48 protein-coding genes (2 of these 48 only partly in view) are annotated in these 57,671 nt (G+C 50.6%); 35 read left to right on the top strand and 13 right to left on the bottom strand.

Features of this window, described 5'->3' with window-relative positions; genetic code table 11:
• The 3 genes from ACJJIJ_RS13735 to ACJJIJ_RS13725 all read left to right on the top strand — a co-directional run.
• Nucleotides 1–2,813, top strand: partial view of an ExeM/NucH family extracellular endonuclease gene (locus tag ACJJIJ_RS13735; protein WP_444937633.1) — the 3' portion only. Its footprint begins 34 nt before the window's first position; 2,813 of the gene's 2,847 nt are visible here — the last part of the coding sequence; its start codon lies beyond the left edge, outside the window; the stop codon is at nucleotides 2,811–2,813.
• A gap of 265 nt (nucleotides 2,814–3,078) precedes the next feature.
• Nucleotides 3,079–3,453 (top strand): hypothetical protein, encoded by a 375-nt coding sequence (locus ACJJIJ_RS13730; RefSeq protein WP_444889542.1) that lies wholly within the window; start codon nucleotides 3,079–3,081, stop codon nucleotides 3,451–3,453.
• 35 nt (nucleotides 3,454–3,488) lie between these two features.
• A complete protein-coding gene (locus ACJJIJ_RS13725) occupies nucleotides 3,489–3,854 on the top strand; it encodes a VOC family protein (RefSeq protein ID WP_444903033.1) in 366 nt (121 codons plus the stop codon).
• Between the two features lie 115 nt (nucleotides 3,855–3,969).
• Here ACJJIJ_RS13725 and ACJJIJ_RS13720 read toward each other — a convergent pair whose 3' ends face one another.
• Both ACJJIJ_RS13720 and ACJJIJ_RS13715 read right to left on the bottom strand, forming a co-directional pair.
• Nucleotides 3,970–5,781, bottom strand: coding sequence for a hypothetical protein (locus ACJJIJ_RS13720; protein ID WP_444937632.1), 1,812 nt, complete (start codon nucleotides 5,779–5,781; stop codon nucleotides 3,970–3,972).
• Between the two features lie 704 nt (nucleotides 5,782–6,485).
• The gene (locus ACJJIJ_RS13715) at nucleotides 6,486–7,748 is read right to left on the bottom strand and encodes a 6-phosphofructokinase (protein WP_444887056.1); all 1,263 of its coding nucleotides are present in this window, start codon (nucleotides 7,746–7,748) and stop codon (nucleotides 6,486–6,488) included.
• 280 nt (nucleotides 7,749–8,028) lie between these two features.
• On the opposite strand from ACJJIJ_RS13715, the gene mpl reads away from it, so the two are divergent.
• From mpl to ACJJIJ_RS13695, 4 genes are all read left to right on the top strand, one after another.
• A complete protein-coding gene (gene mpl / locus ACJJIJ_RS13710) occupies nucleotides 8,029–9,417 on the top strand; it encodes a UDP-N-acetylmuramate:L-alanyl-gamma-D-glutamyl-meso-diaminopimelate ligase (RefSeq protein WP_444937631.1) in 1,389 nt (462 codons plus the stop codon).
• A gap of 29 nt (nucleotides 9,418–9,446) precedes the next feature.
• Nucleotides 9,447–10,073, top strand: a complete 627-nt coding sequence (locus tag ACJJIJ_RS13705) for a flavin prenyltransferase UbiX (RefSeq protein WP_435583650.1) — start codon at nucleotides 9,447–9,449, stop codon at nucleotides 10,071–10,073.
• 21 nt (nucleotides 10,074–10,094) lie between these two features.
• Nucleotides 10,095–10,370, top strand: coding sequence for an Rdx family protein (locus ACJJIJ_RS13700; protein ID WP_286036977.1), 276 nt, complete (start codon nucleotides 10,095–10,097; stop codon nucleotides 10,368–10,370).
• Nucleotides 10,371–10,487: 117 nt separating this feature from the next.
• A complete protein-coding gene (locus ACJJIJ_RS13695) occupies nucleotides 10,488–13,064 on the top strand; it encodes an efflux RND transporter permease subunit (RefSeq protein WP_444937630.1) in 2,577 nt (858 codons plus the stop codon).
• Nucleotides 13,065–13,141: 77 nt separating this feature from the next.
• Here ACJJIJ_RS13695 and ACJJIJ_RS13690 read toward each other — a convergent pair whose 3' ends face one another.
• On the bottom strand, nucleotides 13,142–13,444 hold the full coding sequence (locus ACJJIJ_RS13690) for a peptidylprolyl isomerase (protein WP_286037026.1): 303 nt from the start codon (nucleotides 13,442–13,444) through the stop codon (nucleotides 13,142–13,144).
• A 174-nt stretch (nucleotides 13,445–13,618) separates the two neighbouring features.
• Here ACJJIJ_RS13690 and ACJJIJ_RS13685 point away from each other — a divergent pair, with 174 nt between their 5' ends.
• From ACJJIJ_RS13685 to ACJJIJ_RS13620, 14 genes are all read left to right on the top strand, one after another.
• The gene (locus ACJJIJ_RS13685; protein WP_444887053.1) at nucleotides 13,619–14,194 is read left to right on the top strand and encodes an LON peptidase substrate-binding domain-containing protein; all 576 of its coding nucleotides are present in this window, start codon (nucleotides 13,619–13,621) and stop codon (nucleotides 14,192–14,194) included.
• A gap of 88 nt (nucleotides 14,195–14,282) precedes the next feature.
• On the top strand, nucleotides 14,283–15,566 hold the full coding sequence (locus ACJJIJ_RS13680; RefSeq protein WP_444937629.1) for a glutamate-5-semialdehyde dehydrogenase: 1,284 nt from the start codon (nucleotides 14,283–14,285) through the stop codon (nucleotides 15,564–15,566).
• Complete coding sequence (gene nadD / locus ACJJIJ_RS13675) at nucleotides 15,544–16,287, top strand: nicotinate-nucleotide adenylyltransferase (protein ID WP_444937628.1); 744 nt, start codon at nucleotides 15,544–15,546, stop codon at nucleotides 16,285–16,287. The genes ACJJIJ_RS13680 and nadD overlap by 23 nt, the downstream gene beginning before the upstream one ends.
• Nucleotides 16,287–16,664 carry a ribosome silencing factor gene (gene rsfS / locus ACJJIJ_RS13670; protein WP_252083125.1) on the top strand — a complete coding sequence of 126 codons (378 nt, stop codon included), beginning with the start codon at nucleotides 16,287–16,289 and terminating at the stop codon, nucleotides 16,662–16,664. Before nadD ends, rsfS begins: the two co-directional genes overlap by 1 nt.
• Before the next feature lie 4 nt (nucleotides 16,665–16,668).
• Nucleotides 16,669–17,145 (top strand): 23S rRNA (pseudouridine(1915)-N(3))-methyltransferase RlmH, encoded by a 477-nt coding sequence (gene rlmH, locus ACJJIJ_RS13665; protein ID WP_444883939.1) that lies wholly within the window; start codon nucleotides 16,669–16,671, stop codon nucleotides 17,143–17,145.
• Nucleotides 17,146–17,267: 122 nt separating this feature from the next.
• The gene (mrdA, locus tag ACJJIJ_RS13660; protein ID WP_252083123.1) at nucleotides 17,268–19,160 is read left to right on the top strand and encodes a penicillin-binding protein 2; all 1,893 of its coding nucleotides are present in this window, start codon (nucleotides 17,268–17,270) and stop codon (nucleotides 19,158–19,160) included.
• Nucleotides 19,153–20,298, top strand: coding sequence for a rod shape-determining protein RodA (gene rodA, locus ACJJIJ_RS13655; RefSeq protein WP_252083122.1), 1,146 nt, complete (start codon nucleotides 19,153–19,155; stop codon nucleotides 20,296–20,298). The genes mrdA and rodA overlap by 8 nt, the downstream gene beginning before the upstream one ends.
• 43 nt (nucleotides 20,299–20,341) lie before the next feature.
• On the top strand, nucleotides 20,342–21,352 hold the full coding sequence (gene mltB, locus ACJJIJ_RS13650; protein ID WP_252083121.1) for a lytic murein transglycosylase B: 1,011 nt from the start codon (nucleotides 20,342–20,344) through the stop codon (nucleotides 21,350–21,352).
• Between the two features lie 148 nt (nucleotides 21,353–21,500).
• Entirely contained in the window at nucleotides 21,501–22,367 is an 867-nt protein-coding gene (locus ACJJIJ_RS13645; protein WP_444889549.1) for a septal ring lytic transglycosylase RlpA family protein, read from the top strand.
• Nucleotides 22,368–22,729: 362 nt separating this feature from the next.
• Nucleotides 22,730–23,875: a D-alanyl-D-alanine carboxypeptidase family protein gene (locus ACJJIJ_RS13640; RefSeq protein WP_252083120.1), complete on the top strand. Its 1,146-nt coding sequence runs from the start codon at nucleotides 22,730–22,732 to the stop codon at nucleotides 23,873–23,875.
• A 176-nt stretch (nucleotides 23,876–24,051) separates the two neighbouring features.
• Nucleotides 24,052–24,333, top strand: coding sequence for an HP0495 family protein (locus ACJJIJ_RS13635; RefSeq protein WP_444937627.1), 282 nt, complete (start codon nucleotides 24,052–24,054; stop codon nucleotides 24,331–24,333).
• Nucleotides 24,333–25,034, top strand: a complete 702-nt coding sequence (lipB, locus tag ACJJIJ_RS13630; RefSeq protein ID WP_252083118.1) for a lipoyl(octanoyl) transferase LipB — start codon at nucleotides 24,333–24,335, stop codon at nucleotides 25,032–25,034. Before ACJJIJ_RS13635 ends, lipB begins: the two co-directional genes overlap by 1 nt.
• Nucleotides 25,027–26,010 carry a lipoyl synthase gene (gene lipA / locus ACJJIJ_RS13625; protein ID WP_444937626.1) on the top strand — a complete coding sequence of 328 codons (984 nt, stop codon included), beginning with the start codon at nucleotides 25,027–25,029 and terminating at the stop codon, nucleotides 26,008–26,010. The genes lipB and lipA overlap by 8 nt, the downstream gene beginning before the upstream one ends.
• Before the next feature lie 815 nt (nucleotides 26,011–26,825).
• Nucleotides 26,826–28,535 carry an AMP-binding protein gene (locus ACJJIJ_RS13620; protein WP_252083116.1) on the top strand — a complete coding sequence of 570 codons (1,710 nt, stop codon included), beginning with the start codon at nucleotides 26,826–26,828 and terminating at the stop codon, nucleotides 28,533–28,535.
• 88 nt (nucleotides 28,536–28,623) lie between these two features.
• Here ACJJIJ_RS13620 and ACJJIJ_RS13615 read toward each other — a convergent pair whose 3' ends face one another.
• Nucleotides 28,624–28,914, bottom strand: coding sequence for a DUF1540 domain-containing protein (locus ACJJIJ_RS13615; protein WP_252083115.1), 291 nt, complete (start codon nucleotides 28,912–28,914; stop codon nucleotides 28,624–28,626).
• Between the two features lie 611 nt (nucleotides 28,915–29,525).
• On the opposite strand from ACJJIJ_RS13615, the gene ACJJIJ_RS13610 reads away from it, so the two are divergent.
• A complete protein-coding gene (locus tag ACJJIJ_RS13610) occupies nucleotides 29,526–30,044 on the top strand; it encodes a hypothetical protein (RefSeq protein ID WP_252083114.1) in 519 nt (172 codons plus the stop codon).
• Nucleotides 30,045–30,170: 126 nt separating this feature from the next.
• Here the strand turns inward: ACJJIJ_RS13610 and ACJJIJ_RS13605 are convergent, their stop codons facing one another.
• Both ACJJIJ_RS13605 and ACJJIJ_RS13600 read right to left on the bottom strand, forming a co-directional pair.
• Complete coding sequence (locus ACJJIJ_RS13605) at nucleotides 30,171–30,692, bottom strand: GNAT family N-acetyltransferase (RefSeq protein WP_252083113.1); 522 nt, start codon at nucleotides 30,690–30,692, stop codon at nucleotides 30,171–30,173.
• Nucleotides 30,693–30,825: 133 nt separating this feature from the next.
• The gene (locus ACJJIJ_RS13600) at nucleotides 30,826–33,198 is read right to left on the bottom strand and encodes an autotransporter outer membrane beta-barrel domain-containing protein (RefSeq protein WP_444937625.1); all 2,373 of its coding nucleotides are present in this window, start codon (nucleotides 33,196–33,198) and stop codon (nucleotides 30,826–30,828) included.
• 433 nt (nucleotides 33,199–33,631) lie between these two features.
• Between ACJJIJ_RS13600 and arfB the strand changes: the two genes are divergently transcribed.
• Entirely contained in the window at nucleotides 33,632–34,039 is a 408-nt protein-coding gene (arfB, locus tag ACJJIJ_RS13595; RefSeq protein WP_252083111.1) for an alternative ribosome rescue aminoacyl-tRNA hydrolase ArfB, read from the top strand.
• 317 nt (nucleotides 34,040–34,356) lie between these two features.
• Here the strand turns inward: arfB and ACJJIJ_RS13590 are convergent, their stop codons facing one another.
• A complete protein-coding gene (locus ACJJIJ_RS13590) occupies nucleotides 34,357–34,986 on the bottom strand; it encodes a DUF2799 domain-containing protein (protein ID WP_252083110.1) in 630 nt (209 codons plus the stop codon).
• A gap of 686 nt (nucleotides 34,987–35,672) precedes the next feature.
• Here ACJJIJ_RS13590 and ACJJIJ_RS13585 point away from each other — a divergent pair.
• Complete coding sequence (locus ACJJIJ_RS13585; protein ID WP_252083109.1) at nucleotides 35,673–37,229, top strand: M20/M25/M40 family metallo-hydrolase; 1,557 nt, start codon at nucleotides 35,673–35,675, stop codon at nucleotides 37,227–37,229.
• Nucleotides 37,230–37,612: 383 nt separating this feature from the next.
• Nucleotides 37,613–40,234 (top strand): TonB-dependent receptor plug domain-containing protein, encoded by a 2,622-nt coding sequence (locus ACJJIJ_RS13580; RefSeq protein WP_252083108.1) that lies wholly within the window; start codon nucleotides 37,613–37,615, stop codon nucleotides 40,232–40,234.
• A gap of 151 nt (nucleotides 40,235–40,385) precedes the next feature.
• Here ACJJIJ_RS13580 and ACJJIJ_RS13575 read toward each other — a convergent pair whose 3' ends face one another.
• The 4 genes from ACJJIJ_RS13575 to can form a co-directional block, all read right to left on the bottom strand.
• Complete coding sequence (locus ACJJIJ_RS13575) at nucleotides 40,386–41,117, bottom strand: glycerophosphodiester phosphodiesterase (RefSeq protein WP_252083107.1); 732 nt, start codon at nucleotides 41,115–41,117, stop codon at nucleotides 40,386–40,388.
• A 179-nt stretch (nucleotides 41,118–41,296) separates the two neighbouring features.
• The gene (locus tag ACJJIJ_RS13570) at nucleotides 41,297–41,809 is read right to left on the bottom strand and encodes a flavin reductase family protein (protein ID WP_252083106.1); all 513 of its coding nucleotides are present in this window, start codon (nucleotides 41,807–41,809) and stop codon (nucleotides 41,297–41,299) included.
• A 105-nt stretch (nucleotides 41,810–41,914) separates the two neighbouring features.
• Nucleotides 41,915–43,573 (bottom strand): FAD-dependent oxidoreductase, encoded by a 1,659-nt coding sequence (locus ACJJIJ_RS13565; RefSeq protein ID WP_444937624.1) that lies wholly within the window; start codon nucleotides 43,571–43,573, stop codon nucleotides 41,915–41,917.
• 85 nt (nucleotides 43,574–43,658) lie between these two features.
• Nucleotides 43,659–44,315, bottom strand: a complete 657-nt coding sequence (gene can / locus ACJJIJ_RS13560; RefSeq protein ID WP_252083105.1) for a carbonate dehydratase — start codon at nucleotides 44,313–44,315, stop codon at nucleotides 43,659–43,661.
• 136 nt (nucleotides 44,316–44,451) lie between these two features.
• On the opposite strand from can, the gene ACJJIJ_RS13555 reads away from it, so the two are divergent.
• Both ACJJIJ_RS13555 and ACJJIJ_RS13550 read left to right on the top strand, forming a co-directional pair.
• A complete protein-coding gene (locus tag ACJJIJ_RS13555; RefSeq protein ID WP_444883952.1) occupies nucleotides 44,452–44,673 on the top strand; it encodes a hypothetical protein in 222 nt (73 codons plus the stop codon).
• Between the two features lie 163 nt (nucleotides 44,674–44,836).
• Nucleotides 44,837–45,346 carry a GNAT family N-acetyltransferase gene (locus tag ACJJIJ_RS13550; RefSeq protein ID WP_252083103.1) on the top strand — a complete coding sequence of 170 codons (510 nt, stop codon included), beginning with the start codon at nucleotides 44,837–44,839 and terminating at the stop codon, nucleotides 45,344–45,346.
• 51 nt (nucleotides 45,347–45,397) lie between these two features.
• Here ACJJIJ_RS13550 and ACJJIJ_RS13545 read toward each other — a convergent pair whose 3' ends face one another.
• Nucleotides 45,398–46,618 carry an MFS transporter gene (locus ACJJIJ_RS13545; protein ID WP_444937623.1) on the bottom strand — a complete coding sequence of 407 codons (1,221 nt, stop codon included), beginning with the start codon at nucleotides 46,616–46,618 and terminating at the stop codon, nucleotides 45,398–45,400.
• Between the two features lie 177 nt (nucleotides 46,619–46,795).
• Between ACJJIJ_RS13545 and ACJJIJ_RS13540 the strand changes: the two genes are divergently transcribed.
• Genes ACJJIJ_RS13540 through ACJJIJ_RS13525 form a run of 4 tightly spaced genes read left to right on the top strand, consistent with a single transcriptional unit; the run spans nucleotide 46,796 to nucleotide 52,803 of the window.
• On the top strand, nucleotides 46,796–48,661 hold the full coding sequence (locus ACJJIJ_RS13540; RefSeq protein WP_444937622.1) for an IucA/IucC family protein: 1,866 nt from the start codon (nucleotides 46,796–46,798) through the stop codon (nucleotides 48,659–48,661).
• 34 nt (nucleotides 48,662–48,695) lie between these two features.
• On the top strand, nucleotides 48,696–49,676 hold the full coding sequence (locus tag ACJJIJ_RS13535; RefSeq protein WP_444937621.1) for a GNAT family N-acetyltransferase: 981 nt from the start codon (nucleotides 48,696–48,698) through the stop codon (nucleotides 49,674–49,676).
• Nucleotides 49,673–51,487 carry an IucA/IucC family protein gene (locus ACJJIJ_RS13530; RefSeq protein ID WP_444937620.1) on the top strand — a complete coding sequence of 605 codons (1,815 nt, stop codon included), beginning with the start codon at nucleotides 49,673–49,675 and terminating at the stop codon, nucleotides 51,485–51,487. Before ACJJIJ_RS13535 ends, ACJJIJ_RS13530 begins: the two co-directional genes overlap by 4 nt.
• A 2-nt stretch (nucleotides 51,488–51,489) precedes the next feature.
• A complete protein-coding gene (locus ACJJIJ_RS13525; RefSeq protein WP_444937619.1) occupies nucleotides 51,490–52,803 on the top strand; it encodes a lysine N(6)-hydroxylase/L-ornithine N(5)-oxygenase family protein in 1,314 nt (437 codons plus the stop codon).
• A gap of 104 nt (nucleotides 52,804–52,907) precedes the next feature.
• Here ACJJIJ_RS13525 and ACJJIJ_RS13520 read toward each other — a convergent pair whose 3' ends face one another.
• Complete coding sequence (locus tag ACJJIJ_RS13520; RefSeq protein WP_252083097.1) at nucleotides 52,908–53,846, bottom strand: hypothetical protein; 939 nt, start codon at nucleotides 53,844–53,846, stop codon at nucleotides 52,908–52,910.
• Nucleotides 53,847–54,468: 622 nt separating this feature from the next.
• Between ACJJIJ_RS13520 and ACJJIJ_RS13515 the strand changes: the two genes are divergently transcribed.
• The 4 genes from ACJJIJ_RS13515 to ACJJIJ_RS13500 form a co-directional block, all read left to right on the top strand.
• Complete coding sequence (locus ACJJIJ_RS13515; RefSeq protein WP_252083096.1) at nucleotides 54,469–55,194, top strand: hypothetical protein; 726 nt, start codon at nucleotides 54,469–54,471, stop codon at nucleotides 55,192–55,194.
• Between the two features lie 309 nt (nucleotides 55,195–55,503).
• Nucleotides 55,504–56,619, top strand: coding sequence for a phospholipase A (locus tag ACJJIJ_RS13510; protein ID WP_252083095.1), 1,116 nt, complete (start codon nucleotides 55,504–55,506; stop codon nucleotides 56,617–56,619).
• 33 nt (nucleotides 56,620–56,652) lie between these two features.
• A complete protein-coding gene (locus ACJJIJ_RS13505; RefSeq protein ID WP_252083094.1) occupies nucleotides 56,653–57,057 on the top strand; it encodes an NUDIX hydrolase in 405 nt (134 codons plus the stop codon).
• A gap of 227 nt (nucleotides 57,058–57,284) precedes the next feature.
• Nucleotides 57,285–57,671, top strand: partial view of an aminotransferase class I/II-fold pyridoxal phosphate-dependent enzyme gene (locus ACJJIJ_RS13500; RefSeq protein ID WP_252083093.1) — the start only. It continues 1,677 nt past the right edge of the window; only the first 387 of its 2,064 coding nucleotides appear in the window; its start codon is at nucleotides 57,285–57,287; its stop codon lies beyond the right edge, outside the window.

Raw genomic sequence — 57,671 nt, 5'->3', positions numbered from 1 at the left:
TGGGTCTTCCACTGATGGCTGCAGAGGTCCAAGCCAGCGACCTCATTATCTCGGAGTACATTGAGGGCAGTGGTAACAATAAAGCGCTGGAAATTTTTAATGGCGGTGAAACTACGATTGATCTGAGTGATTACGCCATCCAGCTTTTTTTCAATGGTTCCGATAGCGCCTCTGCGAACATTGCTTTGAGTGGCACTTTGCAGGGCGGTGCGGTATTTGTTCTGGCCCACGGCAGTGCCGATACAGTGTTGCTGGATCAGGCCGACCAGATTTATACCAGTGGCCTGTTTAATGGTGACGATGTAGTAGCACTTGTAGGTCCCAATGGTTTTGTTGATGTGATCGGCCAAATTGGTACTGACCCCGGCAGCCAGTGGGGCAATAGCAGCCTCGGCACACAAAACCAAACACTGGTACGCAATCTGGATGTGCAGACAGGCCGCTCCGATGGCAACAGCACCTTCGATCCCGCTCTGGAGTGGTCCAGTGAGGGGTTGAATAATTTTGATCACCTGGGCTGGCACGGCGCCGATGGTGGCAATGGAGATGGTGACGGTAATGGCGGTATCGAGCTGGGGGCCTGTGGCGATGCAGCAACCTTAATCAGCCAGATTCAGGGCAGCGGCACCGCGAGTGCGCTTGAAGGCGAGCGCCACGAAATTGAGGCGGTGGTTGTCGGCAATTTCCAAGATCCCAATACCGGCCTGGCTGGTTTCTTCCTACAGGAAGAGGACAGCGATCAGGATGGCGTGGATGCGACTTCAGAAGGACTGTTTGTACACGACAATGCCTTCGGTGTGAGTGTGCAAGTTGGCGACCTGGTGCGCGTGGGGGGTATCGTCGATGAGTTTTTTGATTTCACAGAGTTGAATCAGATCGATGGTGTCAGCATTTGTGGAAGCGGCTATCAGGTAACGGCGGCTAATGTACAGATGCCGTTTGGCTCTGTGGCAGAGCAGGAGCAGCTCGAAGGGATGTTGGTTGAATTCCCACAGAGCCTCACCGTTAACGGTCATTACAACCTGGGCCGCTATGGCGAAGTGATCCTGTCCAACGGCCGCCTGTATATCCCCACCCACAATAATATGCCGGGCGCCGCAGCGGCGGCTCAAGTGGAAGCCAACGCACTCAACCAGATTATTCTGGACGATGGTTCCACAGTGCAAAACCCCGAGACAATGCCTTATCCGGCCTCGGGTCTCAGCGCTTCTAACACCTTGCGCAGTGGCGATACTCTGGAGGGGCTTACCGGAGTGATGGGGTACGGCTTTGGTGCCTACCGTGTTCACCCTGTGGAAGTCCCCCAATTTACCCCGGTCAATCTACGCGATGAAGCGCCCATCTTACCGGGTGATGGCAGCCTGCGTGTTGCCAGCTTTAACGTGCTGAATTACTTCAATGGTGACGGCAACGGAGGTGGCTTTCCCACTTCGCGCGGTGCCGATACTTTGGAAGAATTTGAGCGCCAAAGAGAGAAAATTATTTCTGCAATCCTGCGTATGGAAGCCGATATTGTCGGCTTGATGGAACTGGAAAATGACGGCTACGGTGTCGATAGTGCCATCCAGGATCTGGTCAATGGGCTCAATGCTACAGCATCAGGACACAGCTACCGGTTTGTGCAGCCGGACCTCACGCAGCTGGGTAGTGATGAAATCGCCGTGGGCATGATTTACCGCAGCGACCGTGTTATGCCGATTGGCAGCGCCGTTACTCTGCAGGATTATCCTTTTGATGACGGTAACCGCCAGCCGCTGTTACAGGCATTTGCCGAACTCTCCTCCGGTGAGCGTCTCGCCGTGGTGGTGAACCACTTTAAATCCAAGGGAAGTTGTCCAAATGATGGCAGCCTGAACAGCGATCAGGGGGATGGCCAGGGCTGCTGGAATGCTCTGCGTACTCAGGCTGCCGATGCCCTGGTGAGTTGGGTTGAGAATGACCCCACCGGAACTGGAGTTGACCGTGTTTTAGTGCTGGGCGACCTCAACAGCTACGCCATGGAAAACCCAATTACGGCTCTTGAAGGGGTGGGTTATACCGACCTTCTGGAATGGTACGGAGCGGGACAGGCTTATTCCTATGTCTATGACGGCCAGTCTGGCTACCTGGATCATGCGCTGGCCAGCCCTTCACTGGCTCCGTTGGTTACTGCCGCTGTGGACTGGCATATCAATGCCGATGAACCGCGAGTGCTGGATTACAACCTTGAACACAAGAGCCTAGAGCAGCAGGAAAACCTCTACTCTACAGGCCCCTTCCGTGCATCCGATCACGATCCCTTAATTGTTGAGCTGGATCTGAGTGCAGATAACCTAGCGCCCACGGCAGAATTCAGCTGGGAGTCTGAAGGGTTGTTGATTAATTTTATCGATAACAGCACTGATGCAGATGGTGAGCTGTTGAGCTGGTCCTGGGATTTCGGCGACGGTGTAACCAGTAGCGAGCAAAACCCCAGCCACACTTTCGATGTGCCGGGTAATTACTTGGTACGTTTGCAGGTAAAAGACGATCGCGGTGCGGTATCCACACAAGAACAGATTGTTGAAGTGATGGATGATACGATTTCATTGCAGGCCAACTTTAAACTCCATCGCTTTTTCCGTTGGGTATGGGTAGAAGATCGCAGCCAATACAGTGGTGATAATAAACTGCAATACCACTGGGATTTTGGGGATGGAGTGCAGCGCAACGGTCGTTGGGCGTTACATCGCTACGCACAAACGGGTAATTACGAAATTACCCTCACAGTGACTGATGGTGAGGACGCTGAAGACAGCGCCTCTCAAGTAGTAAAAATTTCCTGGCCAAGATGATATATGTCAATTTTTGATTAATAATAAATATTCTGGTTGCCCTGGCGCTGGGGTTTTGAATTCCCTGTCGTCGCTTCACCAGGATTCTTTGAGTTGATAGCTTTTCCCTAGAAGCGAATGGCCGCACCCTGGTGGTGCGGTCTTTTTTATTTCGCACTCCTTAAAAAATTAATTGCCCCCATTTGTTTTTAAGCTGATGACCCCCTTTGGGAGAAAGAAGGACCATACTAGGTTCTGTCTTGTTGGGTTACAGGGGCGCCCCTTTATGTCGTGTGCATTCAAAAGTCTCGTAGGTTTAAGCCTGGAGTGGACTGGCACCCATTATTCCGAGGTGGGGGATTTCCCTGATCTCTCCACCTATATTGTCAGTTATGAGTCAGAATCCAACTGCTATATCACTGCCGGTGGTAAGCTGGTATGTGAAGCCAGTTACTCGTACGCGCCTATGGGAGTACGCATGGCAGCACTGGTTTATCGGCCGAATATCTACCAGGGCCGACGTGGAGTTGTTCTTTACGCCATGTTGGATTTTGACTTGATGATGGATCGCGCAGTTATTATGCATAACGATCAACCCCTCGCGCTGGCCAATGGCAGTTTTCGGGTGGTGGAGACGCCGGAAAAACCCGTCGTTGGTTAGGGGAGAATTAAATTAAAATATCGGGAGAGCTTGGTATGGATAATCATGAAAAAATTAATTATGTAGAGTTCCCATCTAAGAGTCTGGCAAAGACCAAGACTTTTTTCACTGAGGCCTTTGGTTGGGAATTTACAGATTATGGACCCGAGTACTCCGCTTTCTCCGGCGCAGGCTTGGACGGTGGCTTTTTCCAGGCGGATATGCACAGCTCAGCAGTGAATGGTGCCGCGTTGGTAGTACTTTATAGTTCTGACCTGGAAGATACGTTACAAAAAGTCGAGCGGTGCGGTGCTAAGGTGGTCAAACCTATTTTTTCTTTCCCCGGAGGAAGGCGCTTTCATTTTGCCGAGCCCAGCGGCAATGAATTTGCGGTTTGGTCAGATATCGGAGAGAAACAGTAATTTTAGGTTGCACCAATAAAAAAGCCCCCGTGGGGGCTTATTAATTTTTGCTAAGAAATTTTCGCTGAGCCCTCAAGCTGATAATTCAGTTTGTTTCTCATCGGCTAATTAAGCGCTAATAGATATATACTGCTCCGCTAGAGTATGCTGAATTATCTTGCTGATTGCCGCCGATGCCCGTGGCGCCACTATCTTCTTGAAAGGCCCCTACCGCTAAGGTCTGGCCATCTGCGCTGAGGCTGATATTACCAAAACTAAAATAGTCTCCCTTTTCGGTATTACTGGCTTTTAGGTAGGCCTTCTGTTGCCAGTTGTCCTCACTTCGGGCGAAGATATACACGGCACCAGACCAATCTGCACTATTATCGCCTTCATCGCCATTAATGCCAATGGCACTGCTACCCTCCCGAATGGCTCCTACCGCTAGGGACTGGCCATCGGCGCTAAGACTGAGAGATCCACCAAATCGGTCATAAGAATTTGTATTACTTGCCTTAATATAAGCCTGTTGCTGCCAAGTATCGTTGTTGCGAATAAAAATATAAGCTGCGCCAGCACCCGTTGCCTGGTTGTTATTTGCATCGCCATTAATACCGGAAGCATTGCTACTCTCAGCTGTAGCTCCTATGGCCAGGACCTTGCCGTCTGCGCTTAAACTGAGTGAAGAACCAAAATAATCACCTTCATCAGTGTTACTAGCTTTTATGTAAGCCTGTTGTTGCCAGTCGGTGTCACTGCGGGCAAAGATATACACCGCACCAGAATTATATGTGCGATTGTTACTTTGATCGTTGTTAATACCGGTAGCACTGCTATTTTCATTTGGTGCGCCCACTCCGAGTATCTGGCCATCGGCACTGAGGCCGACAGTATAACCAAAAAGGTCATTTTCATCGCTATTGCTAGCCTTTATGTAGGCCTGCTGTTGCCAGGTGCCTTTATCTCGGGTGAAGATATAGACTGCTCCGCTATCCTCTCTTGAAGCCCCAACAGCTAAAGTTTGGCCATCGCTACTAAAGCTGAGTGAATCACCGAAGTTTTCAGAGGCATCTGTATCACTGGCTTTAAGGTAGGCTTGTTGCTGCCAGTCATCTTCATTGCGGGCGAAGATATAAACACCACTATCAGTACCTACTGCGAGAGTCTGGCCATCGGCATTCAGACTGAGTTCTGAACCAAAATACTCCCACTTTCTATTGTTGTTGGCTTTAAGGTAGGCCTGCTGTTGCCAGCCGCTTTCACTGAGAGTAAATATATACACCGCACCGGATTCATCTGCATCATTATTGCTTCCATCTCCATTAACACCTGTGGTGTTGCTATCCTCTCGAGGTGCCCCTATTGCTAGGGTCTGGCCATCAGCACTAAGGCTGATTGCTTTGCCGAAATCATCGTGGGCATCTGTATTACTCGCTTTGAAATAGCCAATGCTTCCTGTCAGTAAAAAATCGTCAACAGAAAGTATCGTTGAATCACTACATCTTTCTTGAGATCCCTCACCGTTGCAGGCCTGTAGAATATATTGCGCATTAGTTCGGGAATAGAGTGCTGTTTCTAGTTTGAGTGTTAGGGATTCATTACCTTGGGGAATATATTCAGCAACCCGTCTAAAACCGGAAACCCCATCGGGGTTTTCCAGTAAATGATAGTGGCTAGCATTTTCAGCATCAATCCACGCGAAGCGGAACTTCTTTATTGCCTCAAAACTTAAAGCAATTAGCTTTACTTGCTCTGGTGCAATAGAGGTGTCACCTCCATTTGAGGGATCTTCTGTTGCCGGTGGAGTACCGTCTCCTGTTGAAGGGGTACTTGCTACCGGTGAATTTTTTTCAGCAGTATCGCCGGTGCTACTGCTACCAGATCCGCCACCGCTACAACCGGATAGGAGTAAGGCAATTAGGGAGATCTTTATAATTTTTCTGTTCATAACTTTTGACTGGTTATCTTTGGCGCCTGATTATGCAGTTTGTATCTGTGGGAATTCAAATATTACTTTCTATAATTTTATTTTTTCATAAAATTTTTTTAATTGTCGGGCTTCTATAGATTATGTTTTCGAATGTTGTGAATTTTGCACTCTGGTGCTACTTGCTGTTTGGAAGTTTTTTTAAGAATTCTGTACCAAATGGGAGGGTATGTTTTTGTTGTTTTCAGGATTTTTGATTTTATTTTTGTTTGGTGGGTGAGCTGGAGAGGCGATTTCTGCGGTTGTGGCTGATTTTTTTGGGCGGGTTGTGTTTACATACTAGGGGCTGGTAGAGATATGAATAAATATAAAGTTACCACAAAGAAAAGAGCATCTTGTTAGATATTTTCAGCGGTAATTTTAGAGGGTTTAGGATGATGGTTTTTTCTGGCTTTAGTGGCAGGTTGGTGGTGTCAATAAGATATTTTGGATTTTAAAATGAGAATAAAGGGGGGTTGGTGGCATTTAAGCTCCAGGCAGTCAGAGTTGAAGATAGTAAGAGCTAAATCAGGAACAGACGTTTCATTTAGCTAAATTGTATAGTAATGATTTTTTATTTTGATTGGGTGTTGAGTAGCAATAACAAGCGCTTAAACAATATTCAATAAAAAAGCCCCCGGTTTTATTCGGGGGCTTTTTAAAATCTGGATGAAAGAGTTTTAAGATTACACCTTAAATTCAGTATCCAGCTTCTTTTCCACCAACTGCTTTTTTAATTTCGCATACTGGGGTACGCCGTTTTTGTAGGGGGGGTAGTCCTCGCCCTGAATTAACGGTAACAGGTACTCGCGTCCCGCTTCGGTAATACCGAAGCCGTCTTCACTAATATATTCTTTCGGCATAAATTTTTCGACGTTGGCCACTTCAGACAGTGGCGCTTCCGCGATAGACCAGCTGTACTCTTCACCTTCTGCACGAATAATTGCCGGCATAATCGCATTCTTGCCGGTTGCCGCCATTTCCACGGCGGCGCGACCGACGGCGTAGGCCTGCTCCACATCGGTGGCGGAGGCGATATGGCGGGCGGCGCGTTGCAGGTAGTCGGCCAGTGCCCAGTGGTATTTCAGGCCCAGCTCGCTTTTGATCATATTGGCGAGGGTTGGTGCCACACCGCCAAGCTGCTTGTGACCGAAGGCGTCGGTAGTGCCGGCATCGGCGAGGAAGGTGCCGTCTTCGTACTGGGCGCCCTCGGAGGCGACGATTACGCAGTAGCCTTTCTCGTCCACGGTCTTTTGCACCTTGGCCAAGAACTTCTCTTTATCGAAGGCCACTTCCGGGAACAGGATGATGTGCGGTGCATCGCCTTCCTCTTCCTTGGCCAGGGCGCCGGCGGCGGCAATCCAGCCCGCGTGACGACCCATTACTTCGAGGATAAAGACCTTGGTGGAGGTGGCGCACATAGAGGCGACGTCCATGGCCGCTTCCTTGGTGGAAACTGCAACGTATTTTGCTACGGAGCCGAAGCCGGGGCAGTTGTCGGTTAGCGGCAGATCGTTGTCGACCGTTTTGGGAATATGGATGGCCTGGATTGGATAACCCATGGTCTCAGACAGTTGCGAGACTTTCAGGCAGGTGTCAGCGGAGTCGCCGCCGCCGTTATAGAAGAAGTAGCCGATGTCGTGGGCCTTGAATACTTCGATCAGGCGCTCGTACTCTGCGCGGTTCTCTTCCAGGCTCTTCAGCTTGTAGCGACAGGAGCCAAAGGCGCCGGAGGGAGTGTGACGCAGTGCGGCGATGTCTTCCACACTTTCCTGGCTCACGTCGATCAGTTCCTCTCGCAATGCGCCGAGGATGCCGTTCAGCCCCGCATAGACTTTACCAATTTTGTCCTGGTTTTCACGGGCAGCTTCTATTACGCCGCAGGCGGAGGCATTGATTACGGCAGTCACACCACCGGACTGCGCGTAAAAGGCGTTCTTCTTCGACATGGTTATCCTGTTTTCATAGAGATCTTGGGAAGTGACCCGATCCGGTTGTCCGCCGGACGCTCTTCGGCGGCGCCAGTGGGGAACTCCGGGAGCTCGTATCGGGTGTCGGCCGTAGCTGGAAAATTCCTACCACCCTAACGGGGGTGAGGCCGATCTGTGCGGGGGCGGAGTCTAATGGAATAGCGAGTAAATTGCATGGCAAACGGGGCATTTGGCAATTACTGGCCTGTTTTGCCGTGGTAAGCTTGCGCCGCAACCCCCAGGAGTACAGATTTTCGCCATGCATATCCATATTCTCGGTATTTGCGGCACCTTTATGGGCAGCCTAGCCCAATTAGCGGTGGCCGAAGGACACCGGGTCACCGGTAGCGATGCCAATGTTTACCCCCCCATGAGCACTCAACTACAGCAGGCGGGTATTCAGATCACCGAGGGCTATGACCCGGCTCAGTTGGAGCCGGCCCCAGACCTGGTCATTATCGGCAATGCCATGTCCCGCGGTAATCCCGCCGTAGAAGCGGTACTTGAACAGGGGCTGGCCTATACATCCGGTGCCCAGTGGCTCTGTGACCATTTCCTCGGCGGGCGCTGGGTACTGGCAGTAGCGGGCACTCACGGCAAGACCACGACTGCCAGCATGTTGGCTTGGATTCTGGAAGCGGCGGATATGCAGCCCGGCTTCCTGATTGGCGGTGTACCCGGTAACTTCGGTGTTTCGGCGCGCCTGGGGGAGTCCCCTTTCTTTGTGGTGGAGGCAGATGAATACGATACCGCCTTCTTCGATAAGCGCTCTAAGTTTGTGCATTACCGCCCACGCACAGTGATTATCAACAATCTGGAGTTCGATCACGCCGATATCTTCGACGATTTGGCGGCGATCCAGCGGCAGTTTCATCATCTAGTTCGCACGGTGCCCGGCAACGGCCTGATTGTCAGCGCCGCAGAAGATAATGTGGAGCAGGTATTGCAGCAGGGCTGCTGGAGTGAAGTACTGCGCTTCGCCAGTGAGGACCAGCCGGGGATTATTACGGGCGACTGGTGTGCGGTGGATATTGCCGCAGACGGCAGCAGCTTTACCGTGTTATTCAAGGGGGAACAAGTAGCACATGTGGAGTGGGATCTCACCGGTATGCACAATGTGCGTAACGGACTCGCCGCTATGGCTGCAGCTCGTCATGTGGGCGTGGTACCAGAGCTAAGCGCCTCTGCCCTTGGGCGTTTTCAAGGCGTAAAGCGCCGAATGGAGTGTCTGGGCGAAGTGGCTGGTATCCGCGTTTACGATGATTTTGCCCACCACCCGACTGCGATCGAATCCACGCTTACGGGCCTCAGGGCCAAAGTGGGCAAGGACAAGATCATCGCCTTGATTGAACCCCGTTCCAACACCATGCGCATGGGCGTGCATCAGGGCCAGTTGGCCAGTGCCTGTAGCGGTGCGGATATGGTGTTGTGGTATCAGCCCCAAGGGATGAATTGGTCTCTGAATGAAGTTACTCACCACTCTCCGGTACCGGCCAAGATTTTTGACACTATCGAGAATGGTGTGGAATCGGCACTGCAGCTCGCCGGCGAGGGTAGTCATATCGTGGTGATGAGTAACGGCGGCTTCGGTGGTATCCATCAGCGTTTGATTGGAGCCCTGGAGCAAAAATATAACTATTCGACCTGAAAAGAGTCAGCACTTTAGTGATCGGGGAAGTGATCTTGCAGCAAGCCACATTTAATAAAACCGTTACCCTGGCCATGACTGGGGCTTCCGGGGCCCAATACGGCCTGCGTTTGTTGCAGTGCCTGCTCGCTTCTGGCGTGCGCGTCTGGCTGTTGATGTCTGAGGCGGCCCAGGTAGTGATCAATACAGAGACCGACCTGCAACTGCCGGAGGGCGACGATGACACACTGCAGGCTTTTCTCGCCGATCGCTTCGGCGCCCAAGAGGGCCAGTTGAAACTGTTTGGCAAACGCGACTGGTTTTCGCCGGTGGCATCCGGCACTGGCGCGTCGGCTAGCATGGTGATCTGCCCGGCTAGCGGCGGCACTTTGTCGGCCGTTGCCTGTGGAGCTTCCAACAATCTGATTGAGCGCGCTGCGGATGTGGCGTTGAAGGAGCGCCGCCAGTTGATTTTGGTTCCGCGCGAGGCGCCATACTCGGAGATTCACCTGGAAAATATGCTCAAACTCACCCGCATGGGCGCGATGATTCTGCCGGCCAGCCCCGGTTTTTATCAGAAGCCGCGCACGGTCGAAGACATAGTCGATTTTGTGGTGGCGAGACTGCTCGATCAGTTGGGCGTGGAACAAAAGTTGTTGCCGGCTTGGGGTGAGTAGGTCACAGGGAGATAAAAAATAGTGAAAGCGAGCATAACCATCCACTACTGTGTGCAGTGCAATTGGATGTTGCGGGCTACCTGGATGGCCCAGGAGTTGCTTCACACTTTTGCGGATGACCTACAACAGGTTGCATTACAACCCGGAACTGGAGGAGTATTCGAAATCCGCATTGGTGAAAATTTGATCTGGGAGCGCAAGCGCGATGGCGGTTTTCCCGGAGCAAAGGAACTCAAGCGGCGCGTGCGGGACCTATTGTTTCCCGAGCGCGATCTGGGACATATCGATACTCCCTGAAAATATTTCCAATAGCGCCGTGTAAACGCAAATTTTGTATTTGCACCAGCACTGCCGGGGCGATCAAAATATGCGCCGTACTGCGGCCCACTGATTTATTGGATAGAAGCAAAACCTATGCTGTCAGCTTTCAAGAACTCGTATGAATACCTGGTAACCAAGCGGCCACTGGCTGTGTTGGTAGTTATCGGCCTGCTCACCCTGCTGGCAGCGATGGGCTTGCCCCGCTTCAAGATCGATGCCTCGGCGGACTCCCTCACCCTGGAGGCCGATGAGTCCCTGGATTATTTTCGTGAGATCGCTGAGCGCTACGCTAGCGGGGACTTCCTGGTGGTCACCTATCGCTATGAGGATGGCGACCTGTTTAGCGATAAATCTCTACAAGCTCTGGCCAAGTTACGCGATGAGCTGGCCGGAGTAGATGGCGTTTCCAGTGTACAGACCATCCTCGATGTCCCTTTGCTGTACAGCCCCAAGCTGTCTTTAACCGATATCACCGATGAGATTCGCACCCTGTCCCAGGCAGATACTGATCGAGACCTGGCCCGACAGGAGTTTCTCTCCAGCCCTATTTACCGCGAATTGATTCTGAGCCCGGATGGCCAGACCACCGCACTGCTCGCCAATCTGACGCTGGATAGCCACGGTATAGAATTGGTGCGCGAGCGCGATGCCCTGCGCCGCAAGCGCAATAGTGAGGGCCTGAGCCCGGAAGAGGCTGCGCGCTTGGAAGAGGTGAGTGCCGTCTATTTGGAGCACCGGACTGCTCAGGAGTTGGAAGCGCGGGCGCGAGTTGATGAGGTGCGGGGGATTCTCGCCGGTTACAAAGGCGAGGCAGAGTTGTTCCTCGGCGGTGTGACCATGATCACTTCGGACATGATCACTTTTATCAAAAGTGATCTGGTAGTGTTTGGTGTGGGCATCCTCGTCTTCATTATTCTGACTCTGTTGCTGATCTTCCGTCAGCCCCGTTGGGTGCTGTTACCGCTGCTCACCTGTGTCACCACCGCAGTGATGATCCTGGGTCTGCTCAGCTGGCTCGACTGGCGCATGACTGTGATTTCCGCAAACTTTGTCGCGCTGCTGCTAATTATTACCCTGGCGATCACCATCCACCTGGCGGTGCGTTACCGCGAATATATTGCGCAAAACCCCGACTGGAGCCGTGAAACACTGGTGCTGCAGACAGTGCGGTTTATGGCCAAGCCCTGTCTGTACACGGCCCTGACCACTATCGTTGCGTTTGTATCGCTGGTGGTGAGTGGTATTCGCCCGGTTATCGACTTTGGTTGGATGATGACGATGGGGGTAACTCTAGCCCTGATGTTGTCCTTCCTGATTATCCCCAGTTTTCTGATGATCCTGCCCAAGCGCCAGGGCAAAGTGAGTGCGGATAATTCCCATGCATTTACCCTGCGTTTCTCTAGCTTTGCCGAGCGCCATAAGTTTGTGGTGTTAGGGGTGTCCCTGGCCGCTGCGGTGATCAGTGTGGCGGGAATGCTGCAGCTTAAAGTGGAAAACCGCTTTATCGATTACTTCGATGATTCCACCGAAATTTACCAGGGTATGCTGGTAATTGACCGCCGCCTGGGCGGCACTGTGACCCTGGATATTATCCTCGACAAGCCTGTGGAAGAGGAGCCTGCCTTCGAAGGTGAAGAGGATCCTTTTGCCATGGAAGCGGAGGAAGATCCGTTTGCGGTAGAGGAAGATCCTTTTTCCTCAGATGACCCTTTTGGCGGAGAAGAGGAGTCTCAGGAACAGAGTTATTGGTTTACCGTAGCTGGTCTCAATACCTTGGAACAGTTGCACGATTACCTGGAGGAACAGCCAGAGATCGGTAAGGTGCAGTCCCTCGCCACTCTGTACAAAGTGGCTCGTGACTTGAAAGGTGGCCAGCTCAATGACTTTGAGTTGGCGGTGGCCAATACCAGCCTGCCGCCGGAAATTCGCGGCGTATTGGTAGATCCCTATCTCTCAGTTGAGAACAATCAGGCCCGCATCACCCTGCGGGTGATGGAGACTGATCCGAATCTGCGCCGTGGCGAATTGATCGAGCGCATTTACGATTACGCGCATAATGAAATGGGTATAGCACCGGAAAACATCCACCAGACAGGACTGCTGGTGCTCTACAACAATATGCTGCAGAGCTTGTTTAAGTCCCAAATCCTGACCCTGGGGGCGGTATTTGTGGGCATCCTGTTAATGTTCCTGGTGTTGTTCCGTTCTCTGTCGATTGCCATTATCGCGCTAGTACCGAATATGCTGGCGGCCTGTGTGGTTCTCGGTGGTATGGGGCTCGCCGGCATTCCATTGGATATGATGACCATCACCATTGCGGCGATTACCGTGGGTATTGGGGTGGATCACGCGATTCACTATCTGTACCGCTTCCGCGCCGAGTTTGCCAAAGACGGCAATTACCTGGCTACCATGCATCGCAGCCATGCAACTATCGGTCGCGCCATGTTCTACACGGCGATCACCATTATTGCCGGCTTCTCGATCCTGGCGCTGTCCAAGTTTGTGCCTTCTATTTACTTTGGCCTCTTGACCGCCTCGGCGATGTCCGCGGCACTGCTGGGCTCACTGACTTTGTTGCCACTGTTACTGGTGATATTCAAGCCTCTGGGTGCCGGTTCTGTAGATAGAAGTGAGGTGGAAATTCCAGAGGGCGCAGCCAAGGCCTGAGGGAATATTTTTTAGAGTTAGCAATAAAAAGCCGGGCAATTGCCCGGCTTTTTATTAGCAGATTAATTCGCGGAGAATTAATCCTGGCGGCTGGTGATTTCCAGAAGGTGGTAACCAAACTGAGTTTTTACCGGGCCGTGTACCTTGTTCAGTTCCTCAGAGAAAACGACCTTGTCGAACTCCGGCACCATCATACCCTTGCTGAACTCACCCAGGTCACCGCCGGAACGGCCGGAAGGGCATTGGGAGAACTGCTCCGCGATTTTGCCGAAATCGGCGCCATTTTCGATCTGATCTTTCAGTTCCAGGCACTTGTCTTCGGTCTGTACCAGGATATGGCGGGCTGTTGCTTTAGGCATGAATAGTCTCCATTCGTTAATAAACCGCAGCAGCTTAATGGCTGTGGGTCGTGCTTGCCACCGACAATTACCGGGATTCCGTGGAATATTGCACTCAAACAATTGGATTGGCGCTTAAAGGCCTCGCCAGTAATCTCGGTGATCCTATTGGCAGTGGTATCTTTAGTACTTCAACCCATCCAACGAGAGAGCATTTTGCAACAGATCCCCCTTTTTCCCCTGAGCGTGCCCCTCTACCCAGGTGTTGCGCTACCTCTACGTATCTTTGAACAGCGTTATCTGCATTTGGTTAGCGAATCTCTGAAAAATGAGAGCGGCTTTGGTGTTGTTTTGATTCGCTCTGGCGGCGAGGTGGGCAACGCCTCAGTTTGGCCCCTTGGGGTCTATGTGCATATTGTCGATTGGAGTCAGGGGGAGGAGGGCTTGCTGCATGTGCAGGTAGTAGGGCGGCGGCGCTTCCGCATCAGTCACACCGAGCGGGCTGAAGACGGCCTGTTGCTGGGGGATGTTGAGTGGTTGCCGGATAATGCCCCCCGGCCGATACCTGCAGATTGCGATGGCCTAATGGCAGTGCTGGAAGAGTTAAAGGAGCGTGCCAAGGATCTTTCACTCAAGTTCGATAATGTCGACTCCGCCGATGCCCTGTCCTGGCAACTGGCCCAGTTGTTACCCCTGGAGGATAAAGCGAGAGTAGATTTGCTGGCCCTGGAAGACCCCTTGGCCCGTCTCGCCAATATTGCTGAGAACCTGGATCGTTGGAGTCGGGAGTAACCCAACAGCAGGAATCCATTTATGCCGTTTAAACCCCCGGCTGCTGGGGTATACTGCGCGGCCGACCGGATTTCGCACGGAGAGCCAAGTGACCACGACAGCCAGCACTGATCAGCAATCTACCCGCGACAAACTTGAACAGATGGGGCGAGCCGCTCGAGAAGCTTCTCGCACAATGGCGCGCGCAGATACTGAGGTCAAGAACCGTGCCCTTGCAGCAATTGCTGCCGAGTTGGAAGCCAATCGGATCGAACTGGCCAAGGCCAATGCGGCTGATATGCAGGCCGGACGCGAGCGCGGTCTGGATGCGGCACTGCTCGACCGATTGGAACTCAATGATGAGCGCATCGACGGTATGATCGAAGGGCTGATGCAGGTGGCCGATCTACCGGACCCGGTGGGGGAAATTGAGGATTTGTGCTATCGCCCCAGCGGAATTCAGGTGGGTAAGATGCGTGTGCCCCTGGGAGTAGTGGGCATTATTTACGAGTCCCGCCCTAATGTGACTATCGATGCGGCCAGTCTCTGCCTGAAATCCGGTAATGCGACTATTTTACGTGGCGGTAGTGAGGCGTTGCAGTCCAACCGGGCTATCGCCGCTTGCATCAGTGCAGGGCTGCGCGAGGCCGGCTTGCCGCAAACGGCAGTACAGGTAGTGGATACTAGCGACCGCGCTGCAGTGGGCGCCCTGATCACCATGCCCGATTATGTGGATGTCATAGTGCCACGTGGTGGCACCGGCTTGATCGAAAGGGTCAGCCGCGAAGCCAGTGTGCCGGTGATCAAACACCTGCACGGCGTTTGTCACGTCTATATCGATGACCTGGCTGACGAGCAGAAGGCTTTTGAGATCGCCTTGAATGCCAAGACCCACCGCTATGGCGTTTGTAACGCTATGGAAACGCTGTTGGTGGCCGAGGCAATTGCCGGGAAAATTCTGCCGCGCTTGGCTGAGGCCTATACGCTGAAAGGCGTAGAATTGCGCGGGTGTGAACGCAGCAGAGAGATATTGCCACAGATTAATGTGGCCAGTGACAGCGACTGGAGTGAGGAGTACCTTGCGCCCATTCTCGCTATCCGCGTCGTGGCGGATATGGATGGCGCAATGGATCATATTGCCCGCTATGGCTCAGGCCACACCGAGGCCATTGTGACTCAGGATTACAGTCGCAGTCGTCGCTTTCTTGCCGAGGTGGATGCCAGCTCGGTGATTATTAATGCCTCCACGCGCTTTGCCGACGGGTTTGAATACGGCCTGGGGGCGGAAATCGGTATCAGTACTGATAAAATCCACGCCCGTGGACCGGTGGGGCTCGAAGGGCTCACCTCGCAAAAGTGGATTGTGCTCGGTGACGGGCATATCCGCCGATAGTTTTTCGGGCCCGGCAGCCAGCAAAGAGGTAATTTTGGCAACTAAGCGGCAGACCATCGCCTTATTCGGCGGCACTTTCGACCCGGTGCACTTCGGCCATCTGCGCATGGCGCTAGAGCTGCACGAGGCCCTGGGTTTCGATGAAATGCGTCTGCTACCCAGCCATCAGCCTCGCCACCGTCAGAGTCCGGGAGTTTCCTCACGCCAGCGCAGTGAAATGTTGGCACTGGCATTGGCTGGTTGTGATGAATTGCAGCTGGATGAGCGGGAACTGCAGCGCGGTGGCGACACTTATACGGTAGATACCCTCGAAGCGCTGCGTGAGGAATTGGGGCCACAAGTGTCCATCAGTTTCTGTATGGGTACTGACTCCTTGTTGACCTTGCATCGCTGGCATCGTTGGCAACGCCTGTTGGAGCTGGCTCATCTGGTCGTTGTGACCAGGCCCGGCTGGCACTTGCCGGAAGCGAGCGCAGCCACTGGCAATGCCGAGCTAGCGAAATTGCTGCAGCAGCATCGCGGCACCCTGGCCGATTTACATGAATATGCCTCAGGTCGCCTGGTCTTGCGCGAGCAAACCCTGCTGCCAATTTCTGCTACACAGATTCGCCAGTTGCTGGCCAGCGGCCAGTCTCCTCGTTTCTTACTGCCAGCAACGGTGTTGCAATATATTGAAGACCATCAACTCTACACAGAATCGGTTGCCACTGGTGACCCGTAATGAATCAAGGTGTTATGACAAATATTAAAGATATCGCGCTAAATGCTCTGGAAGATCTGAAAGGCAAAGACATTGTCGCTCTGGATGTTTCCGAATTCTCTGATGTGATGGACAACCTGGTGATCTGCACCGGTACCTCCAGCCGCCAGGTAAAATCGCTGGCGGAAAATGTGGTGGACGAACTCAAGAAAGAGGGTGTGCGCCCGATTGGTGTTGAGGGCAAAGAGCAGGGCGAGTGGGTACTGGTGGATTATGGGGATCTGGTAGTGCATGTAATGCTCGCGGATGTGCGCAATTTCTACGACTTGGAAAAACTCTGGTCTATGACTCCAAATACCCGTGACGAGGCGGATGGTAGCGATCCCCATCAGGGTTGATTAAGTGAAGATTCGCATCCTCGCCGCCGGAGGCAAAATGCCGGCATGGGTCCAGGAGGGTTATGCCGAATACGCCAAGCGTCTGCCCCGTGAAATTGCTCTGGAAATGGTGGAGATTCCCCTGGGGCAGCGGGGCCAGAAAAGCTCTGCGGCACTGATTGATAAAGCGCGCAAGAAAGAGGGCGAGGCCATGCTCGCTGCTCTCGGCCCGCGCGATCATGTGGTGGCGCTGGATGTTAAGGGCAAGCCTTGGAGTACAGAGCAATTGTCCGACCAGCTGCGCGACTGGCAGCTGCTGGGGGAAAATGTCAGCCTGTTGATTGGCGGCCCAGACGGGCTTTCGCAGGACTGCCTGAGCCGGGCGCGTCAGCGCTGGTCTCTGTCACCTTTGACCCTGCCGCACCCTCTGGTACGTGTGGTTTTGGCCGAGCAAATTTATCGCGCCTGGACCCTGCTTGCCGGCCACCCTTATCACAAATAAGACATTTGCGACCAAGTGCGGAGAGATTTGCCAACTGGAATTCTCTCTCCGTGCGTTCGCTGTGGTAATGTAGTCCGAATTAGTTTTTTCCCGCGCCAGTCATAATCGTTTAAAAAACGCCAATGCCCCACGATCATCACCTCAAGGACCCCCACACGGAGCAGCGACTGTTTCGCAACCGCATGTTGGTGGCCATTGTTGGTGTCATCGCGTTGCTAGGGGTTTTGATTGCGCGTTTTTATAATTTACAGGTGGTTGATTACGATGACTACCGCACCCAATCCGATGATAACCGTATTCAGGTACGCCCCGTCGCTCCAACTCGCGGGCTGATTTACGATCGCAACGGTATATTACTCGCGGATAACCGCGCCAGTTATAACCTTTCTATTGTGCGTGAACGGGTGAAAGACCTGGACGCAACCCTCGAACTGGTCGGCCATCTGGTCCGTCTGGGTGACGGCGATGTGGCCAAATTTCGCAAACGCTTGCGTCGCCGCCGCCCATTTGAACCGGTGCCTCTGAGGTTTCGTCTGAGTGAGGAGGAAATCGCACGGATCAGCGTGAACCAGTTTCGCATGCCTGGAGTTTCTGTGGAGGCCGAGTTGGTGCGCTACTACGCCCTGGGAGACCTGTTTGCCCACAGTGTTGGTTACGTGGGGCGTATCAGTGATCGCGACCTGAGTAATTTCACTAAAGAGGACGTGCGCCTCTATCGCGGCACCCGCAGTATCGGCAAGGTGGGACTGGAGCGCTCCTATGAGAAAACCCTGCTCGGCGAAGTAGGTTATGAAAATGTGGAGATCAATGCACGCGGGCGAGTATTGAGGGTGTTGGAGCGCCAGGACCCCAAGCCCGGTGCTGACCTTACCCTGCATCTGGATGCGCACCTGCAACAGGTGGCCTCGGATGCCCTGGGCGATCGCCGCGGTGCAGTTGTCGCCATCGATGTGAACACCGGGGGGGTGCTGGCCTTCGTCAGCAAGCCCTCCTTCGACCCCAACCTGTTTGTAACCGGAATCAGCTTTGCCGATTATCGCGCCCTGAGTGATTCCCTCGATGTGCCGCTGTTTAACCGTGCGGTACAGGGCCAATACCCGCCGGGTTCAACCCTGAAGCCGCTGATGGGGTTAGGCGGGCTCGAGGCCGGACTGATCACCCGTGAAACCAAAATTAAGGATCCGGGATTCTATAAGCTGCCAAATGATCCACGTCTATACCGCGACCATGTGCGCTGGGGCCATGGAGAAAAGGTGGATCTGATTCAGGCTATGGCGCAGAGCTGCGACGTCTATTTCTGGGATATGGCCCACCGCTGGGATATTGATGGCATGCACGATATGGCCGCTCACTTCGGCCTGGGTTCCAAGACCGGTATCGATCTGCCGATGGAACGCTCCGGCCTCTTCCCCTCGCGGGATTGGAAGCGCGGTGCGCGGGGTATGCCCTGGTTCCCTGGCGATAGTCTGAACGCCGTGCTGGGGCAGGGATTTGTCCTGGCGACGCCCCTACAGCTGGCGGTGATGACCGCTACCATTGCCAATCGCGGTACCCACTACCGCCCGCAAATGGTGAAAACCATCAACGGGGTCGAACAGCCGGCGGAAATTCTGCATAACCTGGAGGCGCACCCTGATAATTGGGATCTGGTGTTCGAGGGCATGGAGGCGGTGGTCAATCGCAGCTATGGCACGGGCAAACGCGCGGGTAAAGACCTGAACTTCCGTGTCGCTGGAAAATCCGGCACCGCCCAGGTGGTGGGTATAGCCCAGGGCGCCCGGTACGACTCAGAGGCTCTGCAGGAGCGCCACCGCGATCACGCCCTGTTTGTCGCCTTTGCTCCTGTGGATAAACCGCGTATTGCTGTAGCGGTCTTGGTCGAGAATGGTGAAGCCGGTGGCGGCGTGGCGGCGCCGGTGGCGCGGGAATTATTTGCCGAATGGGTGCCACGACCAGACACCCAAGAGAATACGGCGCAGAAAACCAGATTGAGCAAAGGGGTGGATAATGGCTAGCCGCGATTTTTCTCACCGGCTGTCCGATGCTCACGGCAGTCTCCGAAAGCCGGTGAGTCTGGCGAGGCGCCTACATATTGATGTGCCACTGCTGGTGCTTTTATTGGTGCTTGCCTCTGTGGGGCTAGGGGTGCTCTACAGTGCTTCTGGCGGCGATATGAACTACGTGCGGCGCCAGTCTATATTTATGTGCCTGGCGTTCACCGGCATGTTTATTGTCGCGCAGATTCCGTTGGATTTTTATCGGCGCTGGTCTCCCTGGGCCTATCTGGGCGGCTGCGCTCTGCTGGTGGGGGTGTTGCTCTTTGGCACCGGTGCCAAGGGCGCCCAACGTTGGCTGGAGATTGCCGGCTTCCGCTTTCAGCCTTCGGAGGTGATGAAGTTGGGAGTGCCGATGATGGTGGCGGCTTTCCTGCACCAGCGCGCCCAACCCCCGTCCCTTGTGACTGTCATTGGGGCTCTGGCCATCGTAGCGGTTCCAGCCGCTTTAATTGTGCGCCAGCCAGATTTAGGGACCTCTATCCTGATCGCCGCTTCCGGCCTGTTCGCGCTGTATTTGGCCGGGTTGAGCTGGAAGATGATCGGAGCGGCGGCCATGGGCTTGGTGGTTTCCGCTTGGCCAATCTGGCAGTGGGGGCTTAGGGACTACCAGCGCCAGCGTATCCTGACACTTCTGAATCCTCACGATGATCGCTTTGGTGCTGGCTGGAACATTTTCAATTCCAAAGCCGCCATAGGTTCCGGGGGTGTGTATGGCAAAGGCTATTTACAGGGCACCCAATCGCAGCTGGACTTTCTGCCGGAGAGCCATACCGACTTTATTATCGCGGTGTTGGCTGAGGAATGGGGGATGCGCGGTGTCCTATTACTGCTTTTACTCTATGTGCTGGTGATCGCCCGCGGCATCTATATTAGCTTTATGGCGCAACATCTATTTGGGCGCCTGCTGGCGGGGAGTATTACCCTCACTTTTTTTGTCTATGTGTTTGTGAACATTGGTATGGTTACGGGATTGTTGCCAGTGGTGGGGGTACCCTTGCCAATAATCAGTTACGGTGGAACCTCACTGATTACCTTAATGGCGGGATTCGGTATTCTCATGGCCGTAGGGACCGAGCGGCGCAGGGTACATTTTTGATGAACCAGCGGCGCAAATCAAAAACTGGATGTAGAGACGCGAGATGAAGACAGGAGCGGTGGTTTTGAAGTGGACCTCGGGACTATTGGTTGGTATGGGGCTAGCGCTGGCAGCTTGTGCGCAGGAGCCCGGCCACGGCGATAATGCCGACGCGCAAAAGTTCGTGGAATATATGGTGCAAGAGCATCAATTTGACCGCAACGAAATGCAGGAGCTGATGCGCAATGCCAAGCGCAAGGACTCTATCCTCAAGGCGATCAAGCGCCCCGCAGAAAAAGCCAAGCCCTGGTATCAATATAAAAAGCTATTTTTAACTCCGCAAAGCATTGCCGGCGGTGTGGATTTTTGGGATAAGAATGCTGAGGCCCTGGCAGAAGCTGAGAAAAAGTATGGTGTCCCAGCTGAGGTTATTGTCGCGATCATCGGGGTTGAAACCCGCTACGGTGGCAATATGGGAGGCTACCGGGTACTGGATGCACTCTCCACCTTAGCCTTCAATTACCCGCGCCGCTCTGAGTTCTTTACCAAGGAGTTGGAAAACTACCTGCTTTTAACCCGTGATCAAGGTATGGATCCTCTCGCGCTGAAGGGCTCCTATGCCGGTGCCATGGGTTACGGCCAGTTTATGCCTTCAAGCTACCGCGCCTATGCGGTGGATTTCAGTGAAGATGGCAAGGTGGACATCTGGACCAATACAACCGATGCGATCGGCAGTGTGGCTAACTATCTGGCCAGACACGGCTGGAAGCCAGGAGAGCCAACGACTGTATTAGCCAACCCGCGCCCCAATGCAGATATGACCATCGTCAACGATACCCTACAGCCCGAGTGGACAGTGGGTGAGCTGGCGGAAAAAGGTTTTAATGCTACCAGCCAAGTGGCACCCGAAATGCCCGCGATTGTTTTCTCTCTGCAGACTGAGCAGGGCAAGCAGTACTGGTTAGGCCTGAATAACTTCTCCACTATTACGACTTACAACCGCAGCCGCCTCTACGCCATGGCAGTGAATGAACTTGCCCAGGAGATTGTTAAAGCGCGCGGCGGAAAGAGCTGAGTTGGAGATAAATAATTCCTGAGAATAATTGCCAAAGCCGGGAACTAATGGTGATGGTGGTAATCAATAATTTTCTGTTTTACTGAGCAGTTATAGATAACAGCGGCTTGGAGACGGCAGCCTGGGGTTGCCGCGCGCCGGGGGGATTATGTTTCAGCGCAATATACGGCGAGTGTTCCTACTCGCCGCTTTGTTTTTGGTCGCTTGTGGCGGCCCGCAAATTAAGCCGAATAAGCAGGGCGAGCAGGACTTCGATAGCCTTAAGGATAGCGGCCCAGCCAAACCGGTAAATATGCTCGCTACGCCGGAGCCCACACCCGTGCGGGAACCAATCGGACCGGCGGGCAATAAAAGCCCTTATAAAGTCAAAGGTGTAACCTATCACGTACGCCCTGCGGTTAAGGGCTACAAAGAGCAGGGTAAGGCCTCCTGGTATGGCACCAAATTTCATGGGCGACGCACTGCCAATGGCGAAATTTATAATATGTATGCCATGTCCGCCGCGCACAAAACCCTACCGCTACCCAGTTATGCCAAGGTAACCAACCTGGATAATGGGCGCAGTATTATTGTGCGCATTAACGACCGCGGCCCCTTTGTTCACGGCAGAATTATCGACCTGAGTTATACAGCAGCGCAAAAGTTGGACTATGTGAATCAGGGTGTTGCCCGTGTTGAGGTAGAAGCGCTGGACCCAAATACCCTGCCACCGGTGACGGAAACCCTATTGGCTGGCGATGTAACTGGCGGCCTGCCCCAGGATGCCAGTATCCGCCTGCCGGAAAATACTTTCCTGCAAGTGGGAGCTTATAGCAGCCCAGCCCAGGCCGAGAAAATTCGGGCTCGCTTGGCTGCAGCAATTGACTATCCTGTTTCTGTCAGTCCGGTTGAGCGCAGTGGCAAGCAATTTTATCGGGTGCGTATAGGCCCAATCTCCCAACAGCGGGCCCTGGCCAATGCACGGGAAACTGTGCAGAAGAACCAGCTGGGAGAGCCCCAGGTTGTGTATGAATAAAACCCATCGGTAAAAGTGCGGTCCGAACGGTGAATATTCCAGTTTGTGGAGAAAGGTCACGGTTACCGGAGAACCGTAAATTCCTGACGATATTCTTTTCTCGAACTCGCTGAAAAACCCGTCATCAGCTGTGCCGACAGCACAGGAGGGATAGCAAGTCGTCAGTGATCACCAATGGAATTGACGGTCATAGGAACGACCGTTCACAAAATACTGCGCAATGGCGCGAATTTTCTTGTATTTTGTCTTTATTACTGGCTCACGGCATAAGGTGATAAGCCTTCGCTGTGAATTAATCGCTTAAAATAAGTAATAGGTTAACAGCCAGCCAACGAACACGAGGATTAACGAGACTCTCACCTATGATCACACGGATTATCGCCTGCTCTTTTCTGTTGCTTTGTGCGGGCCTAGCCCAGGCGCAATCACTTATTCCAGCGCCGCCCCAGCTGGCGGCTACCTCCTACTTGCTTGTGGATGCCAATACCGGTCAGGTATTGGTGGAACACGAGGCTGATAAGGAGGTTCCTCCTGCCAGCCTTACAAAAATGATGACGGCCTACATTGTCTCGGAAGAGATGATCAAAGGCAGCATTAAAGAAGATGACAAGGTACGTATCTCTGAGAAAGCCTGGCGCAAGGGCGGCTCTAAGATGTTCGTTAAGGTTGGCGACCAGGTACCGATTATGGACCTGATGCGCGGCGTTATTATCCAGTCTGGTAATGATGCCAGTATCGCCCTGGCTGAGCATGTTTCAGGTAGTGAGGAGGTATTTGCTGAAGTGATGAACCAGCAAGCCGAACTGCTGGGGATGGAGAACACCAATTTTGTCAATGCTACTGGCTGGCCGGCTGAGGGGCATGTGACCACTGCCCGGGATTTGGGGGTTCTCGCACGTGCTCTGATTGCCAACCACCCGGAGCACTACGACATCTACTCCGAGAAGTATTTCAGTTATTCCGGTATCAACCAGCCCAACCGCAATCGCCTATTGTGGCGTGATTCCGCAGTAGACGGCATTAAAACAGGCCATACCGAAGAGGCTGGCTACTGTTTGGTGGCTTCTGCCATGAAGCGCGGTATGCGCCTGATAGCCATCGTGGTAGGCACCGATAGCGATGAAAAACGCGCTTCAGAGACCCAGAAGCTACTGGCTTATGGTTTCCGCTACTACCAGACCCACAAAGTATATGGGCAGGGCGAAGTACTGCAGACCGAGCGTGTCTGGGGTGGTAAAGAACCCAGTGTTGGCATAGCGGTTGAGAAGGATATTTTTGTAACTATCCCACGCGGTGGCGAAGAGGGTATCAAGGCCGACCTGATTGTGGATGGAGAGTTGGAAGCTCCCGTCGAGAAGGGGCAGTCTGTTGGTAAAGTTGTTGTGACTCTCGATGGCGAAACTGTCGCGGATGTTAAAGCGGTCGCCGCAGAAGAGGTAGACCGAGCCGGTTTCTTCAAGCGCATGTGGGATTCTATCAAGCGCTTTGTTATGGGCTTCTTCAATTAAATTTGCTCAGTTTTGACCAGCCAGGGGTGGCAATTTTGCTTCCCTGGCCGGCTCGCCCGGTTCCCTGACCAGTTCCTCTGTCATTCCCTGTCCACTGCCCTGCGCTCACGGTATAATCGCCGCCCGGCTGCACCTAAGCTTTTCTTAATGTCCAAAGGCCGGTCCCGGAGAGTGGTATGAGTCAAGATCCCAATCAGAAACCCCCGAAGATTGAATTCCCTTGCGAAGACTATATGGTCAAAGTGGTACGCGATGCCAATGAGGACGCGCATCAGTTCGTTCTGGAAGTTATGCGTCGCCATGCCCCCGGTTTGGATGAGGAGCGCGTTACTCTGCGGGATAGTAGCAGTGGGAAGTTTACCTCGATGACCTTTTTTATCCTCGCTACAGGTGAGGACCAGCTCAAGGCCCTCTTTGAGGAGTTGAAAGTACATCCTGCGATTCATATGGTGCTTTGATGACCATTGTCCGCAACCTAGCCCGGCGGGACTACGAGATCGTCTGGCGTGCCATGTCCCGATATACCGATCTTCGTGATGAAAGTAGCGCTGATGAAATTTGGTGTGTGGAGCATCAACCGGTATTTACCCAGGGGCAGGCCGGCAGGGCAGAGCATCTGTTGAATACCGGTGATATCCCAGTGGTGCAGGTGGACCGTGGTGGCCAGGTGACCTATCACGGCCCCGGCCAGCTTGTGGTTTATCCATTGCTAGATCTACGTCGCGCCCAAATCGGCGTGCGCGATCTGGTGACGGCCTTGGAGAAAGCTACGGTAGCAATGCTGGCAACATTGGGTATAGCGGCTGCGCCCCGTGCTGATGCACCAGGGGTCTATCTCACGGAAGGGCCTCGCAGTGGCAATAAAATTGCTTCCATAGGCCTGCGTGTGCGCCGCGGCTGCAGCTTCCACGGTATTGCCATCAATATCGATATGGATCTGGCCCCTTTCCTCCGAATTAACCCCTGTGGATATGCCGGCATGCAAATGGTGCAGATGGCCGAGTTATTGCCACAGGTACCCTCCTGGGAACAGGTGGCGGAAATTTTTGTGCGCGAATTACTGCGTACCTTGGAGCTGCCCTCGGCCAAGTGGCAGCCACTAGAAGAACATGTATTGGCGCAACTGAGCGCGGAACAGCAGGAATTGAGTAATGGCTGATAAACCCGATCTGGTGCCGGTAAAGCGCACCCGCCGCCTTCAACAGGGGGAGAAACTGCGTGATGGTGACAAAGTAGAGCGTATCCCAGTCAAGGTTATTGCCAGTGATACTATGCTGCGCAAACCCGACTGGATCCGGGTGAAAGTGCCAGCCTCAAAAGAAGTGGATCGAATTAAGAGTATCTTGCGCTCGCAAAAACTCTCCACCGTATGTGAAGAAGCCAGCTGTCCGAACCTGGGTGAATGTTTTAGTGGCGGTACTGCCACTTTCATGATCATGGGGGAAATCTGTACCCGCCGCTGCCCCTTCTGCGATGTTGGCCACGGTAAGCCCAACCCTCTGGACCCGGAAGAGCCCAAGAATCTGGCGGAGGCCATTGCCGCCATGAGTCTGCGTTACGTGGTTATTACCTCGGTGGATAGGGATGACCTGCGCGATGGGGGGGCTCAGCATTTTGCCGAGTGTATCCGCGAAGCTCGCGAGCTCTCCCCGAACCTGCAAGTGGAAATCCTCACCCCCGACTTCCGCGGGCGCATGGATATTGCACTGGATATCCTTGAAAAGCAGGCACCGGATGTATTCAACCATAACCTGGAAACCGTACCGCGCCTTTATCGTGAGTCCCGCCCAGGTGCCAATTACAAGTGGTCCCTAAAGCTGCTGCAAGAGTACAAAAAGCGTCGCCCGGATGTACTAACCAAGTCAGGTTTGATGGTGGGCCTGGGTGAGGAAAAGGAAGAAATTTTCCAGGTAATGGACGATATGCGCGAGCATGATATCGATATGCTCACAATCGGTCAGTACCTGCAGCCGAGTAAAGAGCACCTGCCCGTGCAGCGCTATGTACATCCGGATGAGTTTGAGGAATATCGTCGTTATGCAGAACAAATCGGCTTTAAGCATGCCGCTTGTGGTCCGCTGGTGCGTTCTTCATACCATGCAGATAAGCAGGCTCATGGTGAGACAGTAAGCTAAAAATAAGTAAATAAAAGAGGGGAGAGTTGGATGAGCTTTCCTCTTTTTTAAGATACTTTAATTGTAACTTTTATCTTCCTCATCCTTTATCCTCTCAACTCTATTGCGCATAAAGTTCTTCGCAGCAGTGAGTTATTTAAAATAACTTTTAATTTAGTAAATATTTTTCACTGGTTGAGTGTTTCTAGCGAAGCTTTAGTCAGAGTCAGCGATGGTCTGCTAATTCGATTATAATTCCAGTTTTTATCTTTTAAAAAACGATACTGTTTAGCTCTTGTCATTTATGTGAACACACATTTGCTTTGACGGTTTAGGCTGGAAAGTAATTAGATTTTTTAAAGTGTGAAAGTATAAGAATATAAGTATTCACAATTATGACTACCGTGATTATAGTTGGTACTAGCTAGTCATCTCTTGCGCCGTAAGCTTTTCTAAGTTTTTTCATTAACTCAAGCTTTTGCCTTTCCACAAAAAGTGCACCAGATACTATCTTATTGCAACCTCATTGCAACGGACTGGGTAGTCTACACTCTTGCTGAAGTGGTACATCCTTTCCTAGTGCTTAGGAATTGCACTAAGCGAGCATATTCAGTAACTTTAAGTTAAATAATAACGATAAGCTGACGTTGACCTATATATTTGTGACTGCACCTCTTAGAAAGCTGCTAGTCAGAGTGCACTAAAATGGTGATTTAGGTGCGCGGTCAATTGAATTGGCGATCTGGAATTTAAGTCGCTGCTAGTACCCAAATGCAGGGTCTAACAGTGCTATCCAATATCAAACCATAATAAACACAATAATGAGAGAGAAAGCGATGACTCCAGAAGAGCGATACGAAAAAGTGAAGGGCCTGCAGCCATTGGAGCTTCTCTACAAGAGAGAGGCGGAAGAACCGGAAACGGTATTTCTTCGTCAGATGCAGCGCCGCGAGTGGCAGGACTACACCTGGCGTGAGGTAATGGATCGGGCCAGACGTATCGCGGGCTACCTGCGCAGCCGATTCGAACCAGGCGATCGAATTGCAATTCACGGTAAAAACTGTGCTGACTGGATCATTGTTGATGTAGGTATCATGCTTGCTGGTATGGTTAGCGTGCCTCTGTATCCTGGGCAATCCGCATCCTCTATGTCTTATGTTTTGCAGCACTCCGAGTCGAAATTGCTTTTTTGTGGAGCTACAGATAACAATGCCGCTCTTCAGGAAGTGGCGGACACTCTACCTTCGGTAGCGATTCAGCGCTGTGAAATACACTGCGATGAAGAGTTGGGAGCTGTTATCGCCTCTAATGAACGCTATGAGGAAAGTCCCGTTTTTAATGAGGATGACCTCTTCACCATTATGTACACCTCTGGCACTACCGGTAATCCCAAAGGCGTGATGCATACATGGTCGTCGGTAGTCTTTGTAGTACCCAATATGATTCGTGGTTATGGCTTTAATGAGAGCGACCGCGTGCTTTCCTATCTGCCTTTGGCCCATGCCGCAGAGCGAATCTTGGTGGAATTCCACTGTCTCTATTCAGGTACGCCGGTACATTTTCCGGAGTCCCTGGATACTTTCCTCGAAGACTTACAGCGCACCAAGCCAACTATGTTCTTCTCGGTTCCCAGATTGTGGACCAAGTTTAAGGAGGGAATTGACGAGAAGATTCCGCCTGCGTTGCAAAATGTACTGCTCAGAATTCCGGGCCTGAATAGTTGGTTAAAAAATAAGGTACGTGCCGGGCTTGGACTGGATCAGGCACGAATGCTGGTAAGCGGTGCCTCACCAATTTCCATCGAGCTATTGCGCTGGTATGAGCGTATGGGGATGCAGATAGCTGATGGCTATGGGATGACGGAAAACTTTATCTATGGCTGTTTTGTGATGCCGGGTGAGGACCCAGTGCCTGGTACGGTGGGTAAACCTTACCACGGTTGCGAGGTGAAAATTTCTGATGAGGGTGAAATCCTTTTCAAAAGCGGCTCTCTGATGAAAGGGTATTACTTAGAGCCAGAGAAAACTGCAGAAGCCATTCGGGATGGTTATTACCATACCGGGGATTCTGGTTTTATCGATGAGAGGGGCTTACTGCATATTACAGGCAGGATCTCTGAAACTTTTAAAACGAGTAAAGGAAAATTTATTCAGCCTAGCTTACTGGAGGGACACTTCGGTAATGAGACCCTTTTGGCACAACTTTGTGTGTTGGGGCATGGTATGGATCAACCTGTGATGTTGGCGACCATATCGGAATCTGCGGAAAAGCTTCCTCGTACTGAGGTCAATGAACAGTTGCGACGTATACTGGAATCAGTTAATGAGCGTTTACCGTACCATGAACGTATCCGGGCAATTTTTATCTGTAAGGAGGAGTGGACTCCGTTAAATGAATTTCTGACTCCCACTCTAAAAATTAAACGCAAAGTGCTGGAATCCCATTATCAACCACTCTTTAAGCAGCATGCGACTACTCAAGGGGTAGTTTGGGAGCCCCGGGATATCAAAGAGAAGTCTCAACGGGATTTACAAGCTGTAGATTAAGATCGTGTAATGCCTTAAAAGAAAAAGCCCGATAGCGGATAGCTTTCGGGCTTTATTATTGGGGAGGAACTTGCCAGCTGATCCAGGCTCAGTGGGTATAGCTTAGGCAATTTGTTGAGTTGCCATTGCGCCCAACCTCTATACGGTCCGCTGAACATTCGAAGTCATCGTTAAATTTACAGTCTTCCATTTTACAGGCGCCAACACCCGCGGTGCGGGAACTGCGGGTGTGCCTGGAATTAGTGAAGAAAGTGTCGCAATCTGGGTCCGCGCCTTCACCTATAGTTATCGCCCTGGCGTGGCAGGCATCATTAGCATTATAGGCACACTGAGTTGCGGCACATTTGCTCACTTCAGGCATATCTGTCGCGATTATCATGGCTTTCTTCTCCTAGATTAATAAGTTGGAGACTAGCTTAGCGCCGTGGCATGTCAATAAAGAAACCATGATTTTTGTAAGGTATTAAAGCTTTATCATATTTGTCTTGAATTGATAGTGTAATTACTCAATGGAAATGATTTAAATAGATGATTATGATTCAAAAGTAGTTTTTTATATTCATTTTCGGAATTTCACGATTCTTGGCCGTGTCGGCTATCTCTTCAGATGCAATGTTTCTACAAAAAATACTATTTAATATTTTGGCCTGAATGCCAGCCCTAGATATTGACTAATCGAAAAGCTCAAAAGTAAAAATTTATTTTTTTAATTGTATTTTGATTGGATTTGTAGGAGCGATATCTGGTAAAGATTGGACTTGTCTCTGGTGATAAGCTATCAATCAACGCAGTTCATAACTTGGTTTGGAGTTCTGATATAAAGAGAAGGGACTTCTGGGTTCAAATGAAGAATAGCAATCTTGAAGTTTTACTGCTGTAGTCAATCAGTGTCATTACGTGTGATTACTGTCAGCATAAAATCTCTTGATTGGTATTCTTCTCATGCCTACTATCCGCCCCCTGTTCATGGTCTTTAGATTGAGGGGATAAATGAAAAAAATAGCTGTGCTGGTATTATCTGTCATATTTCTAGCCTCCTGTGGAGAAAACTCAACACCAGAGGATTTGGCAGAGGATCTTGTAGATGCGCTAACCTCCCAGGATCAGGAAGGCTACAACGATTTATTTATGACAGCGGAAGATCATGAAGGTTTGATTGAGTTGGCTCTAAATGCTGATATTCGTGAATCCAGTAAAAAAGGTTTTATGAAGCGAACCAATGAGTTGGTAGAGAAGATGCAGGGTGCAGATTATATACGTACCCAGAAAAGTAGAATTCAAACCGCTTACAAGAAAATCCTGTTGAAAAGTAAAAATCATTCCTTTGATTGGGATGAGGCTGATCTGGAGTCTATTGACTACTCTATCGAAACTAAGTTTGGCGTTGAGCGGGCAAAACTTGTTATTACGATGGAGTACATGGATATGAAATATAAAATCAATGCCCCCAGAATAATAAAAAGCCAAGATGGTTGGAAGTTGGACCTGATGCCAAGCTGGAGAGGCTAAGTTTAGGTCGCTGAGCCGGTGGTTGAAACTGTCGGCTCAGAAGAGACACTCTATCCAGTCATTTTTCATGAGTTGGTCATTATTGGTGGCAGTATTTTTGGACACCAAATGACTTCTGTTATTCTGTTAAGCTTCCCATGCCATCAGGAGAAGCTCTTCTGTTTCCCCTGGTAAAACAATCTTTTTCTCTACTTGAAGCCCAATTTTATTCAGCAGCTTTATTGAGGATGTGTTTTCGGGTAGCGTGATCGCGACAATTCGCTCTAGGTTTAATTGGTGTTGAGCATATTCCAGCACGGCTTGTGCTGCCTCTAACGCGTAGCCTCTGCCTCTATATTTTGCTAAGAAAGCGAAGCCAATATCTACATCATCGAGACAATCCCGCTTGATTAAGCCGCATATACCAATGCCGATACCATTGCCAAGTTCAACTTTATAGAGACCAAAGCTGTACTTGCGGTACATGGCTATTGGCCCTTTTTTAATGTAATCACTAGCCTGCTCAAGAGTGCGCACTCCGCGATCGCCAATATATCTCACGAAGTCCTCATCATTGAGTAGGTTGAGCATCAGTTTCGAGTCACTTTCACAGAGCTCACTGATCACTAAATTAGGTGTTGTGATTTGAAACATACTGGCTTTTTTCACAATGAGGGTTGGCTTTGTATTGTGTCGGTACGCTGTTTATATAGCGAGAAGGAGGATTGGGGGGAACTTAATATGGTGAAGAGGGAAGAGAATCGCGCCCCTGAGGGGCGCGAGTGTTAGCTCTATCGCTGGATTAGAAGCGGTAGGTAACATTGACCGATGCTTGCTCAGCCGCTGGGCGTGAGGTCACATTGGCACTTAAAGCGAGGGAGTCAGCCGCTTGCCAGCGAATACCAGCAATCAGGCCCATACCATCGTCGAAGAGGCCTTGGTCCACGCTGGAATAGCTGGGCATAGCGTTCATGTTACCAGCCATAGACTTAACACCTACCTCAAGGGTATCTGTGTCAGTACCGTTGGTATCTTCATACCAAACCTGCGCGTAGGCATTGATGGTGTTCCAGCTCTTATTGGCAAAAGCACCGAAGCGCAAGGTGTTGTAGTCACGCTCTTGGTCACCGTAATTCATGCCCAGGGGGTCGTACTCATTACCCATGGAGTCGGTGTAAGTAAAGCCCTCAATGGACTTTTCGGTATAGCCGTCAACTTCCATGGTCGCTCGGGTTACGCCGATAAAGGGGCCTAACTGGAAGCTTGATTCGCTGAACAGATTGGCACCAACCGTCAGGCTCAGAGTGGTATTTTCACCGGAGGTATCGCCTTCCAGTTCGGAAGCAAAATTATTGCCGAGGGTCAGGGCGCGGTTTGCCTGGTCGAAGTCTACATCGGTCAGGGTCATGCTACCTTCAACGAAGAATACATCGTGATGGAAGCGGCCAAACAAGCTGTAGTTGGTAGAGGTGGACTCGATATCGGAGCGGGCGTTATCCACATCGATATCGGAGCGGCTCACCGCGAAGCCCAGTTCCAGGTTGTCACGCAGGGCGTAGGTCATACCGATCAGGTTGGCATTACTATCGCCGCTCATATCGGCGGCAAAGCCGTTGTCGTAATCGATATCACCGAAAATGCCACCAGCAAATACTGCGGTTTGGGCCTGGCTATAGCGTACACCAGCCAGGTTTTCATCCAGGCTGTTAATGTGTGTGCGAGCAGCCTGAGCGCCGATGTCAGGCAGCTGACCGGCGACCTGAGCGGCATTTACAATAGCGGTGTAGTAGTCGGCGAGAACCTGCTGACCAACTTGGGTGGGGTGAACGGTATCGTTGAAGATCAGTTTGGATGCATCGGCAGTGTCCTGGCTAATGCCGTATACAGGGTGCTCAATGCAATCACCGCCGCTGCCGTCAAAGCAATATTGGCCCTGGTCGAATTCTGTAGACAGGCCCAGTTGGCCGGCATTATTCAGGGCCACCTTGAGCAGGCCGGCTTGGTCAACCATTAGAACGCCGTTGATATCTTTGGCTTGAGCCAACAGGTTGGCATTAAAGCCTTCGGACGCCTTACTTGCATCAAGTAAAGCTTTATCAATAGCAGCCGTCAGTTGAGCATCAGCCTCATCTTGGGTAACCAGGTCTGCTGCTACTGCCGCCTTAAGCTGAGCTGCGCTTTCACTGGAGTCTACAGCGTCTTTAACGGCCTTATAAACAGCTGGAGTCTTGCTGATATCCGGCACGTTGGATACCAGAATATAGTTAGCCCCTGCGTTGGATAAGGCGCCGGCAGCGCTCGCGAGCATCACGGATGCAAGACCTGCATTTGCAGTGGCTTTCTCAATGCTCATTTCACCTTTAGCGACACCTTCAAAACCGCTCAGCAAGTCATTACCGCCGCCGTTTACCCAGTAAAGGGCGTTGGCGTCGGCAGTTCCAAGAGTGGTCTCCAGGTAACCTCTACCCAAAGGGTGTGGGTTGCCAGAAGTACCTAATTGTTCTAGAGCTTGATCAGCCTCGCCTTTGGCTGCTAATGCTTGTTGCTGATACCCAGCTGCAGCGACTAAATCACCTTGCGCTTTCGCAGCTTCTGCCATAGCGGCGTAGGTCCCAGCTTCGGTTAACTTCTGTTTTAGCAAGCCGGCCAATTGTTGGTCTGGGTAGGCTGGTTTTCCTTCCGCATCTACAGCTGGCATAAAAGCGCTAAGAAGATTATGTCGATTGACGTCAGCGTCTAAACCATTAGCTTGAAGGAAAGCCATGTAGTTCTCGGCACCGATAATATTCATCAGTACGTCAGCAGCTTTGTGGCCACCAACAGCCCATACAGACCCTGCTTCGTTGACTCCGTTAAAAACCTGCCGCGAAACATCTGCTTCAAGCTTGGCGGGGTCAGTCATCAATGCAGGGTCAATACTGGGTAGGCAGAGAGAAGATTGCATACCAGCACAAGATGCTGTTAAAGAGCCCAGGCCAAGATTCTGGGACATGACATTGATAGCGATATCATTTGCATCGCCACCATTAGTGAATACATCGTAGTTGCCTACGTCGGTGAGGCTGTCACCAAAAGCAATAACCTGGCTGAAGGCCGATTCTTCTGCAATTGCAGAAACGCTGGTAAGGGATGCAAGTGCAATAGCCGCCGCAAGGCTGCGCTTGGCGTTAGGCATGGTTTTCTCCTAGTCGCGGTAATGGCACACCCGCGGAGACATCGGGAGGAGTCCAGAGGAAACAACTGGGCGTGCATCTTTATTGTTTTTTGTTCCTGTACCTCAAGGAAGCTTGGCAATACTAGCGGATTTGACCCAGACAATAAAATAAGTCACGGGTTAAGTGGCTGGCTGCTTGGTCATCCCAAAATTGGGGGCCTTGAGGCACGCACAAAGTGGCGCAATAGTACTGAATGATTCTTTTTAGGTAAATGCGCTATGGCTTTTTAGTCGTTCGATTCATGGTGCGTCTGATTAATGGGAAGGGCAAGTGTTTTTCTAAGAATGAGGAGTACCAGGGTACCGAAAGGAGAGTGTCCTAAAGAGTGATGAATTTCAGTAAAATATAAGTTCTCACCCTAATGGTCATCGAGTTGGTTTTGGATTTGAAATTATGTTAAGTGCCCGTCTAAAGATTAACCTGGCTGATGTGCAGTTCAGCGCTGTCCGTGCCCAGGGGGCGGGTGGTCAAAATGTAAATAAAGTCTCCAGTGCAATTCACTTAAGGTTTGATATTAGAAGCTCCTCTCTGCCTGAGGCGGTTAAGTCCCGGCTACTACAATTACGTGATCAGAGAGTTTCAGCTGATGGTATTGTGGTTATTAAGGCCCAGTGCTTTCGGACCCAGGAGAAAAATCGGGCAGATGCTTTGGAACGTTTACAGCAATTGGTCGAGCAGGTATCCAGGGTGGATAAGCCGCGTATAGCGACGAAACCCAGTCGAGGCTCAAAGGAGCGGCGCCTGAAAAATAAAAATCGCCGCTCTCAAGTAAAGGCGATGCGGGGAAAAATTAGGGACTAAGTAAGCAATTTCTTTAGTCTTCTTTTTATAATGACTGTTTTTATAGAAGCTAAATAGATAGGGCCCAGAGAATTTAGTGTTAGCTGGATACAGTTATAGTTTTGTTTCAGTCGTTTATTTTAGAATAAAAATAAAATAAAACTATACTGCCAGTAAATTATATTGGATTCTGCATTGGAAACTTATTTAAAGACGGAAGATAATAACTCCTTACAGATAAGACTATTTGAAGAGTGGCGTTAATAACTAATTTGTCCATGCTCCATGTCGTTTAATGAACAGTTTCTCTTCTCCTCCGCCCGGGTTTACCCTGTTACTTATTGTGGGTAGGGAGATATAGCCAATAAATCCTGATATTCCAATTGTCTTTGTGTCAGCTCGAATAGTAAGTCGTCAATCTCTAGTCCCAGCTCTGTATGGCGCATCTTAAGGCGTGCGATGTCGGCCAGCATGGTGACCCGCTCTTCGCGTGTCGCTTCATCTTCAACCAGTTGGGCACCTATTTCAGTCATGTCATCTAGGAGGTGCTCACGTTCCAGCTCCCGATCGTGAATAGCCGCTTCAATTTCCTCAACTGCAGTTTTGGCAATGAAAAGATTCCGGCCGGTTTCATAGCCTTTCAGAAAGAGCCCTTCAAGGCCCGCGGGACAAACGCCGGCGTAGTTTTCCCCTGAACGCCCTTCAGAAAAGCCGCGTAGCTCTGTACAAAAAAGTTCTAACCCCTCATCCCGCCCGTTGCGGTAGGAACTGGTATTGAGCTGAACGCCATACTTTGCACAGGACTCCCGTCGTTTACCCATGTAACTCAATCCTCTTCCTTCGGCGCCGTCTTCATAACCCAGTGCCTGCCAGTCGGCTACTTGGCATTCATCTTTGCTCATGGTGGCGCAACCGGTGCTTAAGAGCGTGATGGCGACCAAAGAAAGGGTTCCAAATCTAAGCTTCACTGCTGTTTCCTATGATCGGGATAAAAGGGCAACTTACCTGAGCCAACCTGACTGTAAGCTGAAGGGAATGGGTTAAAGGCTCATAAACCTTATGCGATGCCAAAGTGTCTCTGCACTCTCTACATAAGATGAAAAAGAAGAGGGGTAAGAGTTGAGGCATAGAGTTAAGAAGGCAGTGTAATTCATTGCTCGATGGTCCCTGTCTAATCCAACAGAGTTTATTATGTTGAGTGATTTCGATCGTTTTCTAATAGCCCTTTATTGGATTTAATTCGCCTGGTGTTTGTCCTTCTCTATTCACAATAGTGAAACTTTTTATATTCAGAATTTTTTAAGTTCTCTTCAGTCTTAAAAATTATTATTTGTTTTTTGGTGAGTGGTGCTAAATTGTTCAAGTACCATTTTTCTATTGGTGCTTGTTTCTTTGATTTTTATTGAGTTTTTCTATCTGTTAACCCCGGCGTTTATCAAAGTTTAAATAATAAAAATAAATCCATATGTCGTACAGTATTTCTTCTTGAGTCAGGTTGCGTATTTAAGAACGTTTTTTTATGGGTTTTTTTAATGTCGTCAGCATCGGTACATTCTGTTTGTGCAAGGATTTTGCATGAGTCTTCAGTGCTTCCCTGCGTTTTTTGGGAAATTGCCGACTTACGCTGGGGGAATCAATCAATGTGGAGAAGATAATGAAAAAAATGATTTGTACATCGCTACTAGGGTTACTGGTGGTACCCGGTGTAACTTTAGCTGAGGACTTGTGGATAACGATCGGCAGTGACGGTTATCAATCCCTGAAAAAAAGCAGTGCGTTAATGGCTAAGGAGCCCCTGAATGCACTAGGAGAGCGCAATGGTATAACCATATTGAAGGTGAATGAGGATAATTTATCCGAAATTTCTACGATAATGCATAATAGCCACAATCGTTGTGGTGGCTTTATGGTGCATGATTCCCTGCAGGAGGCGCAAACTGCGCAGCTCTCTCCACTGGCTAACACTGTGTCGAGTATTGTCAGCTATACCATTGATAATGCCAATGTGGTGAATGCCCTACAGGCGGAAATCTCTGAGGCAAATATTCGCTCGACAATCACCAGCCTTTCCAATTTTACCAATCGCTATTACACCACCTCTACAGGCGTAGCTGGTGCTGAATGGATTCGGGATAAATGGCAAGCATTGACTAGCTCTCGCAGCGATGCATCTGTGCAGCTCTATAGCCATAGTTGGGCTCAGCCTTCGGTCATTCTCACTATTCAGGGGCAAACAAACCCTGATGAAATCGTGGTATTGGGGGCGCATTTGGATTCCACCGTTGGCTGGGGTACCGGGGAAGGCACCAGGGCACCGGGTGCCGATGATGATGCCTCGGGTATCGCCACTCTGACCGATGTGGTGAATGCCATAGTGGCAACAGGTTACAAGCCTGCAAAAACTCTGGCTTTTATGGGGTATGCGGCAGAGGAGGTTGGCTTGCGTGGTTCCGATGATATTGCTACGGATTACAAGAACCAAAATAAAAATGTGGTTGGTGTTCTACAACTGGATATGACCAATTATTATGGATCAAACAGTGATATCTATATTATTGGTGATTACACCAACAGCTCACAGAATGCCTTCCTGAAAGATCTTGCTCAGACCTATCTGGGGAACCTTAGTGTCGGCACAACTACCTGTGGCTATGCTTGTTCGGATCATGCCTCCTGGCACAACCAGGGCTTCGCGGCCTCTTTCCCTTTCGAGGCCACATTTAATGGCTCTAATCCTTATATCCACACTGTCAATGACACTTTAGCCAACAGTGGTGGCGATGCAAATCACGCTGTGAAGTTCGGCAAACTGGCTGCCGCTTATGTGGCAGAGCTGGCCAAGGGATCCATTGGTGATGATCCAGGTCCTGATCCCGACCCGGATCCCGATCCCGATCCAGGTCAGGAGAAAACGGAAAGCTTCTCTGGCAGTGTGACTCGTGGTGGAGAGGAGCATTACGGGCCGTTTAGCGTGACACCGGCAACCAATTTTGTTGCGGATATGACCGGCACCAATGACGCAGATCTATACGTGCGGTTTGGAGCAGCCCCAACCTGGCGCTACTACGATTGCCGACCCTACGAGAATGGTTCAGCCGAAAATTGTTCGCTACAAGTGCCGAGCGGTGATAGTCAAGCTTTCATCATGGTTCGCGGATACAGCCGTCAAACTTCCAACTTTGAGCTGGATGTCACCTATACCCCGCAATAAAAAAAGAGGGCCCAGGGAATTTTCTTCCCTGGGCCTATTATCTCCATCCTCGATTTTAAAATATCAGCAAAAAAATGACATGATTGGCAGTTAAGGCTGGCAGTCGGCTCTGACAGTCATTGCTATAAATTAATTTAAACGCCATGGATTTTGGTTTCCAGAGTAACTGTTGTCTAATCGAACGAGGGAAAATGCCAAAAAGTGAAAGTCTTTTAGCACTGACGCCAAAATTTGCAGCTATCTTGGCGAACTGACATATTCCCACAGAAATAAGTCGCGCACAGTTATTGAAATTGTGCGCATGAAAATTACTGTGCATCACTTATCAGGGGTAACCTGTGGTGTGCTGTCCGAATTAATAATGAGAAGAGAGGACGGGCAATATGCAAACCCATTTGCTAAAACCTTTATCGTTGGCAATCGCCATCGTGCTGACTGCTCCAAGTGCTTTTGCGCAGGATCGAAATGAAAAATCTTCGACAGCCGATGATCGTACTATGGAAGAGGTGATTACTACCGGTACCCGTAAGGAAGGTGTTTCCCCAACAGAAACTCTTTCACCGGTTGACGTAGTTGGCGGAGAGGAGTTGGCAGATCAAGCAGGCTTTGACCTCACTGAGTCTCTGGCAAAAATTGCTCCCTCGTTTAATACCCAGCGCTTTCCCATCGCCGATGGTACGGCATTTATTCGTCCAGTAACCCTGCGTAATTTGTCCCCGGACCAAACATTGGTACTGGTCAATGGCACTCGTCGGCATCGTTCTGCTTTGGTGAATTTACAGCTCGCTCCTCTGGGTACGGTCAATCAGGGAGCTCAGGCGGTGGACTTTTCCACGTTGCCTTCACTGGCTATCGAAAGAGTCGAGGTGCTGCGTGATGGTGCTTCGGCCCAGTATGGCTCCGATGCTATTGCCGGCGTGGTTAATATCATCTTAAAGGATGATGCTGAAGGTTTTGCTCTTTCTGCTCAGACCGGTGAATATTTTGAGGGGGATGGAACTCGTAATTCTTTTGCCGCTAATGCTGGTTTCAACCTTTTTGATCAGGGGTTTGTTAATGCCACTGTAGAATATTCCAAAGCTGATAAAACTTGGCGTGGGGTTGCTCGCCCAGATGCGGAATTTGTGGGTTCTGTAGTTGGTGAAAACCTAGTTCCCCTTGATGGGCTCGGCCAACGTTGGGGTGACCCGGATGTGGAGGCACTGAAATTTTTCGTCAACAGCGGCCTTGAAATTAATGACAATTTCGAATTGTACGGAAATTTTGGTTACTCGAATAATGAAACAATTTCAGACTTCTTTTATCGTGGTCCAGTATTAGATCCTGAACATGAGTTTACCGCTCGTGGCACTTTACAAGTTGATATGCCCAATGACCCTGCAGATCCGGGTAGTATCGACTATTTGCCAGATCCAGCCCCCCAGTCACTGATTGATTATATTGTTGCTCAAGGCTTAAATCCGTCCGATTACCTGGTAGCGGATGACTCCAGCCCCAGTGGCTATGTATTGCGCAACCCGATTTATACTCAATTCCCGGGTGGTTACAATCCACAATTTGGTGCAGAAATTCAGGATATCTCCGCTGTTATAGGTGCTCGTGGAGAATTTCAAAATGGTTTGACCTGGGATCTGCGTGCTCGTGTTGCAGAGAATGAGGTGGAATATGTATTGAAAAACTCTATTAATCCCAGCCTCGGGGTTTTGTCACCCACTAGTTTCAAACCGGGCACCCTCACCCAGGAAGAGTCCAGTCTAAATGCAGATTTTGTGAAACCTATTGATGTTGCTGCCTTTGCCTCCCCACTGAATGTTGCTTTTGGCGCTGAATGGCGTGAGGAAACCTATTCAATTGGAGCTGGTGATACTGCGTCTACTGAGGTTGGCCCAACGGCGGTGTATTTTGGTGTAGGCTCAGATGGTTTTCAGGGGTTCTCCAAAGACTCAGACGGTAGTTTCAGTATTGAGAGTATTGCCGCTTATATCGACCTCGAAGCGGATGTTACTGATGCATTAACCCTTGGCGTGGCGTTGCGCTTAGAAGAATATGATGAGTTTGGTTCCACCTCCGACTGGAAGCTTTCAGCTCGTTACGATGTCAATGAGAACCTTGCTCTGCGTGGGACAGTGAATACGGGCTTCCGTGCGCCAACACCTGGGCAAGTGAATACCCTTAATGTCACTACCACTGCAGATTCCAGTGGTAACCTGATTCCGAGTGGTACCTATCCGGTGGACCATCCGGTAGCAATGGCCTTGGGGGCAAAAGAGTTGACGCCAGAGGAGTCGACCAGCTTTACCTTAGGGGCAGTGTTTACGCCGTTTAGCAATACCAGCGTCACTCTTGATTACTACAACATTGACATCGAAGACCGCCTTGCATTGCGCAACAATAAAATCGGCGCAGAAGAAATCGAGCTGCTACAGAATGCAGGGGTAGAGGATGCTGCCTTATTGAAAGACAGCAATGCCAACTATTTTGTCAATGCATACGATTCAGAAGTTTCAGGTATCGACTTGGCCATTACCAGTGATTTTGAAGTGGCAGGTAATTTACTGGTTGTGGATTTACGTCACAACCACAATAAGCAAGAAGTGAGTAAAGTAGAAACTAATACGATTAATGCCTCCAGAGTCTTCGACCTGGAAAATCAGGTGCCCAGTGATCGCACAACTCTGACTTTTGATTTTGATACAGGTGATTTGTTTAGCGGCTACTTAAGATTCAATCGCTACAGTGATTGGGAGTCTACTGGTGGTTTGTTTGGTCCTGGTGATGCTACGGATACCTACAGTTATGGTAGTGAAATTTTGGTGGACTTGGAGGCGACCTTTACTCTCTATGAAAATTATAAATTATCCATAGGTGGTGAAAATATTTTTGATGTGCAGCCCGATGATGAACAAGACGGTACTCTGCAATATTTAGGCGTTCGCCATGCTCTGACATCACCGTTTGGTTTTAACGGCGGCTTTTGGTATCTCCGTGCGAGTGCAGAGTTTTAGTGGATTGGGTTTTTTGGTTGGGGACTGGTATCAAGCCTTCATTAATTGATAGCCGTTGCCAATCAAAATTTACTCTGAAGTACTTATTGTAGGCAATAAAAAACCCGGTATTTGCCGGGTTTTTTGTTCATGGGCCAATCTCTATGAAGACTCAGATCGATTTTCCGCTCGTAATAACCTGCATATTGAAGTCCAGTACTATCTTTGGTTGATCAGTAAAAACACCGTCCACACCTTGTGAGGCTAGGAGTATCAGGTCATCAGGGCTGTTAACCGTGAAGACATAGTTTTTTAAGCCTCTCTGTTTTGCATCGGCAATCAAATCAGCACTGATAAAATCCAAGCTGGTATGCAGGGAATAAGCCTTCAAAGGCACTGTGCTCGTGGCTAAGTCGAGGGGAATACCACTGAATAAAACTCCGCGGCGCACACTGGGTATCAGTTGTAAGCACTCGTGGAGCTGTCGGTGATCAAAAGAGGAAACAATATATTGATCAAAGCTTACGCCCTTGTCGCTGACAAATGTTTGTATTTCTTTGGCTACTAGCGCAGCTGAATTTGGACCCTTGATCTCTATATTGAGCTGGGCGTTACTACCGATTAACTCCAGTACTTCACGCAGGGTTGGAATCTTATTGCCGCAGGGTAGGAGGCGTTGGCGCAGGGCATCTGGATGTAGATCAGTTATCAGCTCGTTGCCGGAAAGTAGTCTACCCAGGCGCCTATCGTGTGTTACCAAGAGTTGCCCACCAATATTCCAGACATCGATTTCAATACCATCAACGTCTAACGCCAATGCTTGGCTGATGGCCTGTAAAGTGTTTTCACTGGCCTGGCGTTGGTACCCCCGGTGGGCAAAACAGAAAAGTGTGCTTGGGCTCATTGTTGCTTAACTCCCCCCGATAATTTTTAAAAGCTTATTATTAAATGATGAGGCAAGGGTGATTTAAGTCTATCGGTTGTTAACCCATGCAGACAGGCAAATACCTTTATAGGTTTGGAAAATTTAAAAGGGGGCAGAGTGCCCCCTTAAAAGTCTTGATGGTGGAGACTTTGGATTTTTTATTCTCCAGACAAGGCGCGATAGCGTCCGCGGTGGAATATTAGGGGTTCGCCGCCGAAAGCACTGAACTCCAAAACTTCTCCCAGCAGGATGGTGTGATCCCCACCTTCAATACACTGGACACGGCGACAGTGGAAATAGGCGGCGCACTCTTCCAGTCGAGGTATTCCATCTGGGCCCTCGCTCCACTGAATCTGCCCAAACTTATCGGCCCCGCGACCGGCAAACAGGTTGGAAACGTGTTGCTGATCTGCGCGCAGTACGTGTACTGCAAAGTGTTCGCGGCTGGTGAAGGCCTCGTAGCCCAGTGATTGTTTGTCGATACTCCATAGAACCAGTGCGGGGTCCAGAGATACTGAATTAAAGCTGTTGGCGGTCATCCCCGCAGGCTGTCCCTCAGAGTCCTGCGTGGTAATAACGGTGACCCCAGTAGCGAACTGGCCCAGAGTATCGCGCAGCAGGCGGCTTTGTTGAGGGGAGGGAGTGATAATGGAGCTTCTTTCTGTCGACATACGATGGTTGCTTGTACAAAAACTGTGCTAGCCAGCCATTTTACGGCAAAAGCGTACTGATTGCGCGTCTTGCCTCGCAAGCTAGTAAAAGAAGCTCGAATATCGTTATTCGAATGACTTATTGTCCATAAGCGGCATGCACTCACTTATCAGTCGCTCCCTTTCTGTAATTGCGGCGCCAGTCAGTGCGAAACCGAGCAGTTCTCCCCTACTGTTGCGAAACTCGGCACAGACGCCTTTTGTGTCTTGAGATACTTGCCAGCTGCCCTCGGCGCCTGGATGGGGAGGGCAGAGGGTTGTGGGGCGCAGGGTTGTTTTAACCGCAACCGGGATAACGCCGTAGTGTACGGGACAGGGATTGCCGCTAAGGGTTTGAGCCAGGGCGCGGGCACAAGTCATTAGGGGAGCGACGTAAAACAGCTGGTGCCCCTCTACCTCCGCACAGTCGCCAATGGCAAATATATGCGGATTGCTACTCTGTAATTTCCGGTCTACGGCAATTCCCCGCTGAATTTTCAGTCCCGCAGTTTCAGCCAGGGCAGTATTAGCTTCAAGACCCAGTGCCGCCAGGGCGATATCTGCCACTAGCGTCTCACCGTTATCCAGCAGGGCTTCAATACCTTTAGGATTTTTATTCAGGGAGCGAATGGACTTCCCCAGATAAAAACGAACGCCACTGTTATTGAGCACCTCCTGGAGATCGCGACCGGCAGCCTCTGGCAAGAGAGAGGCGAGCGGCCACTCCTGAGGATCTACCACAGCCACTTCATATCCGGCTTGCACCAAATCATTGGCAAACTCACAACCAATCAGACCTGCACCGATCAGGAGGACCCGCTGGCAGCCAACGAGCGCGGTGCGAAAGCGGTGGTAGTCTGTCAGGTTGTTAATTCTAAATAGCCTTGCGTGGGCATTGCCCGCGATAGCCGTCAGTTTGCGGCAGTGGGCACCAGTCGCCAATATCAACCTGTCGTAAGGAATATCCGCTATGTGATTATCAACATCCTGCTGCAACTGTAATGTTTTGCTGTGGGGGGAAATTGAAGCCACACGGGTATGTACGAGAATCTGTGCGTCCAATTTACGCGCCATTTCTTCGGCACTGGTTTGGCATAACTGCTGGGCTGTTTTTCCATGGGAAAGGGAGGCTGATAGAAGGGGTTTAGAGTAAAAGGCCCCGTCATCACTGGAAATCAGAACCAGGGGGGTTACAGAATCGAGCTTGCGAAACTCCAAGGCTAGGTGATAGCCGGCCAGGCCTGTGCCGACAATCACTAGTGGGGCTTGATTCTCGTTGGAGACTTCACCGCCACTTAGCTCAGTGTCATTTTCTATAGGTTTTGATGCCGGAGTCACCAGCACCATGTCGAAGTCTTCCTTACCCACTCCGCATTGCGGGCAGCTCCAGTCCTCGGGGATATCCTCCCAGCGGGTGCCGGGAGCAATGCCTTCCTCTGGACACCCCCTGGCTTCGTCGTAGACCCATCCGCACACCATGCACTCCCAGAGGCGAAAAGTAGCTGTGCCCTGATGAGTTGGTAACGGGGAGTCAAGCTCGGTATCAAGTGGAGAAGGGGGGGGGTCTTTTTTATCCAACTCACACATTGCAAAGTCTTGCTTGTGTGCTCCGCACTGGGGACAGCACCAGTCTTCGGGGATATCTTCCCAACGGGTACCAGGGGCTATCCCATCCTCAGGCCAGCCCTTGGCTTCATCGTAGATCCAGCCGCAGATTTGACATTCCCACTGGCGATAGTCTGGCATGGTGCCCCCGTGCTAGCTAGACAGTAGCCGGCTGTAGGGCAACCGGCTTTAGGGCAAATATAAGGGAGATCGTCGGAGGGTGCTGCTAATCGTGTTTGCCTTGGGAAATATTTGTCAGAGCATTTTGATAGACGTCTGCAATCTCTCCTGGGTGGCGAATGGAAATCCCCAAATCGTGTACGAGCCCGTCTTTTAGCCCGTAGACCCAACCGTTAATGGAGAGTGACTGTCCTGAGCGCCATGCGTCGCGCACTATTGTCGTTTGGCAAATATGGATTACTTGCTCCAAGACATTGAGCTCGCACAGTAGGTCTGTACGCTGTTGTTCCTGGAATAAGTCAACCAGAGTGTGGTGCTTGTCGCGAACATCTTGGATATGGCGCAGCCAGTTATCAATTAGACCAAGCTGTTCGTTGTGTAGTGCCGCCTGTACGCCACCACAGCCGTAATGCCCACACACGATAATATGCTTGACCTTCAAAATCTCTACCGCGTACTGCAAAACGGATAAGCAGTTGAGGTCAGAATGCACCACCACATTGGCGACATTGCGGTGTACGAACAGCTCACCGGGTAAAAGCCCGACAATTTCATTCGCGGGCACACGGCTGTCTGCGCAGCCAATCCAAAGGTATTCCGGTGACTGCTGCTTTGAAAGCTTTAAGAAAAAGTCCGGGTTGTCCTTGTGGGTGGCCTCGGACCAGTTCTGATTATTTTTTAATAGATGATCTAGCGGGTGCAATGGGTTTGTATCCTGATATGACTAATTGGACATAATGTTGGGAGGATAGCGGCTTTATTCCTGCGGGCCAAGAGGGTATGGGCTAACCTGAAAGATGACTATTTTTTAGCATTGGGTCTCAATTTAAGGAGAAATGATGGCGAGAAGGAATCACTCCGGTCCCGGTAGGCGACAGCGCACATCCTTGCGCTCTGGATTTGCTGATCGGCACCGTTTGCGTATGCGCCAGCTACAGGCGCGGCGGACTCGGCTGCGTGGATACACGTCTAACTCTGATGAAGAGGAAGGAGCTATTGAACCAATGAATGGTGGAGAGGACCCCTTTAGTCGAGAACTGGAAAGGGAGCCCTTGGCTTGAGTTTTGCTGTTTCCGATAAATTAACCAGGAAATGAAAAGAGCGCTTAAAAGCGGTATGGATTTTATTTGACAGTAATAATCGTCAAATTAGCAAAAGTTTGTTTACATACTCGCTTTTCAATACTTTTGCATTTCCCAGGTGGAAAAAGTCGGAGGAATAATAATGGCCTTGGTTACCCCGGAGACTTCCAGCGCATTGCGTGTGGTTTTGGCGAATTATACGGACTGCCATCAGGCTGAGGATATTATCCATTTAATGGATGAATACTCCCGCCATCCTTTTGGTGGAGGGGGGCCATTGCCAGAGCCTTGTCGCAATGAGCTGGTGCCTAAATTGGCAAATTTTCCCGGTGCTTTCAGCGTGCTCGCCTATGGCGATAATGAGGCCTTGGGTTTGGTTAATTGTTTCACCGGTTTTTCCACATTTTCCTGTATGCCGCTGATTAATATTCACGATGTTATCGTCAGTGAGCGCGCCCGGGGGCAGGGCGTTTGCGCTGCCATGATGGACTTTGTGGCGTTAGAGGCGAAAAAGAGAGGGGGCTGTAAGCTGACCATGGAAGTACTGGAAAAAAACTTTGCCGCGAAGAATGCCTATCGCAAGTCGGGGTTCAAGCCTTATACGCTGGATGAAGAGTTTGGGCAGGCCGAATTCTGGCAGCGGTATCTCTGAATCTTGAGGGGTGGCACAGGCCACCCTTTTTCAAATTAAGCAATAACTTTGTTACCTGGCAGTGTATTGGGTCTGTCCCACTTTCTTTTTCTTGCTGATTATGCTGCTGAGTAGTGCAAAAAGCGCGATAAGTGAGACGCTGACCAGTAATCCCAATAAGGGTTGCTGCGGATCCCTTTCATAAAGCCAGCCACCGATGGCAAAACCGATAGTGTAACCGCCGGTGTGCATCAGTGATAGAAACCCAAATAGCCGGCCACCGCGTCGATTCGCCTGGCTCAAAAGTGCGCTGTAGCCCGGTACCAAAAAGGCAATCCCCACCACAAAGATCAGCAGGCCGGCAGCTGCGAGCAGGCTGCCTAGGGTACTGGAGAGCAAGATGGTGCCTGTGCATAGGGAGCTTACGCCCAACATAAAACTCATCTGCGGCGCCTTGAGTTTGCGCACCAGACCAATCTGAACCAGAAACCCACAAATCGCTACTGCAGCCAACAATACGGCAGTAGCTGATGAGGCGCCCATGGCGCTGAGACCGTAGAGATCTTTAAGAGCAGGTCCCATGACAACCTGCAGCTGACCAACACTAACGGTACCGAGCAGAGCGGTGGCAAACAGGGCCAGGGCACCAGGAGGGAGGGAGGAATTTTCAGAGGATTCTGTTTCTGCAATATAACTCTTTCCTTTCGGCAGACCGGCGGTTAAAACGAGGGTGATGAATGGTAGCAATATCAGCCACGCCAGTGGCCAAAGAGCGCCAGCGAGGAGAGCCGGCAAGGCAAGTAGTGGCCCGAGTCCTCGTCCCAGATTAGCCGCCGCACTCAAGCCTGAAAGAATTGATAAGCGCTTTTCTGGCTCCCCCAGGTCAATAGCCCAAGCCTGGCAGCAGGGGTAGATGGCCGCAGCATTCAATCCATAAATGACACGACTGATTGCCAGAGCTATTAGGGCATTACTTTCCTCCAGGTACCCCTGGGACATGGCCACCAACAGGGCCACAAAGAGGCACTGGGCCAGCAGAGCACCAGTCAGCCCCGCGAGTAGTACTGGCTTGCGGCCAACCCTGTCCCCCATTTCACCCCAGAGTGGTCCGGCAATCATCAGGCAAAAAGTACCCAGGGCCACTAACCCCCCGATGCTGGCCAGACTCAGCCCGCAGCACTCAACGATGAGTGGAATTTGAGTCAGTAGAACAACCTGGGCAGCTCCCTGGCTGGCCACCACCATATTGATTTTACGCAGGTGATGTTTGGGGTGATTCAGGGATCTCCGCATCCGGGACTCCACAACAAATTCATAAAAAATCACAGAAAAACGCGACCCTTTCCTGTGCAAGAGTTCACAGCCAGATAATTTCTCTGGCAATGGGCTTGAAGTGCGAGAAATTTACCTGCATCATAAGGCTAATGCAAACCATTCTCACTTAGATTTAGCCGATAAAGAATCACCACCATGAATAATCCTCAATCCGATGCAGCCAGCACTGGCGGCGTCGACGGCGATGCTTTTGCTCAAAATCCAGTTATGACCGCCGGGGATACGGAGGTCAATATGGCTGCGGAAAGAATGTCAGCCAACTGCTTCTTCAATGCACTACTGCGAGAGACAGATAGCGGTATTTGGCACGAACGAGCTGGCGAGCAACTTCCACAAGGGATCAGTGTACCGGCGGTGCATATTCCTCTACCGGCCAGTGGTGCCGAACTCTGGCTGAGTGTCTCCTATCGCAGTGAGTGTGGCAGGCACCAGTTTACCCTGCCGATGATATTGCGTAACGCAGAGGGTGCCAGCAAAACTATTGGGTTTGCTGATGCGGCGCAGCAGGTTGCACAGGAGCCTGTTTTTTTCCCTGGCGCCACAGCAGAATCCAGAGCGCAATTTACTCGCAGAGTCTCGGCCAGTGTGAAAAATATGGCTCAGGCACTGGATGCTCGTCACGCAGATACAGAGAAACTATTTACTCAGCCCCTCACTTTTGTCGAGTCGGAACAGGCACTTTTATGCGGACACTCTATCCATCCGACTCCTAAAAGCCGCGATCCATTTACCGATAAGGATGCCGAATGTTACGCCCCGGAATTTGGCAATAGTTTTGCCCTGATGTGGCTGGGGGTGGACCCACAATATTTGCTTGGAGCCAGTGGAGCGGAAATTAGCGAGGCGCAGTTTGCCGATCTGGTGCGTGCAACGGATGGTGCTCCGGTGGCACCGGAAGGATTTATTGCTATCCCGGCACATCCCTGGCAGTGGCGTCAGCTAGGGCAAGACCCACGTGTGGCCGAATTACTTGAGAGTGGAAAAATTCTTGAGTTGGGTGAGGGCAGGGAACCGTGGCGGGCAACCTCTTCACTGCGCGCAATTTACAGCGCTCAAAGCCCTTATATGCTCAAATTTTCTCTCAGCCTGAGGCTGACTAATTCGGTGCGTACTCTGCAACCAAAAGAAATGGTGCGTGGTCTCGAAGTCTTAAAAGTAAGAGATACGCCTCTGGGGCAGGAGTTTGCCAGCCGCTACCCGCGCTTCCAGGTGTTGGCGGAACCGGCTTACCTGATGCTTGCCGATAGTAGAGGTGAGCAGATTATAGAAAGCCTGGTTATGTTTCGGGAAAATCCTTTCTTGGAAACAGCCGCAAAAAATACCTGCCTGTTGGCAACATTGACTCAGGATCATCCTAATGGTGCTCCCTGCCGGGCTGCGCAATTGGTACAGCGCCTCGCGGGAGAGGAAAATATTTCCATTGAGGCTGCTAGCAAACGCTGGTTTAAGGCTTTTCTCGACGCAGTTATTGAGCCCTTGCTAATTGCCCAAGCCGATTTTGGAATTTTATTTGGCGCCCATCAACAAAATCTGATTTTGAGCTTCGAGGGTGATCTGCCTGTGGCTGGTTTCTTCAGAGATTGTCAAGGCAGTGGTTATAGTCGCCTGGGCGAGGAATTACTCAAACCTTATCTGCCTAATCTGGCCCAGGACAGTGAGAATGTCATTGACGAAGAAATGGCCAACCGCCTTTTTGTGTATTACCTGATCGTTAATAGCTGTTTTGGTTTGATCTGTGCGCTTTCCGCTGCAGGTTTAATTTCTGAGCAGGAGTTGTTGCGCCAGCTGCGCGAGCGCCTGCAATTGCTGTACGAAGGCCAGCGACGTGACTTTAGCTGTTTGGCGTATTTGCTCAATGCCGATGAAATTTGGGCTAAGGGCAATTTTCAATGTGCGGTGATTGGTATGAATGAAACCACCACCGAAGACCCGCTTTCCATCTATCACACTATGGCGAACCCCCTGCGAACGGTAGTAGACGCTGAAGTTGCCGAAGCTTGATCACCGTGACGATAAAAATTGAAAGGAAAGAATTATGACCAGCTCAACAGCTGCGCTTGAAATATCTTTAGGGGAACAGGGTCAGCTTCCCGATGGGCGCTCTTGGCAAGTTGCTGTGGGAGGATATCGTTGCCAGTTAAATGGCGATAACTATTTTCAAATTGAATATGTTCCCGGACAGGAAATAGCAATTTTCATCCTGTCGTCTGGTGAAAATTCGTTAGAAGCGTTAGATCTCTGGTTCGACTGGCTTTTTGCGCTGAATCCAGCATTGCAAAATATGGATATTGTCGATGCGGATACTGTGGTAAGCCGAGTTTCCCGCAGCAATTTTTATCAACGTACAGAGCTCTGGTATCGAGGTAACAATGCCGGTGAGTTTCCCTTGCAATGGGTAGAAAATACGCAGGGAGTTCGCCACCCTCTCCGTGCGGAACCACCTAAAGGGGAAGTTTATCGCCGTCATTTCCACGCACTGGGAATAGATTTCAGTTTACGTCACCTGGATCCAGAGAAAGATTTGGAGCGCTTTACCAACTGGATGAACCAGGAGCGTGTCGCAAAATTTTGGGAAGAAGAAGGTGATAAAGAAAAGCAGAGACAGTTTATTGACTCTGTTATTCAAGATCCCCATAAGCATCCATTGATCGCCTGTATTGATGGTGAGCCCTTTGCCTATTTTGAAATTTATTGGGCGCTTGAAGATCGTATCGCACCTTACTATGACTGCCAGCCATTTGATCGCGGTGCACATATGTTGGTTGGCGACCAACGCTTCCTGGGAGGCCGTTTTGCTCAGGCTTGGTTTAATGGTGTTACCCATTTTATGTTTCTGGATGACGCTCGCACAGAAACTTTGGTTGGAGAGCCGCGCGCGGATAATCGCGCATTGCTTAAATACATCAACGGTACTTTTGGCTGGAAAAAAATTAAAGAATTTGATTTCCCCCACAAAAGAGCTGCTTTGATTATGTGCAAGCGAGACGAATTCTTTCAGAGTATGGGGGGAATATGAGCGACGATAAATATTGGAAGCAGGCGAATAGAAACCTGCTGGTGAAATCGCTGGCTGAGCTTTGTTATGAACAGGCTCTGACGGCAAAGTTAGAAACGGGTGCCCGTTACTTTGTGGAACTTGCTTCTGGTGTTATCTATCGTTTCCAAGCTCAGTTAACTGTGTGGGATTGGTTATTAATTGATGCGCAAAGTATTGAGCGGGAAGGTGATGGGCAAGTAATACCTGCGGATGACGCAGCACAGTTTTTTATTGATGCTGCTCTGGATCTTGAAGCCTCCCCCAGTACTTTGGGCAATTTATTACACGAACTGGCCAATACCCTGGTTGCGGATGTTACTTTGCTGCAAAAGCGTGAATCGCTCACAGCGCATACCCTAGCCACACTAACTGATGAAAAATTGCAGTGCCTACTGGATGGTCATCCTAAGGCTATGGTGAATAAAGGCCGTATCGGTTGGGGCGCACAAGAGTTTAACGCCTTTGGTACAGAGGCCGCTCAGGGGGTCAGGCTGTTATGGCTTGCTGTTCGCCGGGATCTCGCTGTGAGTGGCAATAGCGACCTGTGGGATTGGCCTCAGCTATTGGCAGAAAGCCTGAGTGAATCACAGTTACAGCAGCTGGACGATAAATGTCGTGAGAAAGGGGCTAACTGGCAAGAGTTTTTGCCCTTGCCGGTGCATCCATGGCAATGGCAGCATCATATTAGTCAGCATTATGCACAACAGATTTTTAGTGGTGACTTGGTTTTACTCGGTGAGTTTGGCGATGAATATTTGCCGCAGGTTTCACTACGTACCTTGTCCAACTTGAAGCGCCCGCAGGCTCTCCATGTGAAGTTGCCATTAACGGTATTGAATACTTCCTGCTACCGTGGAATTCCAGGCAAGTTTATGCGCTGCGGACCGGCGTTATCTGAATGGATGCAGTTACTCTGTGAGCGTGATGAGCAATTACAATCGCGGGGCACCGGTGTTCTTCAAGAAGTAGCTGGCCTGCATGTACCGCACTTACATCAAGAGTCGATAAAGGGCGCGCCCTATCGTTACCGTGAATTACTGGGAGCTACCTGGAGGCAGAGCCCGGCAAGCTTGTGTGCTGAGGGCGAGCGCCATCTTTTAATGGCCGCGTTATTACAGAAAGATAGCAGCGGCAAGTCTGTAATCTCTGCTCTGATTGAAGCCTCCGGCCTTTCAGTAGAAGCCTGGCTTGAGCAGCTATTCGACGCTACGGTGGTGCCTCTTTATCACCTGCTTAGCCGTTATGGCATAGGTTTGGTAGCTCACTCGCAAAACCTAACGCTGGTATTGCGCGACAACAAAGTTGTTCGTGTTCTTCTGAAGGATTTCCAGGGAGATCTGCGTCTCGCTCAGGGTGATTTTCCCGATCGTGCGGACCTGCCGGAATCGGCGGCACAAGTTCTCGATCAATTGCCTGCTAATTATATTATTCACGACCTGTTTACCGGTCACTTTGTCACAGTACTGCGATATCTGTCCGCCCAATTAATGACAGAGATTGGTCTAGAGGAAAGGAAATTCTACGGAGTTTTAGCCAAGGTCCTACGCCGATATCAAGATTCCGCACAGCGAGATAATGGCGATATGGCGGAGCGTTTCCAGCAGTTTAATTTGTTTCGTCCCCATATCGAGCGCGTTTGTATTAATCGCGTGCGCCTGCGTCAAGGTTACGATGACAGCGCTGAACGTCCGGTCCCCATTGTCGGTGGAGACCTGACTAATCCCCTTTGGCTCGCAGAGCAAGAGTCACAACAACACCAACCAGCAACCGCTTCCGCTTTAGAGGCATAATCATGAGCAATTTCCTAGATCTCGCCGGTATCGGAGCCGGTCCTTTTAATTTGGCTGTGGCCGCTCTAATGCGGGACACATCATTGAGCCATCGCTTTTTTGATGCTAAAGCGGAATTCTCTTGGCATCCTGGTTTAATGTTGCCGGGGGCTATGATGCAGACTTCTTACCTGAAAGACCTGGTAACGCCGGTTGATCCAACCAATCCCTGTAGCTTTATGGCGTACCTGGTAGAAAATAAACGTTTCTATGACTTTCTACACGCAGAACAGCGTACCGTAACCCGTCGCGAGTTTGCCGATTACCTGGCGTGGGCTGCCCGTCGCTTGGATTCTATCCAAATGAGCAGCCGTGTACAGAGCGTGGTGGATAATGGGGATTTTTTTGAGTTGGACGTGCACGGCCCCAATGGTCGCGAACAGGTACTCACCAAAAACTTGTGTGTTGCTGCTGGTAAAAAACCAAATATTCCAGAGTGCAGCCGCCCATTCCTGTCTGATAATTGCTTCCACGCGTTGGAAATTGCCCTGCGTAATCCGGATGTAAGTGGTAAGCGCGTCGCTGTGGTCGGTGGCGGCCAGACTGGTGCGGAAGTGGTTATTAATCTTTTGAGTAAACACTGGGGCCGCCCACAGCAGGTAACCTGGGTATCCCGCCGCAGCAATTATTTGCCATTGGATGAGACCCCCTTCACCAATGATTGGTTTACCCCAGAGTATGTCGATGTGTTCCGTCAGTTGAGCCCTCAGCGTCGTGAGGAAGTGGTTGCAGAGCAGAAGCTGGCTTCTGATGGTATATCTCCTGATACCCTCAAGGAACTTTACCAGTTGTTCTACCGTCTTGTGCACCTGGAAAAGGATGCTGAACGAGTAGCATTATTGCCCAATCGCGAACTGGTGGAGATGTCTCACCGCGGTGACTTTCAACTGCAGCTGGAAAATCACTTGCTAGGTGAGGCAGATGGTACCGAGTGGGTTAATGCGGATATCGTTATTCTATGCACTGGCCTGTGTGAGGCTCTACCTCCTTGTCTGGCGCCTTTACAAGAGCGCATTGCACGCGATGCAGAGGGTCGCTTGCTGTTGGATGATGCTTTTGCGGCAAGACTCAGCGGCGATGAGAGTGGTCGACGTTTGTATTTCCTTGGTACTGGTCGCACCAGTCACGGCATTGCGGAGCCACAGCTGAGCTTATCGGCCTGGCGTGCGGCACAAGTAGTGAATGATTTACACGGTAATGCGCTCTATGACAATCAGCAAACCGGCAATTTTATGAAATGGATTACCCCGCAAGCTCAGCAGGCAGCTGTTGCTTAAATAGAGGGAAAAATCATGATCGACCTCCAGGTGTCCACCAATAAGGTCGATCATGGATATACAAGTTTTTGCAATCCTATCTATAGCCGAAATGGCTGCCAGCCTTACTTGGTTACGTCAACAAAAATACCCATGTGGTCAGTGACAGCTGCAGCCATATTGACACCGTCAATATTGACTGCAGTACTCTGTGATAAGTAGTCCACATTTACGATATTGATAGTCGCAGTATTGTAAACCGCTACATCATATTTTTTACTGGCAGTACTATTGGTGCCAGAAAAACTGCGTTGATGGGAATCTGAGGGTGTTACCTCGCTTGCAGGGTGTGCGTCGTGAAAGATCATGTTTGTTGCCCGGCTTATTACTGAAGGGGTAAAACTGTTGCTGCCTTGGTTGGTATCTCCCATCACGAGGTCAATTGCACCGTGGCCCTGCTGCAACAGGTATTTATTAATATTCTGATAAAACAATGTTGCTTGCCCTTCACTCTTGGCAATGCTATTGGGGACATGCACAAATACAGCATTGACATTGCCTGTTTTCACCGCGATCCAGCCCATACCCGACCCCAGGACTTGGTGCTGGGTAGTTTTTGCGGCATGGACACTAAAACTGTTGCAGGCCTTGCCTGTGGAGCTTGATCCTACCAGCGCTCCGGCATGTTGCTGCATGGAGCTCCATTCGCTATTAGCCCCATCCATTTCACCATATACCAATAGATCGCAAGTTTTTCTTAGCGAGCGATAGAGATGTTGGTGAGTCTGTCGCGCCTTGCCCTCAACCATAGTGAGAAATTGGCTGTTGCTGTGTTGGCCCTTGGCCATATAACCCACAGGTGCCTGGGAGACCAGCTGGGCGGGGCCGTAAAGCGGAGTGTGGGGGTCCAGTCCTTTGGCGGTTGGCATTACCAAAAGCCAGGGACTCTGATTGGCGGCTTGGTGGTTATGGGTAACACGAGTGAAATGCTGGCTGTTGGAAGCACCAACATCATGATTGGTACTGGCGTTTGAATTTATGGATTGATAGGCAAAGGTTGGCATGTCGGTTACTCATTTTTATTGAATCTTCCAATGAATCACGAGGTTTAATACCTTTTGTTAATAATAAAAGCCAGATCTTTTTTGCGATTGTGGTCTTTTAGCGTAGGTGCTTGTTACTGCATTTTGGCGTCAATTTTATTTTTCTGGCTGTAGTTTTGTAGGGTGATTAAAAGTTATTATTTGCTCGAATGAATTTTCAGTTGATGCCAGGTGAATTGGTTTTAAATTCCGTGCTGGAGCAATGAATAAGTTGCCTTATAAATAAATGAATTGCGGATTGGATCAATCAGGATTTCACTTTTATTAAGCATTGTGTCTGATCGATAGGTATTATCAAAGATTAACGAGTCGGATTTGTCAGTCGCTGTTTCTTTATTTTTCTTAATAACTAGTCTATGACAGCATGGAATAGTGCTAGTAAATGCTTGCGTTACTTGTTTTGATAGCGATGAGATATATCCATTTTTCTCCTCTTATTTCCGCTCTGAAACCCCCATACAAGCGCATAAATATATAGTTAATTTCCGCGCCAAAGCCCGGGTGCTCAACCCACCTTGTGCAATACTTTTTGGGTACTGAACCATCGGTCTGGTGCATGCAGTGAGCAGGGAGGAAATCTGTAATGCGTTTGAACTCAACCCTTGCACAAGGGCGTTATCATTACAGCTGTGACGGGCGTGAGATGCCTGTTCAAGATAGCTGGCAGTTGGGCTTTGATGCCCTTGGACGCCGCTCTCTGGTCAGCCAGAGACTGGTGGGTGATCGAGGCTTCGGCATAGAGGTCTTTGCGCTGCTAAATAATGGCTTGGTGAGTGAATGCCAAGTGAATTGGCGCGATGAGGTTGATGAGGTCAGCGCGCATTATCATTTGTGTTTCCCTGAAGGTCAGCCTCCCCGATTAGGAGATGAAATAGAGGCTAACTGGAGTGGCCCTAACGGCCCTCAAGAGTTGCGTTTGGGGGGAGAAAACCGTCTGCTATTCCCTCTAATGCGCGTTTTTATGGGGCCGCTATTGAAAACACTGGTAAAACACCAAGCGGGTTTGGAAGTGGTTTCTCCAGATATTGTCGACCCCTCCCAGCGAGGAAAACTATTGGCCCCCAGAGTGAGCCATCGCACGGCGCGAATTATGGCGGGTGATCAGGCTAGTCAACGCTCTCAAGATCTGGGCCCAGATATCAGCGGTTATATTTATCAGGGGGATGAGGCCGAGCGGGATGCGCACTGTTATGTGGATAACCGCAGCCTGCTAGTCGGTTATGATTGGCCTTCCAGTACCGGGCGTTTGTGGCAGGTTCGCCTCAGAGACCTGGAGTGGTCTCCTAGTCTCACCAGTCTCCTTTTTTAATTTTTATCTCGATATTGTGTTCACCGGACTTATACCCTGTGAACACAATTGGGTCTATCAGTCTAGTGAATAATGATGATTATTTGACGCATCATTCACTCTGCCAGAGGCTTATAGCCTTTCCAGCCTGGTAAGAATTTCCTCAAAATATCTTTTCTCCCACATTTTGAACTTTTTGTGTCTGATGCACATCGTAGTCAACCGCCGGTAACAGGACTTTGAGAGAGTGCCGGAGGAATTTATACCGCGGGATTTTTTCAGTACCGCAGTGTAAGATTTCGTCACTTATGTGCTAATGGGGGAGCCATTTTGCCTTTATCCAAAACCAATTCGCGCTGGGGTATGCCGCTGGCGGTCATCTTATTTGTGACTTCACAGTTACCGCTTAATGTCGCCTTGGCAAGTATTGATGGTGAGACCGAAATAGAGCTTAAGGAGTTAGACACAACCCCGGAGCAACAACAGGAGCAGTGCTTGCACGAGCAGCTGCTGATTTCCTCCGCCGATACAACACTGAGGGATATTCGCCTGCTCTGTGCCGATCGGGTGAGAGCCCAGCTTGGTCTGGAGGAGGATTTCTTCGAAGTCGACCCTGTGGTGGAGGAGTACTCTGAGGAATTGCCTACGGATGAGGTCTTACTTGGTGGCCGGGCCCAGGCCATTCGCGATGCCGCCAGCAACCCCTTTACACTTGCCTCCCACAAGACCAACTACATATTGCCATTTACCTATAACCCAACTCCTGAGAAGGGTGGGCTATCGGATTACGAAGGAGAAGGGAAAGACCTTGATAATATCGAGGTGCAATTCCAGTTATCAGTACAAGTACCGGTATGGCGGGGTTTTCTTGGCAGCGCTTCTTTTATGAGCGTGGCTTACACCAACCGGAGTTTTTGGCAAGCCTATAACTCTGATAACTCGGCACCATTTCGTGAGACCAACCACGAGCCAGAGCTTATTCTCACCTGGCTCAATAACTGGAGCCTGTTTGGCTGGCAGAATGTTGCTAACCAGATCGCTTTCAACCACCAGTCCAATGGACGCAGCGAACCTTTCTCCCGCAGTTGGAATCGGGTATATGCCAACTTTATTTTTGAGCGGGATAATTTCTCGATTGGTATAAAGCCCTGGTATCGCCTCAAGGAGGATCGTGAGGATGATGACAATCCGGATATAGAGCATTATTTAGGACATTTTGAGCTGGGTGGCCGCTACCGCGATGGCGATCACACCATAGCCGTTATGGTGCGCAATAACCTGCGCTCGGAAAATCACGGTGCGTTTGAACTGACCTGGGGTTTTCCCCTGGGTGACCGAGTGGATGGCTACATTCGCTACTTTAATGGTTACGGAGAAAGCCTGATCGACTACGATGAGTCAGTGCAGACTCTTGGCTTCGGCTTCACCCTGGCACAGGGGTTCTAACTCCTATTGGGCAAAGATTCAGGGATGGAATCGATGGGATTTGAAGATAGCTATCGGCTCAGTGCGCATGCGGTGATTACCAATGATTCTGGTGAGGTCCTGCAGCTGCTGGCGACCTATGCCAACCGCAGTTGGGGGTTACCCGGTGGTGCACTCGATCCCGGAGAGACCATTCACGAGGCCCTGCGGCGGGAGTGTCATGAAGAGTTAGGGCGTGAAGTGCGTATCGAATACTTGAGCGGCGTCTATTACCATAAGATCTACAACTCTCATGCATTCATATTCCGCGCCCACTTTACCGACAGAAGACATATCACCCTCTCTAGTGAGCACTCAGAGGTAGCTTATTTTCCCCTTGAGCGCCTCTCCGAAGTGCAACGGCAGAGGGTCAGGGACTGCCTCGAATTCGACGGCGTTGTTCGCAGCGCAAAGTTCTAACTTTACCCCCTTCTTTGGCAATAGATCTGGTCGGTCAGCACGCTTTTGGCGATTTTCGCCAAAAGCACTGACATCGCGGAATTCCCCGGTCCGCTCCATTAGTATTTGCGTCCTGGTTTTTTACCCAAGAACTCCAGATTCTCCGCTTTTGCCGGGGGACTAAATAAAAGTTAATAAAATCAAACAGTTGAATAATTAAGGCAGCGGCCCTCAGCAAGTTGCGGGCTATGCTGGTGGATAAGAATATGGGTTTGGAAATGAAGATGCCTGAACTGGGCAACCTGAAGCACAGCGTACAGAAGCTGGAATGCCATGTCGCGCTAGTGAGCGCAGACAGCAAATTAGCGGGAGACTGGGTTAGCGCCCTCAATAACACCGCGACTCTGCATGAAAACCCCTTTGGCCTGGTGTTTGAGGCTGTGTTACCGGCAGATGTGGAACAACTGGCACTGGAGGAGTCTCGTCTTCAGGCGATTATCGTAGATGGTGGCACCGATACACAGGGGTTGGAAGCTGCCGATCTGCTTGCTGACCAGATACATGCACTTCGTTCTCAACTCAATATTTTTTTGGTGGCACAAAGTGATGTCGCCGGTGGTACTCCTCTTGCCGGT

Source organism: Microbulbifer mixtoriginis (SeqCode) (assembly GCF_052467945.1).
This window is presented reverse-complemented; position numbering and strand designations above follow the sequence as displayed.

Excerpts from the sequence above, each read along its gene's own strand:
- ACJJIJ_RS13635 (WP_444937627.1), top strand. The coding sequence starts at position 24,052 with ATGAGTCAAGATCCCAATCAGAAACCCCCGAAGATTGAATTCCCTTGC.
- mltB (WP_252083121.1), top strand. The coding sequence starts at position 20,342 with ATGAAGACAGGAGCGGTGGTTTTGAAGTGGACCTCGGGACTATTGGTT.
- ACJJIJ_RS13695 (WP_444937630.1), top strand. The coding sequence starts at position 10,488 with ATGCTGTCAGCTTTCAAGAACTCGTATGAATACCTGGTAACCAAGCGG.
- ACJJIJ_RS13565 (WP_444937624.1), bottom strand. The coding sequence starts at position 43,573 with ATGCCAGACTATCGCCAGTGGGAATGTCAAATCTGCGGCTGGATCTAC.
- ACJJIJ_RS13535 (WP_444937621.1), top strand. The coding sequence starts at position 48,696 with ATGACCAGCTCAACAGCTGCGCTTGAAATATCTTTAGGGGAACAGGGT.
- mpl (WP_444937631.1), top strand. The coding sequence starts at position 8,029 with ATGCATATCCATATTCTCGGTATTTGCGGCACCTTTATGGGCAGCCTA.
- ACJJIJ_RS13550 (WP_252083103.1), top strand. The coding sequence starts at position 44,837 with ATGGCCTTGGTTACCCCGGAGACTTCCAGCGCATTGCGTGTGGTTTTG.
- ACJJIJ_RS13505 (WP_252083094.1), top strand. The coding sequence starts at position 56,653 with ATGGGATTTGAAGATAGCTATCGGCTCAGTGCGCATGCGGTGATTACC.
- ACJJIJ_RS13600 (WP_444937625.1), bottom strand. The coding sequence starts at position 33,198 with ATGCCTAACGCCAAGCGCAGCCTTGCGGCGGCTATTGCACTTGCATCC.
- ACJJIJ_RS13715 (WP_444887056.1), bottom strand. The coding sequence starts at position 7,748 with ATGTCGAAGAAGAACGCCTTTTACGCGCAGTCCGGTGGTGTGACTGCC.
- rodA (WP_252083122.1), top strand. The coding sequence starts at position 19,153 with ATGGCTAGCCGCGATTTTTCTCACCGGCTGTCCGATGCTCACGGCAGT.
- ACJJIJ_RS13555 (WP_444883952.1), top strand. The coding sequence starts at position 44,452 with ATGGCGAGAAGGAATCACTCCGGTCCCGGTAGGCGACAGCGCACATCC.
- ACJJIJ_RS13575 (WP_252083107.1), bottom strand. The coding sequence starts at position 41,117 with ATGAGCCCAAGCACACTTTTCTGTTTTGCCCACCGGGGGTACCAACGC.
- ACJJIJ_RS13645 (WP_444889549.1), top strand. The coding sequence starts at position 21,501 with ATGTTTCAGCGCAATATACGGCGAGTGTTCCTACTCGCCGCTTTGTTT.
- ACJJIJ_RS13640 (WP_252083120.1), top strand. The coding sequence starts at position 22,730 with ATGATCACACGGATTATCGCCTGCTCTTTTCTGTTGCTTTGTGCGGGC.
- lipA (WP_444937626.1), top strand. The coding sequence starts at position 25,027 with ATGGCTGATAAACCCGATCTGGTGCCGGTAAAGCGCACCCGCCGCCTT.
- ACJJIJ_RS13720 (WP_444937632.1), bottom strand. The coding sequence starts at position 5,781 with ATGAACAGAAAAATTATAAAGATCTCCCTAATTGCCTTACTCCTATCC.
- ACJJIJ_RS13580 (WP_252083108.1), top strand. The coding sequence starts at position 37,613 with ATGCAAACCCATTTGCTAAAACCTTTATCGTTGGCAATCGCCATCGTG.
- ACJJIJ_RS13545 (WP_444937623.1), bottom strand. The coding sequence starts at position 46,618 with ATGCGGAGATCCCTGAATCACCCCAAACATCACCTGCGTAAAATCAAT.
- ACJJIJ_RS13730 (WP_444889542.1), top strand. The coding sequence starts at position 3,079 with ATGTCGTGTGCATTCAAAAGTCTCGTAGGTTTAAGCCTGGAGTGGACT.
- lipB (WP_252083118.1), top strand. The coding sequence starts at position 24,333 with ATGACCATTGTCCGCAACCTAGCCCGGCGGGACTACGAGATCGTCTGG.
- ACJJIJ_RS13525 (WP_444937619.1), top strand. The coding sequence starts at position 51,490 with ATGAGCAATTTCCTAGATCTCGCCGGTATCGGAGCCGGTCCTTTTAAT.
- ACJJIJ_RS13515 (WP_252083096.1), top strand. The coding sequence starts at position 54,469 with ATGCGTTTGAACTCAACCCTTGCACAAGGGCGTTATCATTACAGCTGT.
- ACJJIJ_RS13615 (WP_252083115.1), bottom strand. The coding sequence starts at position 28,914 with ATGATAATCGCGACAGATATGCCTGAAGTGAGCAAATGTGCCGCAACT.
- arfB (WP_252083111.1), top strand. The coding sequence starts at position 33,632 with ATGTTAAGTGCCCGTCTAAAGATTAACCTGGCTGATGTGCAGTTCAGC.
- ACJJIJ_RS13620 (WP_252083116.1), top strand. The coding sequence starts at position 26,826 with ATGACTCCAGAAGAGCGATACGAAAAAGTGAAGGGCCTGCAGCCATTG.
- ACJJIJ_RS13570 (WP_252083106.1), bottom strand. The coding sequence starts at position 41,809 with ATGTCGACAGAAAGAAGCTCCATTATCACTCCCTCCCCTCAACAAAGC.
- rsfS (WP_252083125.1), top strand. The coding sequence starts at position 16,287 with ATGAATCAAGGTGTTATGACAAATATTAAAGATATCGCGCTAAATGCT.
- ACJJIJ_RS13520 (WP_252083097.1), bottom strand. The coding sequence starts at position 53,846 with ATGCCAACCTTTGCCTATCAATCCATAAATTCAAACGCCAGTACCAAT.
- mrdA (WP_252083123.1), top strand. The coding sequence starts at position 17,268 with ATGCCCCACGATCATCACCTCAAGGACCCCCACACGGAGCAGCGACTG.
- ACJJIJ_RS13540 (WP_444937622.1), top strand. The coding sequence starts at position 46,796 with ATGAATAATCCTCAATCCGATGCAGCCAGCACTGGCGGCGTCGACGGC.
- ACJJIJ_RS13585 (WP_252083109.1), top strand. The coding sequence starts at position 35,673 with ATGAAAAAAATGATTTGTACATCGCTACTAGGGTTACTGGTGGTACCC.
- ACJJIJ_RS13610 (WP_252083114.1), top strand. The coding sequence starts at position 29,526 with ATGAAAAAAATAGCTGTGCTGGTATTATCTGTCATATTTCTAGCCTCC.
- ACJJIJ_RS13530 (WP_444937620.1), top strand. The coding sequence starts at position 49,673 with ATGAGCGACGATAAATATTGGAAGCAGGCGAATAGAAACCTGCTGGTG.
- ACJJIJ_RS13725 (WP_444903033.1), top strand. The coding sequence starts at position 3,489 with ATGGATAATCATGAAAAAATTAATTATGTAGAGTTCCCATCTAAGAGT.